Consider the following 54,379-nt stretch of genomic DNA (forward strand, 5'->3'; position numbering starts at 1 on the left):
ATGAGCGGCGATGCCGCAACGCTCTGGCCGCGCGTCGCCGAAGGGCTGCGCCGCGACCTCGGCGCGCGCACCTTCGACCATTGGCTGAAGCCGGTGCGCTTCGCCGATTTCTGCAGCCTGTCGGGGGTGGTGACGCTTGAGACGGCGAGCCGCTTTTCGGCGAACTGGATCAACGAACGCTTCGGCGACCGGCTCGAACTCGCGTGGCGGCAGCATCTGCCCGCAGTACGCAGCGTCGCAGTGCGCGGCGGGGCCGCCGCGGCCGACCGCGCCGCGATCCTCGCCCAGCCGCCGCTGCCCGCTTTCGAAGCGCCGCAGGTTCCGGCGGCGAATCCGGCGCTGCTGAACTTCGATCCGCGCCTGTCGTTCGACCGCTTCGTCGTCGCGCGCTCGAACATCCTCGCCGCCAATGCTGCGCGCCGCATGGCGATGGCCGAGGCGCCGCAATTCAACCCGCTCTACCTTTGCTCGGGCACCGGGCAGGGCAAGACGCATTTGCTCCACGCGATCGCGCAGGCCTATGCGCTGATCCATCCGACCGCGAACATCATCCTGATGTCGGCGGAAAAATTCATGCTCGAATTCGTCGGCGCGATGCGCGGCGGCGACATGATGGCGTTCAAGGCGCGGCTGCGCGCCGCCGACCTGCTGCTGCTCGACGATCTCCAGTTCGTGATCGGCAAGAATTCGACGCAGGAGGAATTGCTCCACACGATCGACGACCTGATGACTGCGGGCAAGCGCCTCGTCGTCACCGCCGACCGTCCGCCGACGATGCTCGACGGGGTCGAGGCACGGCTGCTGTCGCGGCTGGCCGGCGGACTGGTCGCCGATATCGAGGCGCCCGAGGATGACCTGCGCGAACGGATCATCCGCCAGCGGCTCGCGGCGATGCCGATGGTCGAGGTGCCCGATGACGTCGTCGCCTATCTGGTCAAGCATTTTACCCGCAACATCCGCGAGCTCGAAGGCGCGCTCAACAAGCTGCTTGCCTATGCGGCGCTCACCGGCGCGCGGCTCGACCTCGCGCTCGCCGAGGACCGGTTGGCGGAGAATGTCCGCAGCGCGCGGCCGCGGATCACGATCGACGAAATCCAGCGCGCGGTGTGCGCGCATTACCGGCTCGACAAGAGCGAGATGGCGTCGAAGCGCCGCGTCCGCGCGATCGCGCGCCCGCGTCAGGTCGCGATGTATCTCGCCAAGGAACTGACCCCGCGCTCCTATCCCGAAATCGGGCGGCGCTTCGGCGGCCGCGACCATTCGACCGTGATCCACGCGGTGCGCACGGTCGAGGCGCTGCGCGTCAGCGACAGCGAACTCGACGCCGAGATCGCGGCAATCCGGCGCGCCCTCAACAGTTGATCCACAGGCTTCTGCCGGACTTATCCCCGGACTTGTCCACGCTTCCGCGCCGGGCATGAAAAAGCCCGCCTTCCTGTCGGAGGGCGGGCTTTTCCGCTATTTGGTCGTGGCTCAACCCTTTTCGGGCGGCGCCACCGTGATCCGCACCCGTTCGCCCGAATTGCCCGGGAAGTTGGTGAACATCGCCTCGATCAGGTTCGGGACGATCTGCTGCAGATTGTTGTCGCGCGACTGCGCTTCGGCGCGGCCCTCGAACAGGCGGTAGCCGTCGGATGCGCGGTTGATCTGAAGCTGCATGCCGCTGGTATAGACGGTGTAGCTGCTGACGTCGTTATAGCCCCAGCCGGGGCCCCACATGAACGGGTCGCTCCAGCCATAGACATAGCGGCGGCCGCGCGGACCGCGGACGATCACCGGGCGATAGAAGCCGCCGCCGTAATAGCCGCCCCAGGGGCCGCCGAAGCCGGGGCTCGACACCACCCGCTCGCGGCCCTTGTCGACACCATAGTCCATCCGCACCAGCATATCGGGCCGTTCCCCCGACGCGGCCGGGCGATAGCCGTAACGCGTCAGTTCGCCGGCGACGATGCTCGCATATTGATTGAATTCAATCCCGCCCTGCAACGCGGGGTCGCTCGATTCGATCGCGAAGCTCTGGCCCTGCGGGGCGGGAAGCTGCGTCTGGAAACGGGCCACATCGGCTTTGAACGGCGTTGCGCACCCGGCCAGCGCCAGTGCCGCGCCCGTCATGGCGGCAAGGCCCAGCCGCCGGAGGTTCATCTTGCTCATCTTCATGCTCCGTGATTCGATGCGCATATGTATCGCACTCATATAGCATGACTACGCCGATGCGACTTAACCTTGGTTGAACCCGTTTCGTCGCAACTCCGTTCCCGACCGGTTCTCCGTCGCCGCTGTCATTTCAGCGACATAGGCCGAGTATGCCATAAGTGGCGTCGAGCGTCGGTTTTGCAAGGGCGCGCGCCTTGCCGGCGCCCTTTTCCAATATCGCGTCGAGCGTCGCATGATCGTCCTTGAGCGCGACGAAGCGCGCGTTGATCGGCGCCAGCTTTTCGACCAGCAATTCGCCGAGCGCGGGTTTGAACGCGCCGAAGCCCTTGCCGGCAAAATCGCCGAGCACCGCATCGACCGAAACATCGGCGAAGGTCGCATAGATGCCGACGAGATTCTTCGCCTCGGGCCGCTCCTCCAGCCCCGCCGCTTCGGACGGCAGCGGTTCGGGGTCGGTCTTCGCTTTGCGCACCTTCTGCATCATCGTGTCGGCATCGTCGGTCAGGTTGATCCGGCTCATGTCCGACGGGTCCGACTTCGACATCTTCGCCGATCCGTCGCGCAGGCTCATGATCCGCGCCGCGCCCGGCGGGATGATCGGTTCGGGCAGGGTGAAGATCGGCGCCTCGGGGCTCGCATAATCATTGTTGAACTTCTGCGCGATGTCGCGCGCCAGTTCGAGATGCTGCTTCTGGTCTTCGCCGACCGGGACGTGCGTCGCCTGATAGAGCAGCACGTCGGCCGCCTGCAGCACGGGGTAGGTATAAAGCGCCGCCGAGGCGCTTTCGCGATTCTTCCCCGACTTGTCCTTGAACTGGGTCATCCGGTTGAGCCAGCCGAGCCGCGCGGTGCCGTTGAGCAGCCATTGCAGTTCGGCATGCGCCGGCACGCGCGCCTGGTTGAACAGCGTCGAACGGTCGGGATCGATCCCGCAGGCGACGAGCGCCGCAGTCATCGCGCGCGTGTTCGCCGTCAGGTCGGCGGGGACATGCGGCATCGACAGCGCATGGAGGTCGGCGAGGAAGAAGAGGCAGTCGCCGCCGCCTTCGGCGACCTCGTCCTGCATGCGTACCCAGTTGCGGATCGCGCCCAGATAATTGCCGAGGTGCAAATTTCCGGTGGGCTGGATGCCCGATACGATCCGCATGGTCTACTCCTGTTCTGGCGCCGATACTTTCGCGCGCCGCCGCGTGAGCATGGCGAGGAGATCCTTGTCAAGCGCGCCGACGAGGAAGGCGGCGGCGAAAAAGGCCGCGCCGCCTGCGGCGACGAGCGCCGCGAGCGACCAGATGCGGTCGAACACCTCGGCGCCATAATAAGGCGCGAGCCTCGGCATCATCCACCACAGCAGCGCCGACATGGCTGCCACGGCGACGATCTGGCGCGCAATCTTGCCCGCGAGCTTCGTGGTGAAATGGAACCAGCCGCGGCGGTGGAGCATGGCGTAGAGCAACAGGCAGTTGATGCTCGCCGAAACGGCCGTGGCGCCAGCGAGCCCGACGATGCCGTAACGCTCGACGACATAAAGGTTGATTGCGATGTTGATGATCAGCGACACGAGCGCGGTCCACACCGGGGTGCGCATATCCTCGCGCGCGAAAAAGCCGGGGTTCAGGATCTTGACGATGACATAGGCGGGCAGCCCCGCGACGAGCGCGACGACGATATTGGCCATGATCGCGCCGTCGGCGGCGGTAAACTTGCCGCCGACGAAGAAGGCGGCGGTGAAGGCGGGGGCGCAGATCGCGAGCGCTGCGGCGGCGGGCAGGGTCAGCAGCGTCGCCATCTCGAACGCATTGCCCTGCAGCCGCTGCGCCTCGGCGGCGTCGCCCGAATGGATGTGGCGCGACAGCATCGGCAGGATCGCGGTGCCGAGCGCGATGCCGACGATGCCGAGCGGCATCTGGTTCAGCCGGTCGGCGAGCTTGAGCAGGGTCAGCGACCCCTGCGGCAGGCTGGTCGCGAAGAAGGTGTCGACGAACTGGCTGATCTGATAGATGCCGGCGCCGAAAGTCGCGGGCAGGATCAGCAGGCCGAGCTTCTTCACCTCGGGCGTGAAGCGCGGCAGGCGCCAGTGGAGGCGGAGCCCGGCGCGGCGCACCGACCAGATCAGATAGGCAAGCTGCGCCACCCCGGCCAAGCTGACCGACACGGCGAGCGCGATCGCGACGATGCGGTCGTCATGGCCCGGCCCGCGCAGCCACGCGCCGGTCAATATGCCGCCGATCAGCACGATGTTGAGCAGCACCGGCGCAAAGGCGCCCGGCGCGAAGCGCGACCGCGCGTTGAGCAGGCCAGACAGCATCGCGACGAGGCTGACCAGCGCCAGATAGGGAAAGGTCAGGCGGCTCAGGAACACCGCGAGGTCGAACTTGCCCGGTACCTCCTGAAAATCGCGCGCGAGGATCCACACGATGCCCGGCATCGCGATCATCATCAGTCCCGAAAAGGCGAGCAATACCCAGAGGAACACCGACAGCACGTCATCGGCGAATTTCGCCGCGGCTTCCTCGCCGCCGCCCTCGCTCTCCGCCTTGTGGAGTGCGCGGCTGTACATCGGCACGAAGGCGACCGAAAAGGCGCCCTCGGCGAACAGGCGGCGAAAGGTGTTGGGCAGCGTGAAGGCGAGCTGGAAGGCGTCGGCGGCCAGCCCGGCGCCCAGCACGCGGGCGAGCAGCATGTCGCGCGCAAAGCCGAAGATGCGGCTGACCAGGGTCAGCCCGCCGATCGTCCCGACGCTTTTGACCAGGCTGGTCAAGCCGCGCGCCCGCCCCGCAGGATCGCTTTAGGCTTCGCCGACCGGCGCCGGGATGTCGGCCTGACCTTCGCCCTGCGCCTGCACCTGCTGCATGAACAGGCCGTGGAAATCGATCGGTTCGAGCAGCAGCGGCGGGAAACCGCCGTCGCGGACCGCATCGGCGATCACGCGGCGCGCGAAGGGAAACAGGATGCGCGGCGCTTCGGCGAGGAAGAAGGGCTGCAGCTGATCGTCGGGGACGTTGCGGACGCCGAACAGGCCGGCATATTTGAGGTCGACGACGAACGCCGTGCCCTCGTCGCCCTTCGACGTCACATCGACCTTCAGCGCGACTTCATAGAGGTTGTCGCCGACGCCTTCGGCGCTGATGTTGAACTGGACGTCGAGCTGTGGCGCCGACTGCCACTGATAGACGGCGGGAGCGTTCGGGTTTTCGAACGACATATCCTTCACATATTGCGAAATCAGGCCGATCGCCGGGCTCGTATCCTCGCCGTTGGGCTGCAGGGCGGGATTGTTGAGGTCGCTGCTGGTCTCTTCGGCCATGGTCAAGTCTTTCGTCTGGAAATCGAAGGAAGGATCGGCGCCGTCGGCCGGATGGCCGCGCCGCCGGAAAGTTGCGGCGGCGCTTAGCAGCGCCGCGCGACCAGCACAATGGGCGTCCGTCCGGGGCAGTCCGGGCGCTCGCCGGCAACCGTCGGGCGCGCCAGACGTTGACCTGTCGCGTGCGCCAAGTCATGGAGATTTGAAACATTGGCGCGCATCGCCTATGTTGAGCCCGATTATTCTATCGCCGCATTGGACATTTGCCCGTGACTGCTTTTTCGATCGTCTTGCTCGCCATGATTGCCGCCTTCCTCGGCATGCGGCTCTATTCGGTGCTCGGCAAGCGCACGGGGCATGAACAGGAACCCGTGCTGCCGCGCCGCGACGACCGTGCGGCGCCCGCTCCGGTCCGCCTCGACGACAGCGATACGCCAGCGGCGACGCAGGGCGGCGCGGCCGATACCTCGGGACTCGTCTATGAACCGGCGGCCGAAACCGGGCTGCGCGCGTTGCTCGCCGCCGACCGCCATTTCGATGCCGGCCGCTTTATGGAAGGCGCCGAATCGGCCTATCGCATGATCCTCGAGGCCTATTGGCGCGGCGACCGCGACACGCTGCGCGACCTGTGCGACGACGACAGCTATGAAGCGTTCGCCGAAGCGATTGCGGCGCGCGAGGCGCGCGGCGAAAAGCTCGACAATCGCCTGATCGGGATCGATTCGGCCAAGATCACCGCCGTCGACCTGCACCGCAGCGAGGCGCGGATCACGGTGCGCTACCGCGCCGACATCAGCGCCGTCACCCGCGATGCCGACGGCCGGATGATCGCCGGGTCGATGAGCGATGCGGCTCCGACCGACGATCTGTGGACCTTCCGCCGCACCATCGGCAGCAGCGATCCCAACTGGCTGCTCGACGAAGCCGAAGCAGCCTGAGCCGGTGCCCGCGGCGGTGACGGCGCGACGCGCGCGCGCTTTCGGATTCGCATCCTTCCTGGCGCTGCCGCTGCTCGCTGGCTGCGCCTCGATCGTTCCCGATGCCGGGGCAGGCCCGGTTGCCGCCAATCCGCCGCCTGTGACCGGCAAGCCTGCGCCGACTCCGGCGCCGACCGGCCCCGCCCGTCCCTATCAGCCGCGGCCATCCGAAAGCGGCGTCGCCGCGGCGAAGCCGATCCCGGCGACTCCCAATCCCGCGCTGCCCGCGGCGCCGGTCCCCGCCGGTGCGACGACCGCGGCGGCAAGCGGCGTCATTGCCGGGCCGGCGTTCGACAAGCTCGGTGTGTCGGCGGCGCAGGCGAAGGCCGCGCTCGCCGCCTTCCGGCTGAGCTGTCCGTCGGTGCAGCGCCGCGCCGACGCCAGCGGGCTGACGCAAAATGCCGACTGGGCCGAAAGCTGCAACGCGGCGAAGAGCTGGGCCGACGACGACGCGAGCGCCTTTTTCGCACGCTATTTCGGCACCGTGCAGGTCGGGGCGGGAACCGCCTTTGTCACCGGCTACTACGAGCCCGAAATCGCCGGATCGCGGACGAAGCGTGCGGGATACGACGTGCCGATCTATCGCCGTCCGAACGATCTGGTCGACGTCGACCTCGGCCAGTTTTCGGCCGACCTCAAGGGCAAGAAGATTCGCGGCCGCGTCGAGGGGACGAATTTCGTCCCCTATTACGACCGCACGACGATCGAACGCGGCGCGCTCGAAGGGCGCGGGCTCGAGATCGCCTGGGCGGCCGACGCCGCCGAATTTTTCTTCCTGCAGGTGCAGGGTTCGGGCCGCCTGCGCCTCCCCGACGGCGGCGTGATGCGCATCGGTTACGACAGCCAGAACGGCCGCGACTATGTCGGGATCGGCAAGCTGCTGCTCGACCGCGGCGAACTGCAGAGCGGGCAGGCGTCGATGCAGGGCATCCTCGCCTATCTGCGCGCCGATCCGGTGCGCGGCGCGGCGGTGATGAACGAGAATCCGAGCTGGGTCTTCTTCCGCGAGATCACCGGGCCGGGACCGCTCGGGGCGCTCGGGGTTCCGGTGACCGGCCGCGCGAGCGTCGCCGCCGATCCCAAATATGTGCCGCTCGGCGCCCCGCTCTTCCTGTCGCTCGACCGCGCCGAGCCCAATGGGCTGTGGATCGCGCAGGATACCGGCGGCGCGATCAAGGGCGCCAACCGCTTCGACAGCTTCTGGGGCGCGGGCGACGAAGCGCGCGCGATCGCCGGCGGCATGTCGGGGCGCGGTTCGGCGCTGCTGCTGTTGCCGCGCGCCAGCATCGCGCGGCTGATCCCCGCGCGCTGACGCGCCATGGGCCGGCGGCTCGCTCCCGAAGAAAATGCGCTCTGGAAAAAGGTCGCCGCGACCGTCGAACCGCTGCGCAAGCGCGCGCCGGTGCTCGATCCCGCATCGCCGCCGACCGTGCGCCCGCCCAAGGTCTCGCCTCGCACCCCGGTCGCTCCCGCCGCCGCGCCGCGTCCGGCACCGAAGCTGCCGCCGCCGCGCCGTACGCATCAGACCGCAACGCTCGACGGCCATTGGGACCGGCGGCTGCGCAAGGGGCTCGTCCGCCCCGACATGAGCATCGACCTGCACGGGCACACGCTCGCGTCGGCGCAGGCGCTGCTTGACGACGCGATCGGTCGCGCGCTGCTGCGCGGCGCGCGCGTGCTGCTCGTCGTCGCGGGCCGCCTCCGCCCCGGCGCCGACCGCCTGCCGACGATGCACGGCGATCCGCGTCCGCGCGGCGCAATCCGCGCCTCGCTGCCCGACTGGCTCGCCTATTCACCCCATGCCGACGCGATCGTCGCGCTGCGCCCCGCGCACATCAGCCACGGCGGCGCGGGGGCGGTCTATGTGATCCTGCGGCGCGCCAGGGAAGATTAGGCGCGAGGACTAAAGAAAAGCGCGCATCAATATGCCGCGATAGATGGCGGTCAGCGTGTGGAGGTCATCGACGGCGACCGCCTCGTCGAGCTTGTGCATCGTCGCATTGGTCAGCCCGAATTCGACCACCGGGCACAGCGCGTGCAGGAAGCGCGCGTCCGATGTGCCGCCTGTCGTTGAAAATTCGGGTTGTATATCGGTTTCGGCATGGATCGCCTCGGCGACCAGCGCCGACAGGTCGCCCGGCGGGGTCAGGAAAGCCTCGCCCGAAATCTTGCCGAGGACCTTCGCATTCGGTTCGACCGCATGCGCGATGCGTTCGATCATCGCGACCAGATCGGCGCCCCGGTGCTGGTCGTTGAAGCGGATCGACAGCCGCGCCCGCGCCGATGCCGGAATGACGTTGGTCGCGCCGTTGCCGACCTCGATATCGGTGAATTCGATGTTCGACGGCTGGAACCAGTCGTTACCCTCGTCGAGCACGACCGCATCGATCGCCGCGGCGATCCTGACCAGCTTGGGGATCGGATTGTCGGCGAGGTGCGGATAGGCGACATGCCCCTGCGTCCCCGGAACGTCGATCCAGATGTTGACCGACCCGCGCCGCCCGATCTTCACCATGTCGCCAAGCCGGTTGACCGACGTCGGTTCGCCGACGACGATCATGTCGGGGCGCACCCCGCGCCCCTCCATATGCTCCATCAGCGCCCGGGTGCCGAAGATCGCCGGGCCTTCCTCGTCGCCGGTGATGATCACGCTGATCGTGCCTGCCTCGACCGGCGTCGCGGCGGCGGCGGCCACGAAGGCGGCGATCGACCCCTTCATGTCGACCGCGCCGCGGCCGTAGAGCAGGTCGCCGCGCACCTCGGGGGCAAAGGCATCGCCGGTCCAGCCGACGCCCGGCGGCACGACGTCGAGATGCCCGGCAAAGCCGAAATGCTTCGGCCCCTTGCCTGCGCGCACGGCGAGCAGGTTTTCGACCGGCCCGTCGGGTTCGATCCCGTCGATGAAGCGCTCGACGGTGAAGCCGAGCGGGATCAGCGCCGCCACGATCACGTCGAACACCGCGCCGGTGGCGGGAGTGACGCTGGGCGCGGCGATCAGGGCTTTCGCCAGTTGGACGGGGTCGATGCCTTTGGTCATGCTACGGGTCATGCCGCTCCCTTACGCCCTGCACCCGGCGTAAGTCGAGGCTTTGCATCGTCGCGCGATTGTGCGAAACAAAGAAGGAACAAAATCGCGAGGACTGCCATGCCCAAGCTCGATCTCGATGCGATCCCGCAGACCAATGCGACCGGCTATCCGGCGCCCTACAGCGACCGGGTCCAGGGCCGCTGGTACCGCCGCCTCGCTCCCGTCACGGGGCTCGACGATTTCGCGGCCAGTCATGTGGTACTCAAACCCGGTGCCTGGTCGTCGCAGCGCCACTGGCATAACGGCGAGGACGAAATGCTCGTGATGATCGCGGGGGAGGCGGTGCTGGTCGAGGACGAGGGCCGCTGGCGGATGCGCCCCGGCGATATCGCGGTGTGGCCGAAAGGCAGCACCAACGGACATCACCTGATCAACGAATCGGACGCCGACTGCATTTTCGTCGCGCTGGGCGGCGGCAAGAAACATGACACCGGCGGCGGCTATTCGGACATCGACATGCTGTTCACGTCCGACGGCTATTTCCACAAGGACGGCACGCCCTACCCGACGTCACGGCTTCCCTGATCGGCGGGCTCGATCCGGAAGCTCAGCAAGGTGAAGCGCGCGGGGGCGGTGGCATAGACGCCGTGGCCGCGCGCTGCCGAGGAACCGAAGACGAGGCCGATCCGGTCGATATCGGCCAGCGCGGCCTCGATTGCCCCCGGGTCCGATTTCGCCGACCGGCTGTTGACCGAAATCCAGTTCGGATCGTTCAGCCGCACGATCATTTCATGCTCGCCCGGCGCGATCTGGCGGACCGTCGCGGCGGGGGCGTACCAGCGGAACCGTTCGTACCGGCCCCTGGCGGTCCAGTTGTCGCCGCGCCGCTGGAAATAGAGCGAGACGGTTGCGGGAAGGTCGGGCCTTTCCTGCGGGACGAAGCGCGTGCCGGCGCGTGCATCGACGCGATAGCGGACGATGATTCGCGATCCGGGCGCGATCGGCGCGGGGCGGTAGGTGACATAATGGACATGGCCCGCCGCGGGGCTGTCGCCGACGGGAAAGTCGAATCGCCAGCCGGTACGCGTCGGCTGCGGGCGAAGCGGCATGGCCTGCGAATAGTTGCGGCCGCGGATGATCGGCCCGATCTCCCATTCGGCCGCACCCGGAGCGGCGGCGGAACTCGCGGCGGGGAGGAGCAGGGCCGCGGCGGCCAGCGACAGGATCGTCGGTTTGTGCATGTGCCGCCGATAGCAGGCGCGAATGATCCTGCGCTGAACGGCGCGTTCAGTCGCCCACCGGTCCTTCGAACTGTTCGATCACCCAATCCTCGGCCTGCGCGCCGCCGATCCATTCCTGCATGTGCGGATGGCTGATCACCGCCTGGCAATAGGGCAGGGCAAAGCGCGGCAGCGGGATCGAGTAAGTGACGAAGCGGGTGACCACCGGCGCGAACATGATGTCGGCCGCCGACCAGTCGCCGAACAGGAAATCGCCTTCGCCGCCGAAGCGCGCGCGCGCTTCGGCCCAGATCTGCAGGATGCGGATGACGTCGGCCTGCACCTCGGGCAGCAGTTCGGCCGCCGGATAGATGCGGCGGATGTTCATGCTGTGGTTGCGGCGCAGCGCGGCGAAGGACGAATGCATTTCGGCCGCCATCGACCGCGCCATCGCGCGCGCCGCCATCTCTTCGGGCCAGTATCCGCGCGTGCCGCCGGTCTTTTCGTTGAGATAATCGATGATCGCGAGGCTGTCCCAGACGACGATATCCTCGCCGCCCCACAGGATCGGGACCTTGCCGCCCGACGGCGCGAACTCGTCGCCCTCGCGGCGGTTCGACCATTCCTCGTCATAGAGCGGGACGGTGACTTCCTCGAACGGCAACCCGCTGTGCTTCGCGGCGAGCCAGCCGCGCAGGCTCCAGCTCGAATAGGCCTTGTTGCCGAGGAAGAGTTTCATAGGGGCTCCAAGTCCCCCTCCCGCTTGCGGGAGGGGCTAGGGGAGGGCCTGTTCCGGCCCGAGTTTCCCTGACATGCCCTCCCCCGACCCCTCCCGCAAGCGGGAGGGGAGAAGGAGCGGCGAGAAATTATGACTCGACCGCTTCCAGCACCGCGGTGCGCAGCTCGGCGATCCCCATGCCTTTTTCGCTGCTCGTCGCGATCACCTGCGGATGCGCCGCCGGATGCTTGCGGGCCTCCGCCTCGGTCGCGGCCTGCACCGCGGCAAGGTCGGTCGCCTTCACCTTGTCGGTCTTGGTGAGCACGAGCCGGTAACTGACCGCCGCGACGTCGAGCATCTCGAATATCTCGCGGTCGACGTCCTTGATGCCGTGGCGGCTGTCGATCAGCACAAGGGTGCGTTTCAGCACCGCGCGACCGCGCAGATAGTCGTTGACGAGGAAGCGCCACTTTTTGACGACATCCTTCGGCGCCTTGGCAAAGCCGTAGCCCGGCATGTCGACGAGGCGGAACACCAAAGGCGATCCGACGTCGAAATAGTTGAGCTCCTGCGTCCGCCCCGGCGTCACCGAGGTGCGCGCGAGCCCGTTCCGGTTCGTCAGCGCGTTGAGCAGCGACGATTTGCCGACGTTCGAGCGGCCGGCAAAGGCGATCTCGGGCACCCCGGGCGCGGGCAGGTGCTCCAGCGCCGGCGCCGATTTCAGGAACGCAATCGGCCCCGAAAACAGCTTGCGTGCGCGCTCGGCCAGCTCGGGATCGTCACCGGGTTCGATATCGCTCACTTCGCTATCGCTGTCTTCAGCTCGGGGAACTTGCGGTACATCCACTGCTGCTGCGCGATCGACAGGCAGTTGTTGGTGATCCAGTAGAGCAAGAGGCCCGCCGCGAACGGCGCCATGATGAACATGAACATCCACGGCATGATCTTGAATACCTGTTGCTGCACCGGATCGGTCGACTGCGGGTTCAGGCGGAACTGCAACCACATGGTGATACCGAGGATCAGCGCGAGAATGCCGATGCTGAGCAGCGACGGCGGCGTGAACGGCAACAGGCCGAACAGGTTCAGGATATGCAGCGGATCGGGCGCCGACAGATCCTTGATCCACAGGATGAACGGCTGGTGGCGCATTTCGATCGTCAGCATCAGCACCTTGTACAGCGCATAGAAGATCGGAATCTGCAGCACGATCGGCAGACAGCCGGCGAGCGGGTTGATCTTCTCGTCCTTGTAGAGCTTCATCAGCTCCTGCTGCATCTTCGGCTTGTCGTCCTTGTACCGCTCCTGCAGCGCCTTCATCTTCGGCTGGACGAGGCGCATCTGCGCCATCGAGCCGAACTGGCGCTGCGCGATCGGGAACATCAGGGTACGGATGATCAGCGTCAGGATCATGATCGCGACACCGAAGTTGCCGACCTGGCGGAACAGCCAGTCGAGCAGCTTGAAGATCGGCACCTCGAAAAATTCGAACCAGCCCCAGTCGATCGCGTTCGACAGGCGGGTGATGCCCTGGTCGTCCTGATATTTCGACAGGATGCTGACTTCCTTCGCGCCGGCGAAAATGCGGCTGGTCGTCGTGACCTGCGTGCCCGGGGCGACCTGACGGAAATCGCGCGCGAACAAGGTCTGGTAATTATTCGCCGCCGGAGAACTGATCGCGGCGGTGACACGCTCGCCCTTCGCCGGGACGATCGCGGCGAGCCAATATTTATCGGTGAAGCCCAGCCAGCCCGCCGAATTATAGCGGACCGCGCGATTCGGTGCTTCTTCGACATCGTCATAATCGACGTCGAACACGGACTTGCCGCCAAGGTAGCCGGTCGGGCCGATGTGGATCGTCCAGCTGTCCTTTTCATGCGGGTCGGTCGGCTTGCCGAGGCGGTCGATCAGCGCGAAGCTGCTGGCGCTGATCGGCGCGGTTCCCGTGTTGGCGATCGTCTGCTTCGCGGTGATCAGGTAATTGGCGTCGATGCTATATTCGATGCGGAAGGTCTGGCCGGCGCCATTGGCCCAGCTCAGCGTCACCGGCGTCGTCGGGGTCAGCTTGCTGCCCGTCGCAGTCCAGACGGTGTTCGGGCCGGGAACCTGCACGCCCTGCGCCGACCAGCCGATGCTGGCGAAATAGGCGGCCGCGGTGCCGCCGGGTGCGAACAGGCGGACCGGCGGCGAATCCTTCTGGATCGTCTGGCGATATTTGGTGAGCGTGATGTCGTCGATGCGCGCGCCGACGAGGTTGATCGAGCCCGACAGCGCCGGGGTCTCGATCGGGATACGCTGTCCTTCGCGGAGCACCGTTTCGATCGGGCGGATCGCGGCGGGCGCCGACGCAGCGGCAGGGGCGCCCGGGGTCGGCAGCGCCGACGGCTGGCCCTGCGCCGCCGGGGTAGTGGCGGGCGCGCCGCCGGTGCCCGCGACGGTCTTCGTCACGTCGGGCTTGGCGGGCGTCGGGAAGAATTTCTCGGCGACGAAGTTCCAGCCCAGGAGGATGGCTACCGACAACAGGATTGCCGCGATCAGGTTACGTTTGTCGTCCACGCTCGTTGGTCTCTCTTCGTCTCGATGTCGGGATAGATTATATTACGGCACCGGGTCGTAACCGTGCCCGCCCCATGGATGGCAGCGCAATAGCCGCTTTGTCGCCATCCAGCCACCCTTGATCGCACCATGGCGTTTCAGCGCGACGATCGCATATTCGCTGCACGATGGCGCATAACGGCACGTTGGCGGCAGGATGCGCGACGGGCCAAGCTGCCAGCCGCGCGCGATCAGGATGAGCAGCTTCGCGATCATAGCGCCTTTGTCGCCAGCTTGTTCGCGGCGCGCGCCAGCGCCGAATCGAGCTGCTCGCCCAGCTCGGCAAACAGGATGTCGTTGCCGCCCGGCCGGCCGATCAGCACATGATCGGCGCCGGCGATGCCCGATTCGGGCAGCGCGGCACGGCAGAGCGCGCGCAGCCGGCGCTTCATCCGGTTGCGGGTGACGGCGTTGCCGACCTTCTTGCTGACGGTGTAGCCGATGCCCCGCACGTCATCGCCGTCGCCGCGCGGGCGGACGAGCAGGACAAAGCCGGGCATAGGAAAGCGAAGGCCGCGGTTCGCGGCCAGAAATTCGCTACGTTTTGAAAGCGTTCGCACCAGCGGAACTGGCGCAGAAGCGTCAGCGATCAGGCCGACAGCTTCTTGCGGCCCTGCGCGCGGCGGTTGGCGAGAACCTTGCGGCCGCCGACAGTCGCCTTGCGGGCGCGGAAACCGTGACGGCGCTTGCGCACGAGGCGGCTCGGTTGATAGGTGCGCTTCATCGCGGTATCCCCAAATTCTCTTTAAAGGCTCTAACAGAAAAGGGCCGCCAAACGTGGGCGGCCACCGATGGAGGCGCGGATAAGCGAGAGTCGGCGCAAAGTCAATCGTCATCCATGACGCTTTCGAGGCGCGCGCGGGCACGCCGCCGCGCCGCGCTGACCCGGCGCATCACCCGGTCGGCCCAGTCGCCGTAGCGCGGATGGCGCCATTTGAAGCGGACATAGACGCGCTTCGCCCAAGCGCTGTTCTGCAGGCACAGCATCAGCCCGACCGGAAAGACGATCAGGAAACCGGGGCCCGGCAACGGCCCGATGATCACCGCGACGATCATCAGCAGGACGCCGAGGCAGAAGAGCCCCGAACGCACCTGCGCATTCGACCGCATCCGCTGATAGAGGCTTCGTTTCGCCATAGCGGACGATGTGGGGAGCGAACGGCGTGTTACAAGGCTAAAGCAGTCGGCGCACAACGCCGGTCACTCTTAAGGGCGAGAGTCGTTCTGCTTCGATGACAGCCTTCAGGCAATCGCTGTGAACCGTCAACGCCGGTTCACGCCGATCCGTCAACGCCGCGCACGACCCCGACCCTAGCAGTTTCCTTTAACGCCATCCACGCAGTCGCCGGCCGATTCGACGTCCTTACCAGCACCTTCAACGGTGTTGCAGGCCGACAGAAGCAGCATCGAGCTGCCAATTGCGAAAATTGTCAGAAGCTTCTTCATCATCTCTCTCCGACGATGAGGATCGAGCGATCCTCCATCTCGGCGGAACGGCTGTTCGCAACGATTGTTCCGTTGCACCGGCGTCACGCTAGGCGAAGCGTTCGAAATGACCGCTGGGGAGATGATGGGGCGTGGCGACGCTATTCAGTCGAGCGTCACGAAGCGCGCCATATCGTCGCGCGTCAGGTAACGGACGTCGTCGAACGGGGTGCTGTTGGTCAGCGCATAGAATTGGCGGGCTTTCTCGGGGGCCATGCCCATTTCGCGGTAAAGCCCCAGATACTCGGCATGGACGGGGTCGTTCGCCGGATAATCCTTTGCCTCGCGGCCATATTCGTCGGCCCAGCTATGGACGCCGAATTCGGCGTCGGGGGCGGCGCTGCGTTTCGCGCCGGCAAGCCACAGCTCAACCGCGCCCGACCGCACCGATCCGCCCGCGGGGACGACGGTTTCGAGCCCGGCGCGGCGGATCGCACGCGCGAGGATCAGATTGGCTTCCTCGTCGAGGCTGCCGGGGCAATCGACCATCTCGATCCGCCGGATCGTCGGGAAGGCGGCGAGCATCGCCGCGAACTGGCGCGGCGTCGCGCCGTCGACATCGCCCGCCATGCGAACGGTCGAACCGTCGATCACCGCAAAGGGGCCGAAATGCGCCTTGGCGTGGCCGAGCGTCGCGAGCGCGGCGCTGGGGGCGTAGCGGCGGGTCGCGCCCCCAAAGGCTTCGACGCCGGCGTCGCTCGCCAGCGCCTCGTCGTCGAGCAGCGCTTCGTCCTCGTCGATGACGTTGCCGTCATCGGCGTCATCATAGGTCCACGTCACCGTGGTCGTCGTGACGGTGAATGCCTGCTGCGCATGCACCGGCGCGAACGCGATCACCGCCGCGAACAGCGCGGCGATCAGCGTACGGACAATGGCGCTCGGCGAAACCATGCTGCCGCCTTCGCGCGCGCGGCGCTACCAAATGGCAAAGCGGCAATGTCAGCGGCGCGTTAACCGCATTATGGGACGGTGAGCTTCAATCGCGGTCGGGCGCGCCGAGCGGGAAATAGGCGCGGTACGGCCGCGCCTCCTCGACGCAGCGCGCGATCGACGGATGCGCGAGCAGGCGCACGCGATAGGCGCGCAGATTCTCAAAGGCTTCGGGGATCGGGTGCACCCAGTCGGCGTAAAAGAGCGACGGCCCCGCGGCACAATCGGCAAGGCTGAAGCCATAGGGCGTCGCCCAGCCGCCGCCCGCCAGTTCCTTGTCGAGCCAGCCATAGACGGTCTCGAGCGCCGCCTTCGACTGGTCGACGATCATCGGCACATGATTGTCGGGGCCGCGGATCGCATCGGCGACCACCGCCTGCATCCGGCCCATCACATGATTGTCGAAGACGCGGTCGAACAGCCGCACCTTGAGCGCCGCGTCGAACTCTGCCGGGATCAGCCGCGGTTCGGGGACCAGATGGTCGAGATATTCGATGATGATCGACGATTCGAAATATGGCGTCCCGTCATGGACGATCAGCGGGAACTGGCCGACTGGCCAATGCGCCCGCAGCTCGGGCATATGGTCGGGAAAGGCGGGGTCGACCGAGCGATAGTCGAAATCGATCCCCTTCTCGTACAGCGCGATCAGCGCCTTCCAGGTGTAGGAGGAAAAGGGGTGGCCATAGAAGCTCAGCATCAGCGGGCGTCCTTGCGGGTCAGCCAGGCGCACGGCCAGCCGACGAAGAAGATATGAGGGAAGAGCGCGACCGCGCCCTTGACCATGTCGACGGGCGGGAAGGGCGAGCCGAAGCGCAGCGGCAGCACGATCCCGTTCATGATATAATAGAGGAGCAGACCATAAAGGGTGCCGGTCAGCCACCACGGCCAGGCGGTGAGGGCGCTCCAGCGCCGCGCGACGAAGAACCACACCGCGACCATCGCGCCCATGATCGCATAATGTGTCGCGAGCCCTGCAATGTCGCCGCCGATGCCCCAGCCCCGCGCGCCGTCGCCGAACGGGCCGCTGGCGACGGCGTGTAGCATCGAGGAGACGGTGCCGCCCTGCACCACGCTCGACACCGCCGCATAGACGATGTCGAGCGTGCCGCAGAGCAGCCAGGCGAAGAGCGCCGGGCTACGCCGCGCCAACGGCTTCGCCCCGGATCGCGGCCTCGATCGCCGCGATGTCGATTTTCTTCATCGACATCATCGCCTCGAACGCCCGCTTGGCGGCATCCTTGTCGGGATTGGTCATCACGTCGGTCAGGACGCGCGGGGTGATCTGCCAGTTGACCCCCCATTTGTCCTTGCACCAGCCGCACATGCTTTCGGCGCCGCCATTATCGACGATGGCGTTCCACAGCCGGTCGGTTTCTTCCTGCGTGTCGGTGTGAACCTGGAAGGAAAAGGCCTCGTTATGCTGGAAGGCCGGGCCGCCGTTGAGGCCGATGCACGGGAAACCGAGCACGGTGAAATCAACGGTCAGCACGTCGCCCTCCTTGCCGCTCGGGTTGTCGCCGGGCGCGCGGTGGGCGGCGCCGACCTTGCTGTCGGGAAAGGTCGCGGCATAGAAGGTCGCCGCTTCCTCGGCGTCCTTGTCGTACCACAGGCACAGCGTTGCTTTATCGGACATCATTTCTCTCCTTTTATCGGCATGCCGATCGACCATGTGTGGCCGAACGGATCCTTGATCTGACCATAGCGGTCGCCCCAGAACATATTGTCGAGCGGCATGATCACCGCCGCGCCGGCGGCGACCGCGCGGTCGAACCACGCATCGGCGTCGTCGACCTGCAGGTGCAGCGTCACGCCGTTGGGGGGCGAGCTTTCGTTATCGACATATTCCGGGAATTCGTCGTGGAGCATCAGCGATGCGCCGTTGACGGTCAGATGCGCATGCATCAGCCGTACCCCGTCGTCGGCGGGCATGCGCATATTCTCGGTCGCGCCGAACGCCTTGATATAAAAGTCGATCGCTTGCGTCCCGCGTTTGTCGGCGATCGCCAGATGCGGGGTCAGGCCGGTCGTCGGTCCCTGATTGTCCATTGTCTCTCTCCTTTCTTCCGCTGTCACGGATAGCTCAGGCTGGGGTACCAGTCGGTGCCGCGACCCTCGGGGGTCAGGTCGAGCAGGTTCCACAGCGTATTGGGGTCGGGCGCGCCGTGCGGGTCCTGCCCCGGGTCGGCGATTTCGGGGCCGCCCTCGACGCTCCAGAAATGGCGGATCGTCCTGTCACGCCGGGTGAAGACGCTGTACCCCGCCATGTCGTCGTCGCGGGTCTCGCCGATATAATCCTGCCAGAAATCGCCGCTCGGATCCGAATAGAGCTTCAGATGATCCCAGCCCTGTTCGCGCGCGAAGGCGGCGAGGCGCGGATAGGGCGAGCGCGCGACGACCGCGAAACCCATCCGTCGTTCGAGATGCGGCACCTCGGGGTCCCAGTTCGCGACCGTCGCGGTGCACATCGGGCACGCCTGCTTGCGTTCGGGGCCGTACATCATGCCATAGACGAACAGCGTGTCGTGGCCGCCGAACAATTCGGCAAGGCCGACCTCACCCTCGGCGCCGACGAAGCGATAGTCGTGCGTCACCGCGCCACCGGGGGGCAGCGCGCGCCGCTGCGCCGCGACGCGCGCGAGGTGGCGGCGCAGCTCGATCTCCTCGACCAGCAGCGCATCGCGCGCGGCGCGATATTCGGCGCTCTCGTTCGGCAGCGGCCGGCGCGTGCTACGCCGTACCAGCTCTTCGGCGGGGACGAGTTTCGGGTTGTCGGTCATCTCGGCTTTCCTTTCTGCCCCCCGGAAGTTTTCGCCCTATTTGCGCGGGCCGACGAGGCCGAAGGAGGCGCCCTGCGGATCGATGCCGTTCATCGCATATTCGCCGCCGGGGATTTCCATCGGGTCGTTGGTGACGGTGCCGCCGTTCGCGGTCACCGCGGCATGCGCGCGGTCGATATCGTCGACGCCGATGTAGAAGCTCCAGATCGGGGCGGGATACCCTTCCAGCAAGGGCATCACCGCGCCCAGCCCGACATCGCCGCGCTGGATGAAGCGATAGGCGCCATGGTCGCCCATCGGCATCTCGCCCTGCTGCCCCCAGCCGAAATGCTTTTTGTAAAAGGCGATGGCGGCGTCGGGATCGCTCGTCGCCAGCTCGTTCCAGCGCATATGCTGCGCTTCCGTCACCGAGAAGACGTCGCTTTCCATCCCCTCCATGCCCGGCGGCGGGACGGGGTCCATGATATAGAAGGGCGCGCCCTGCGGGTCGGTGACCATCGCGATGCGCCCGACCGGAATGTCCATCGCGCCCATCTGGACGCTGCCGCCGTCGGCCTCGATCGCCGCGACCGCCGCATCGACATCATCGACATGCAGATAGCCGAGCCAGATCGGCCGTGCGCCGCCCGCGAGCATGTCGGCATTGAGCGCGAGCACCCCGCCGGCATTGCCGCCGTCGCTGCGCCCGATCATGCGATAATCGACCCCGCCCGCGGTTGCCTCGCCCTGCGCCGCGATGGTCCAGCCGACCACCGCGCCATAAAAGGACGCGGCACCGGCGGGATCGCTCGTCATCAGTTCGTACCAGATGAAATTCGCTGCCCCATTTTCCTTGTTCCGGCTCATTTCTTGCCTCCTTCGACGGTCGGAAAATAATCCCCGCGACCTTCGGGTGTCATGTCGAGCAGCCCCCACAAAGCGTCGACGAGGTCGCCCGCGCGGTGGTGCTGGCCGGGATCCTCGGGCGCGAACGCCATCTCGCTGCCCCAGTGATGCCGGATCGTGTCGCCGTCCTTGCGGAAGCTGTTGAAGATCGTCTCGTCCCATTCCTCGCCGGGCCCGAGCTTGCGGTCGGCGCGCATCGACGGCGGGAATTTGCGCGTGTCGCCGAAATAATCGGCCGAATAGCGCGTGGTGACGTCGGACAGGAAGGTCAGATGTTTCCAGCCGCGCACCCGCGCCCATTCGACCAGTCGCGCGATCGGCGACTTGGCGACGACATAGAGCGGGGTGCGGTCGTCGACATAGCGCGCGCCGCCGTCGATCGAATCGAGCATATGCGTGCAGCCCGAACAGGGGACGTCGCGCTCGGGCCCGAACATGAAGCTTTGCAGGATGATGCTTTGTTTGTCGCCGAACAGCTCGGACAGCCGCACCGTTTCGGGGCGCTGGAACTTGCCGATCCGTTCGAAGACATAATCCTCGGGGATCTCGCCGCCGGGCGGCAGCGCGCGGCGCTGCGCCGCGACCGCTTCGATCTGGCGGCGGAGCGCGATCTCGGCATCGAGCAGCGCATTGCGCGCCGCGCGATAATCCGCGCTCTCGTTGGGATAGGTCACATGATCCATCGTCTCTCTCCTTCGGCCCCCGCTACCCGCTCCAGCCTGCGGTCCTTTCGATCGGCGGGGCGCGGAACCCCATTGCGATCCACGCGGTCAGCAGCCGCCACATGAATTTGCCCGACGGGGTCCGGTAATTGGGGATATCGTCCGGCAGGCGGGCGCCTGAAGGCCGGTCGCCGACGATCGTCCGCATCTCGGCCGCCGGGCGTTCGGCTTCGGGCAGCCGCGCCGAATAGACGCTCAGCCAATGCCCCTTGGTGAATTCGAGCGCGACCGGCGCGTTGCAGCATCGCGCCACGAAACGCCGCGTCGGCGAATCGGGGGTCAGTCGATGCTCCTGCAACTGCTGTGACCCCGATTGCCAGACGAGCCGGTCCTTGCGCATCAGCACATAGGGGGTGCCGCCGTCGGTGCCGACCACCGGAGAGGCACCGGGAAGCGCCGCAAACGCCGCGCCCGCCCGCTGGCAGCTCTGGCAGTAACAGGTCGCCGCGACGATCGGCTTGCCGACGAGTTCGAGCGTCACCGTGCCGCACTGGCATGCGGCGATGCGCTTTCCCTGGTCTTGTTCGCCGGTCATCGGGTCTCTCCTAAGCCCCTCCCCTTCAGGGGAGGGGTTGGGGTGGGGGCTCGCGGCGTGGCGTAAGGCCTCTGGCCCCCACCCGCTGCGACTAGGCAGCAAGCTGCCAAGTCTCGCTGCCCTCCCCGGAAGGGGAGGGCGGAAGCTTATGCCATCACGATCGGCTCGAAGCCGCCATAGATCATGCGCTTGCCGTCAAAGGTCTGGTCGTTCGGATCATGCTGCATCCGTTCGTCCTTCATCATCTTTTCCCAGCCGGCGGTGCGGGTTTCCTTGTCGGGCCATTCGACCCAGCTATAGACAACGGTCTCGCCGTCCTGCTTGTGCGCGGCGCGGTTGAAGTCGGTGACCTTGCCGTCGGACACATCGTCGCCCCACGCCTCGACGACACGCGTCGCGCCATAGTCGCGGAACACCTGCGACGCCTTTTGCGCCATCGCGCGATAGGCTTCCTTGTTGCCGTCGGGGACGGGCACGACATAGCCGTCGGCATAGCCGGTGCTGCCCTCGGCGCGGTCGTCGACGATCGATTCGAAGCCGCCGACGATCATGCGCTTGCCGTCGAACGGCATCTCGCCGCCCATCGCCGCCATGCGCGGGTCGTTCATCATCTTTTCGGTCGCGGCGTCGCGCGTCGCCTTGTCGGGATATTCGAACCAGCTGAACACGACGGTCTCGTCGGGTTTCGCCTGCACCGCGCCCTTGAAGTCGTTGACCTTGCCGTCGGGCACGTCGTCGCCCCAGCATTCGACCATCCGCGCGACGCCGAATTCCTTGAACAGCGGCGCCGCGTCGGCGGCATGCTTGTGATAGGCTTCCTTGTTGGCGGTCGGTACTGCGACCACAAATCCTTCTACATAGGTCATCGTCTCTCTCCTTGGGGGCGGAAATCGGGGGATCAGGCGGCGGGCGGTCCCGCTTCTTCACTGAACGCGGCAAGCTGCGCATCGAGCGCGCGCCGGAAGGCGGGCCGTGCAAGGCATCGGTCGAGATACGCCTGCAATCGCGGCTGCTCGGCGATCAGCCCGGCCTCGACGCCTTCGCGCAGCACCGTCGCCATCGCGATATCGGCGACGGTGAATTCGCCTGTGAGATAATGTTTGTCGCCGATCGCATCGTCGAGGCGGCCGAGCCGGCCCTGGATGAACTCGATCAGGCTCGGCCGGCGCAGCTTCGCCCATTCCTCGTCCTTCGCGAAGATGTCGACATTGCCGAGTTCGAACAGCATCGGTTCGACACTGTTATAGGCGGCGAACAGCCAGGCGAGCGTGTTGGCGCGCCCCTGCGGGTCGCGCGGCAGCAGCCGTTCGTCCTTTTCGGCGAGGTGGAGCAGGATCGCGCCGCTTTCGAACAGGCGGACGCCGCCGTCGTTCAGCACCGGCACCTGTCCCCACGGCTGGAACAGGAAATGGTCGGCGGGGCGGTTGATCGCGCTGATCAGATGTTCGGCATAATCGAGTCCGATTTCCTCGCACGCCCAGCGCGGGCGCAGGTCGCGGACATAGCCGCGGGCGAAATCGGGGACCCAGTCGAAGGCAGTGACTTCGAGTTTGCTGTCGGGGTTCACGGGCATGGCGGTGTCTCCTCGGTTGGGGGATCAGGCAGGCAGCGGTTCGCCGACCGCGCAGTCGGCCAGATGCGCCGTCATGGCGCTCTGAAAGGCCGGGCGGGCTTTGCCGCGCGCGACATAGGCGGTCAGATTGGGGTAGGGTGCGAGCAAATCCGGGTTGGCGTTGCGGAGCACGTCGATCATCACGATGTCGCCGATCGAAAAATGCTCTTCCAGCCAGTCGCGGCCCGCGAGCGCCTGCGACAAGCGGGACAATCGCTGTTCGGCAAAGGGTCTCGCGGCGTCGATGGCACCGGCGAGCCAGTCGGTGCCCTGTCCCTTGACGGTCAGCACGACCAGCGTCTGGATCATCGGTTCGACGCTGTTGAGCGCGGCGATCATCCAGCTGATCGCGCGCCCGCGCCCTTTCGCATCGCGCGGCAACAGGCGTTCGTCGGCGTCGCCGATGTGGATCAGGATCGACCCCGTTTCGAACAGAGTCACGTCGCCGTCCTTATAGACCGGAACCTGTCCGAACGGCTGGTCGTGAAGATAGGCCGGCGCCTTGTCCTCGAAAATGCCGCCGATCAGCCGTGTGCGATAGGGCCGGCCGATTTCGTCGAGCGCCCAGCGGACGCGGATGTCCTTGATGCGGCCATAGGCAAAATCCGGCACCGACCGGTAGGCGGTGATTTCGGGAACGGCGTCGGTCGGGGCGGACATGATCAGTTCCTCTTCCCTTTGATATAGGCGACGATCGACATCGCGTGGCCGTGGCCAAGGTCGAAATCGCCCTTCAGCCAGTCGACGATCGCGGTGGCCTTGACGCCCGGCGCGAGACCGCCGTCGTCGGCGAGGCCTTTTTCGATCGCGATGACCTTCAGTTCGGCGGCCGATTTGCCGGTCTTCGCCTCGACATTGTCGAGATAGGCCTGAAAGCTCATTGTGCGGCTCCCGACCTGAGCGGGATCAGCGCCCGGATGCGCGGGTCGCGCAGCCACAGCCCGCCCCACAGCATCACGCCCAGATAGACGCCGAACAGGATATGGCTGAACAGCGGACTGCCGATGCGGACATGGGTGGCGACGGCACCGCCGAGATAGGCGGTGATCAGGATCGCGCCGAGGATCGCCGTGCGCGGCCAGATATAGAGCAGGGTCGGGATCAGCAGCAGGAGCCCGAGCATCGTCATCGTCGGAACGTCGAGCGGCCATCCCAGGCCCGGCGGGCTGTATTTGATCGCGGTTCCGGGCGACACCAGCTTGAGCCCGGCGTCGAAGAGGAGGAAGGCGATAACGAGGCCGCTGAGTACGCGTCCGGCGATCAGCGCCTTTTTCGAGGGGAGAGCTTCGGTCATCACCTTCCTCCTGTCGGCTATGGTCAGGCTTCGGCTTCGGCGGGGAATTCGCCGCTGGCCGCCGCGGGATCCATCCACATCACTTCCCAGATATGGCCATCGGGATCTTCGTAGCTGCGGCCGTACATGAAGCCGTAATCCTGCGTCGGGGTCGGGTCGCCCTTGCCGCCTGCGGCAACCGCCTTGTCGACCAGCCCGTCGACATCCTCGCGGCTGTCGGCCGAGATGCAGAGCAGCACCTGCGCCGTCGTCCGCGCGTCGGGGATCGCCTTCGACGTGAAGGTCGCCCATTTTTCGTGGGTCAGCAGCATGACGTGGATCGACCCTTCGGCGACCACCATGCACGCGGCGGTCTTGTCGGTGAAGGCGGGGTTGTTGGCCGCGCCGACGGCTTCGTAAAAGGCCTTCGACGCGTCGAGATCGGTGACCGGCAGGTTCACGAAAATCATCTTGGGGGCATTGGACATGGGGGACTTCCTCTCTTCTCTCTTCTTGGGGGGGACGGGTGGTTCAGCCTCTGCCGAACAGCATGAGGATGTAACGCTTCAGGTGGGTGACGCTGTCGCGCGCGATCGCGGGATCGTCGGTGGTCTTTGCCATGATGAAGGCGCCTTGCAGCACCGCCTGGACATGACGCGCGATGCTCATCGCGCTGACGCCCTGCGAAATGCCGTGACGCGCGATCGCCGCCTCGATGTCGGGCGCCAGCGCCTCGCAATAGGCGTTGATGCTCGCCTCGCACGCGGCGCGGATCGCCGGATTGGTGCCATAGGCTTCCTGTACCATCGTGCCGACGAAGCAGGTGAAATCCTCGACAGGGCCGTCGAGCATCGCAAAGCGGAAGTCGATATGGCCGAGCAGGCGGTCGAGCGGGTCGACCAGCCTGGTGTGCGGCGGCAGTTCGAACATCGGGCGGGCGCGCTCGGTCCAGCCTTCGGCGGCGGCGATCGCCAGCGCTTCCTTCGATTCGAAATGGTGGAAGAAGGCGCCCTTGGTGACCCCCGCCGCGGCGCAGATCTCGTCGACCGTCGTTGCGGCATAGCCTTTGCGGCGCACTGTCGCATGCGCGGCGGCGATCAGCTTGTCGCGCGCGCTGCCGCGCGGCGTCCGGCTCGTGCCGGCCAAAGCGCCGCTACGCGCTGTGCCGCCGCCCGCCGGGGGGACGTTGCGGGCGGCGGCGGGGCGCGGGGTACGCCGGGGCGCAGCAGGAGGCCGATTCGTCGTCATGCGAATCAACATACCGACTAGTTGGTATGTTGTCAAATCTGCAATGGCGGTTGCGCTGCACGGCACCTTCGACAACTTCCGAAAAAGACTCGACGTTCCGCCCGCTTGCCGTAAAGAGGCATGGGGAACAAAGCAGGCACATCGCGTGCCGCAAGGACGGGCAGCGGGGGATTTCATGGTCGCGATCGTTTCCACCGTCGCCTATCTCGGGCTCGAAGCGCGCGGGGTCGAGGTGCAGTGCCAGATCACGCCTGGCGTCCCGCGCTTCGTTGTCGTCGGCCTGCCCGACAAGGCGGTCGGCGAAAGCCGCGAGCGGGTGCGCGCCGCGATCGCCGCGATCGGCCTGTCGCTGCCGCCCAAGGTGATCACCGTCAACCTGTCGCCCGCCGACCTGCCCAAGGAAGGCTCGCACTACGACCTGCCGATCGCGCTCGCGCTGCTCGGCGCGATGGGGGTGGTCGATGCCGAAACGCTCGCGTCGTACGTCGTCGTCGGCGAACTCGGGCTCGACGGGCGCGTCGCGGCATCGCCCGGCGTCCTCCTCGCCGCGCTGCACGCGGGCAGCGTCGAGCGCGGGCTGATCTGCCCCGCCGCGCAGGGACCCGAAGCGGCGTGGGCGGGTCATGTCGAGGTGCTCGGCGCGCCCGACCTCCTGTCGCTGCTCGGCCATTTCAAGGGCAGCGCGCTGCTCGCCGCGCCGGTACCGGGCGCGGTCGAAACGCCGGTACGCGGTGCCGACCTCGCGCAAGTGAAGGGACAGGAAACCGCGAAGCGCGCCCTCGAAATCGCCGCCGCCGGGGCGCATAATTTGATGATGTCGGGGCCGCCGGGTTCGGGCAAGTCGCTGATGGCCGCCTGCATGCCGGGCATCCTGCCCGAACTCACCCCCGCCGAAGCGCTCGAAGTCTCGATGATCGCCTCGGTCGCCGGAACCCTCGAAGGGGGACGTCTCGTTCGCGCGCGGCCGTTCCGTAGTCCCCATCATTCGGCGTCGATGCCGGCGCTCGTCGGCGGGGGGCTGCGTGTGCGGCCGGGCGAGGTCAGCCTTGCGCATCTCGGCGTACTCTTCCTCGACGAATTGCCCGAGTTCCAGCGCGGCGTGCTCGATTCGCTCCGGCAGCCGCTCGAAACCGGCGAAGTCAGCGTCGCGCGCGCCAATGCGCATGTGACCTTCCCGGCGCGCGTCCAGCTCGTCGCCGCGATGAACCCGTGCCGCTGCGGCCATCTCGGCGACCCGGCGCTGGCGTGCAGCCGCGCGCCGCGCTGCGCCGCCGATTATCAGGCGAAGCTGTCGGGGCCGCTGCTCGATCGCATCGACCTGCATGTCGAGGTGCAGGCGGTCAGCGCCGCCGACCTTGTCCTGCCGCCGCCCGCCGAGGGGAGCGCCGAGGTCGCCGCGCGCGTCGCGGCGGCGCGCGACATCCAGACGCGGCGCTATGCGGACCACAAGGCGCGCACCAATGCGGAGATCGACGGCGAATTGCTCGAAGCGGTTGCGACGCCCGACGACCCGGGCCGGCAGTTGCTTGCACAGGCGGCCGAGGCGATGCGGCTGTCGGCGCGCGGTTATACGCGGATGCTGCGCGTCGCGCGGACGATCGCCGACCTCGCGGGCGCCGAAACCGTCGGCCGCATCCATATCGCCGAGGCGCTGAGCTACCGGCGGCAGGCACCGCGCAACTGAGGGCCATGGACGATATCGAATTCGAGGCCGAGATCATCGAATGGCGCGGGCCGGCGCCGTTTCTGTTCGCTGCCATTCCCGACGCGCATGTCGGCGCGATCCGCTATGCCGCGCTGTCGGAAAGCTATGGCTGGGGCGTTGTGCCGGTCGTCGCGCGGATCGGGGCGAGCGAATTTGCGACGTCGTTGTTCCCGCGCGACGGCGGCTATTTGCTGCCGGTGAAGGTTGCGGTGCAGAAAGCGGTCGGGGTCGGACTGGGTGACCGGGTGGCGGTGTCGCTGCGGGTTGGGCGTGAGTGAAGAGGCTGCGGCCGGGTAAATGATGGTCGGATTTCGGCCGAGAGTGGACCTCTCATCATCGTCACCCCGGACTTGTTCCGGGGTCCATGATTTCAGCGCCGCCGTGGATCCCGGATCAAGTCCGGGATGACGAAATTGGATGAGCGGTGTCTGCTCTCCACGCCGAAGCTGCCATTCCGGCAGCCGGCCGCTCAGATTCCCAATGCCGACTTGTTCTCGACCACCTCGAGCGGCGGCGGCGCTTTCGCGGCGCCCGCGCCGTGGCGGCGGTGGCTGAGCTTGCCGTCGACCTTGCCGCCGTTCTCGATCGTGATGTTTTCGTAGATCACGTCGCCGGTGATCCGTGCGGTTGCATGGACGATCAGGGTCTTCGCCTCGATCGATCCGTCGAGCAGGCCCGCGATCTTCGCAGTCTCGGCGACCACCGCGCCCTTGATCTCGCTCGCCTCGCCCTGGACGAGGTTGGCGCATTTCAGGTCGCCGTCGATCTTGCCGTCGACGTGCAGGTCGACGCTGGCGGCAACGTTGCCGGTGACGACGACGTCCGATCCGAGGATCGAAAAGGTCGTATGACGGGCGCCGGTCGCCATCTTAGCGGGCACCGGTGCCGGCTGCGAGGGCGCCGACTCGCTGTCTTGCGTCGGCTTTGACTTCGAGAACATCGGCTTTGGCCTCCAGGAAGCGGCGCGGATTGACCGCGGCGCCGTTCAGACGGACTTCGAAATGCAGGTGACTGCCGGTCGAGCGGCCGGTCGAACCCATTTTAGCGATCTGCTGGCCGGCGGCAACCGCGCTGCCGACCTTGGTCGTGAAGCCCGAAAGATGCGCGTAGCGGGTCAGGATGCCCTGGCCATGATCGACTTCGACGACATTGCCGTAACCCGACTTCTGACCGACGAAAACGACCTTGCCGGGCGCGGCGGCGAGGATCGGGCTGCCGATCGGGCCGGGGAAATCGAGCCCCGAGTGCATCGCGCCGGCGCCGGTGAACGGGTCGCTGCGATAGCCGTAGCTCGACGAGAGCATCAGCACATTGGCGGGCTGTCCCGAGGGGATCGCGACGAGCGTGCGTTCGAGCACTTCCATACGGAACAGCGCGCCTTCGAGCGCGGCGAAGCCTTTGCCGAGTTCGCCCGCGCGGCCGAGCCGATTACGATAGGGAATGAAAGGGCCACCGCGGCCGGCTGCGGCACTGCGCACGAGCGACGCGGGGTCGAGGCCGAGCTTGGCGACGGCGCTTTCGGCCTTGGCGGCGCGTGCGCTGACCGCTGCGAGCAGGCGCGCCGAAAAGGCTTCCTGCCGTGCTTCGATCCGCGCCAGCGCCTGCGCTTCGGGCGGCAGGTTGGGGTCGATGGCGCTGGTCTTCAGCGGCTCGGGTTTCGCTTCGGCACCGGCTGCCGCGGCTTCGCCCGGGATCGCGGGCTCGTCGCCGAAATAGCTCTTCTGCCATTCGTCGAGCTGGTTCTGCCGCTCTTCGAGGTCGGCGGCGGTTTCGGCGACGCGGTCGCGATATTTGGCGATGCGCGCCTCGGCCGCAGCCGCCGCGGCCTGCTTCTGCGCAACTTCGGCGCGTTCGCCCGAGCTGAACAACTGATTGACGAGCACCGCCAGCGTGGCACCGGCCCAGGCGAGCAGGACGAGCCCGGCGATCAGCGCGACGCGCTTTTGCCAGACCGCGCTGACGCGCAGGAACCGCACATGCCCATGCGTGCGAACGAAGATTTCATGGTCCTGAAACAGCGCAGAAACGCGCTCGCGCCACTGGCGCAGACCCGTCGATAACGAAGACAAGCGGCGACCCTATCTTGGTGTTCTTGTGGAGCCCTCCGCCCCGACTTGATGGCGCCCTTAACAGCGCAGAAGCAGCCGCGCGAATCTTTGCGCCGCGACTCGCGCCGAGTCGAACATGACTCGCGGTGAACGGTGTCAGATGCCGCGAATACTGCCATTTTGGCAGAAAATCGCTTGCGAATCGCGCGGTAATATTGACGGCTTGCTTACCATTTTTGGTTAGGGGTACGGCGTGAACCAGATGTCCAGCCTTACCCCTTCAGGTGGCGGCAATCCCGCCTCCGTTCTGCCCGCCGTCAGTCCCGTGCGGCCGCGCTCCGCGGTCAGCGCCGGGGTCGGAATCGTCGGCCTGCTCGGGCTGTTTTCCTATTTGATCCTCGCGCGTTACGCGCCCGAGATCGCGGGTTCTCTCGGCATCGACTGGGGCGACCGCGGGCCGATGGACGGCCCCAATTCGGCGATCGCCAGCGTGCTCGCCTGCGGTCTGCCGATGGTGCTGTGGTCGGTTTTCGTCGACAAGGTGCACCGAAATCCGTCGACCGGAATCGACTGGTCGCTGCGCCGGCCGTGGCGCGAGACGGTCGATATCAGTCTGACCAAGCTTGCCGGGCTGTGGGCGACCTGGGCGCTGATCGCGCTCACCTATGCGACGATGCGCTATTATTGGGAGGGCAATTACGCCTTTTCGATGGATCTGCTCGAACGCGTCGCGCCGTGGCTGCTCGGGATTTCGGTCGTCTACATGCTGTGGCTCGACCGCCGGATGGTCGAACCGCGCGACGGCTGCTGGCAATTCGGACACTGGCTGATCGCACCCGGCCAGCCGGTCGACAGCCGGGCGATCTGGCACCATCTGCGCGCGTGGACCGTGAAGGGCTTTTTCACCGCCTTCATGCTGTCGATCGTGCCGGGCAATTTTTCGTCGCTCGTCGCGGTGCCGATGAGCGAGGTGCTGGCGAACCCGTTCACCGTCGGGCTGTGGACGATCAACCTCCTTTACCTCGTCGACGTCCATATCGCGACGGTGGGCTATATCCTGACGATGAAGCCGCTCGATTCGCACATCCGGACGGCGAACCCCTATGGCATGGCGTGGGTCGCGGCGCTGATCTGCTATCCGCCCTTCATCCTGATGAACGGCGGTCCGCTCGATTATCAGGTCGGCGGTTCGGACTGGGGTTACTGGCTGCAGGGCCATGACACGCTGATGGCGATCTGGGGCGTCGTGCTCGTCGCGCTTATCTCGATCTACGCTTGGGCGACGATGGCGTTCGGTATCCGCTTTTCCAACCTGACGCATCGCGGGGTCATCACACATGGGCCGTACAGCTTCACGCGGCACCCCGCCTATATTTCGAAGAATCTGAGCTGGTGGGTCGGGTCGATGCCTTTCCTCGTCACCACCGGCGGCTGGATCGAGGCGGCGCGCAACGTCATCCTGCTGGGGCTGGTCAGCGGCGTCTATTACTGGCGCGCGAAGACCGAGGAGAAGCACCTCCTCGCCGATCCGGCCTATCAGGCCTATTGGAACTGGGCGCAGCAGCATGCCCTTGTCCCGCGCCTGTTCGCGAAGCTCAGTGGCCGGACGCAGCCGCTGATCCGGCTGGAACCCGACCCGCGCGTCGGCCCGGTCGCCTGACCTGACCTGAAAAAAGGGGCGCGCTGCGATGGCAGCGCGCCCCTTTTTTCGTTGCTTCGATCGGGCCGGACTGCTCCGGCCCGATCGTCGAGCTATGTTCGCATCAGAACTTCACGCCCGCCTCGATACCCCAGATGCGGGGTTCGTTGACGTAGCTGGTGATGTTGTTGAAATCGATGCCGCCGGTCGGCGACGCATCGTTGGTGATGTTGCGCACGAAGCCCGCGATGTCGAAGCGGTCGGTGCGGTAACCGACGCGCAGCCCGCCCTCGAGCATCTTGTCGTCCGAGAATTCGACCGACTGATAGAGGAAGAACTGGATCTTCGAGCGGTAATACCAGTCGGTGAAGGCATAGATCGCGCCATTGCCGACCGGGAATTCATAACCCGCGGTCCAGTTCACCGTCCATTTCGGCGACTGCGGCAACTGGTTGCCGTCGATCGAATAGATGCCGGGGCTGCCGGGGCGCTGCGGGTCGAGCACGGTGCACGGCGTCGCCGAGCCGCAACCCGCGACGAAGGCATTGGCATCGTCGATCTTGGCGATGTTCCATGCGCCGCCGACCGAGAAGGTCAGCCCCGTTACCGGGGCCGCCTGCAGTTCGGCCTCGATGCCATGGCCCTTCGCATCGACGTTGAGCAGGCTGGCAACGTTCGACGTGCCGCCGACCGCTGTGAGCTGCAGGTCCTTGGTGTCGAAGTAATAGCCGGTCAGGTTGAAGCGGACGCGGTTGTCGAGGAAGGAGGTCTTGATCCCCGCCTCATACGACATCGTCTCTTCCTGATCGGCGGTCGAGATGACGCGCGAGAAGGTCAGGCGGCCCTGCACCGACGGCGCACGATAGCCGCGCGCGACGCGCGCATAGATGTTGAAGCCGTCGGTCGCTTCCCAGGTCGCGCTGGCGTCCCACGTCAGCAGCTTGCCCTTGACCGTGGCGGCCTGCGGCGGAACCGGCGTGTTCGGGTTGACGACGAAGATCGGGCGCGTTTCGACCGGACGCGACGCGACGAAATCGCGCGTGTCATGGTTGTAACGCGCACCGGCCTGCAGCTTCAGCCCGTTGTCGAAGGCATAGTTGACCGAACCGAAGATGCCATAGGCTTCGCTTTCCTGGCGCTGCACCGCGATTGCGGAGGGGGTCGCGTCGGTCGGGCCGCCGAACTCGAAGCTCGAGATGTCGAGGTCTTCGTTGAAGTAGAAGGCGCCGAACTGATAGCCGAGCCCGCCGCTGTTGTTCGACGCGATGCGGATTTCCTGCGTGAACTGGTCGAGGCTCGGCACATTGTCCTGGCTCTGCGCCTGGAACGGGATCAGGCCCGGACCCGATTCGGGCAGGAACACCGCGCCGAAGCCGCCGTCGATGTCGCCGCGGCTGCGGAAATTGCCGTTCCAGTAAGAGGTGATCGAGTAAGCGGTCACCGGCCCGAAATCATATTCGAGGTTGAGCCCGACATTATAGGTGTTGAGCTTCTGGAAGTTGAGCCCGTCCTGCCACACCTTGTCGCGCTCGAACTTGGTGCCGGCGCCGCCGAGGCCGACGAGCTTGTTGCTGCCCGGAACCTGCGTGTTGGCGCGGAAGATGATCGCCGAACCGTCGTAGACGCGGACCTGACCGGTCAGGCGGCCGGTGAAGGGACCGCTTTCATACTGGAGCTGGAGGCGCGCGGCGATGTCGTCATAGCCGCCAAGGTCCTTGTTCTTCGTCGTCGCGACATTGTCGACCCAGTCGTCGCGGTGCTGGTAGAGGCCCGAGAGGCGGACCGAGAAGCCGCTGTCGTCGGCGGCGCCCGCCGCGACTTCGACCTGCGAGGTGCCGTAACGGCCATAGCTGACGCGGGCGTAGCCGCCGGTCTTGCCGGGCTTGACGGTGTCGAACTTGACGATGCCGGCCGGGGTATTGCGGCCGAACAGCGTGCCCTGCGGCCCGCGCAGCACTTCGACGCGGTCGAGGTCGAAGATCGGGAAGCCCTTGAGGATCGGGTTTTCGAGCACGACGTCGTCATAGACGAGGCTGACCGGCTGCGACGCGTTGAGGTCGAAGTCGGTGTTGCCGAGCCCGCGGATATAGAAGCGCGGGAAGGTGCGGCCGAACGAGCTTTCGATGTTCAGGCTGGGAACGCGGCCCGCGAGCACGCGCACGTCGCTGCCCGACGAGGTGATGGCGTCGAGCGTGCCGCCCGACAGCACGCTGACCGAAACCGGCACGTCCTGCAGGCTTTCCTCGCGGCGCTGCGCGGTGACGATGATGTCGCCAAGGCCGCTGTCGCTTTCGGCGGCGGGGGCGTCCTGCGCGGCGGCGGGGGCCGCCCAGGCCGACGTGGCAAGGACGAGAGCTATAGCGGTAGCGGAAGGAAAGTGGCGCATGGGCAAGCTTCCTGAAACAGAGTTGACGATGGGAGAGACGTTAAAAACGATTTGCCCGTTGGCGCGCGGCGCGGTCCGGGTCAATTGCGGATGCTTTCGCGGCTGACGTTCATGTCAGCAGTGTTGCGAAATTGCTGCACTTTTGCGGCAGAAATCGGGAAACGAAGCCGAATCGGCTTGCGGAAGGCGCTTGCTCGTCGCTTGATTTCCCGCCTCGCCACTCTAGACCGAAGGCAGGTTCCCGAGCGGAGGAAAGCGAAGTGAGCGACGGCGCAGCAGGTGAAATCTATATCGGCCTCGGTGGCGGCGGCGCGAAGGACGGGCCGCGACAGTCGCTGGTCCTGAAGCGCGCGAACCGGCACGGGCTGATCGCCGGCGCGACCGGCACCGGCAAGACAGTGACATTGCAGGGGCTGGCCGAGGGATTTTCGGCGGTCGGCGTTCCGGTATTCGTCGCCGATGTGAAGGGCGACCTTGCCGGCATGGCGATGGCGGGCAGCCCGACGTCGAAGATGCACGAGATTTTCGCCGCGCGGGCGGCCGAGATCGGCGACAGCGACTGGGCGTATCGCGACAATCCGGTGATCTTCTGGGACCTGTTCGGCGAACAGGGTCACCCCATCCGCACGACGATCTCGGAAATGGGGCCGTTGCTGCTCGCGCGGCTGATGGGTCTCAACGAAGTCCAGGAAGGCGTGCTCGCGATCGCTTTCCGCGTTGCCGACGAACAGAATCTGCTCCTGCTCGACATGGGCGACCTGCAGGCGATGCTTGCCTGGTGCGCCGAGAATGCGGACGAGTTGACCACCAGATATGGCAATGTGTCGAAGGCGACCGTCGGTACGATCCAGCGACAATTGCTGACGCTGGAAAGCCAGGGCGGCGATCATTTCTTCGGCGAGCCCGCGCTCGACATCATGGACATGATCCGCACCGACGAGAACGGCCGCGGCTATGTGAATATCCTCGCCGCCGACAAGCTGATGGCGAGCCCCAAGCTTTACGCGACCTTCCTGCTCTGGCTGCTTTCGGAGATGTTCGAGACGCTTCCCGAGGTCGGCGATCCCGACAAGCCGAAGCTGGTCTTCTTCTTCGACGAAGCGCACCTGCTGTTCGACGACGCGCCGCCCGCGCTCGCCGAAAAGATCGAACAGGTCGTGCGCCTGATCCGGTCGAAAGGTGTCGGTGTCTATTTCGTCACCCAGAACCCGATCGACATTCCGGAGGATGTGGCAGGCCAGCTCGGCAATCGCGTCCAGCACGCGCTGCGCGCCTTCACCCCGCGCGACCAGAAGGCGGTCAAGGCGGCCGCCGAAACCTTCCGCCCCAATCCCAAGGTCGACGTCGCGCGCGAGATCACCGAGCTGAAGGTCGGCGAGGCTTTGGTGTCGCTGCTGATGGCCGATGGCGCGCCGTCGCCGGTCGAGCGCACTTTGATCAAGCCGCCCTGCTCGCGGGCGGGGCCGCTGGAGGCCAAGGAACGCGCGATCATCAAGTCGATCTCGCCGGTCGAGGGCAAATACGACACCGTCGTCGACCGCGAAAGCGCCGAGGAACTGCTCGCCGCCAAGGCCGAGCAGGCGCAGGCGGCGGCGGTCGAAGCGAAGGCGCAGGCCGAAGCCGACAAGCAGGCCGCGATCGCTGCAAAAGAAGAAGCGAAGCGCAAGGTTGCCGAGGAGAAGGAGCGGCTGCGGCAGGAAAAGGTGGCAGCGCGCGAGGCGGCGAAGCCGAGTTTTGCCGAGAAGATGGTGCAATCGGCGGCGCGTTCGGCTGCGACCAACCTCGGCCGGCAGGTCGCCGGCAAATTCGGGGGACAGCTGATGCGCGGAATATTGGGCAGCCTGTTCAAATGAGCGCGCGGTGACCGGGGGCGACGCCGCGCTGATGGAGACCGCGCTGATCGCGGTCGCCGATGCCGGTATCGACATCCGTCACACGCTGTTCGAGCGCTTCTTCGCTGCCTACCCCGAACGGCGTGCGAGCTTCATTTCGGTCGATGCCGCGTCGCGGCGGATGACCGACGAGACGCTGCAGATGATCTTCGGGCTGGCAAAGGGCGAGGCATGGGTCTGGCCGCTCGTCGCCGAACTGGTCTTCACGCATCGCAGCTATGGTGCGCTGCCGATCGCCGAATATGACGCCTTTATCGACATGACACTCGCCGAGCTCGGTGCCGCCGCAGGCGCCGCTTGGGATGACGGGACTGCGGCCGCGTGGCAGCGGCATGCTGACGCGCTGAAAGCGATGATCCGCAAGGCGCGGGCCGAATGGGCGGATGCGATGCCGGCGGGCGCGCCGCAGATCGCCTGAAACGGGGCGGTCGGTCCCGATGTTTACCCGCTCGACAAATGCGCCGAATCGCGGCAGCTTTGGTTGCATGACAAAACCTATATTGCCTGGAGAGGTAGCCGCTGCGGTCATCAACCCCGTCGCTTACGGGCAGTGGGAACCGCTTCACGAACAACTGGCGTGGGCCCGCGCCAACGCCCCGCTCGCGGTCGCGGAAAATCCCAACCATGACCCGTTCTGGCTCGTCACCCGCCACGCCGACATCATGGCGATCAGCCGCGATCCGCAGCGTTTCGCCAACGGCATCCGGCCGACGGTGCTCACCGACCGCGACGGCGAGGCGCTGGCGCGCGCCGCGACGCCGAACAATGACGGGCACCTCATCCGCTCGCTGGTGCAGATGGATGCGCCCGACCATATGAAATACCGGCTGCTGACGCAGAGTTGGTTCATGCCCAAGAATCTGAAGATCGTCGAGGAACGCATCCGCGAAATCGCACGCGACACCGTCGATCGCATGCTCGAGGCCGGCGGCGAATGCGACTTTGCGCGCGATGTCGCCGCGCATTACCCGCTGCGCGTCATCATGGACATTCTGGGGGTGCCGCCGGAGGACGAGCCGCGGATGCTGATGCTGACGCAGCAATTATTCGGTCCGACCGACCCCGAACTGAACCGCAGCCGCGAGGCGATCACCAGCGCCGAACAGGCGATCGCGATGCTCCACTATGTCATCGCCGATTTCGAGAATTATTTCGGCGCGCTCACCGCGGACCGCCGCGCCAACCCGCGCGAGGATATCGCGACGGTGATCGCCAATGCGATGGTCGGCGGCGAGCAGATTCCCGACCGCGAGCTTGCCGGCTATTATATGATTATCGCGACCGCCGGGCATGATACGACAAGCGCGTCGACCGCGGGCGCAATGATGGAGCTGGCGAAGAACCCGGCGCTGTTCGAGCGCTTCCGCAGCGCCGAAAGCGACAAGGCGGGGCTGATCGAGGAAGCGATCCGCTGGACGACACCGGTCCAGCATTTCATGCGCAGCGCCAAGGAAGACGTCGAGATCGGCGGCCAGACGATTCGCGCGGGCGACTGGCTGATGCTCAACTATGTCTCGGGCAACCGCGACGAGGATGTCTTTGGCGATCCCTTCGCCTTCGATCCCGACCGCGAAAAGAACCAGCAGATCGCTTTCGGCTTTGGTGCGCATGTTTGCCTCGGCCAGCATCTCGCGCGCATGGAGATGCGGATCCTGATGGAGGAGTTGTTGCCGCGGCTGCAGAGCCTCGAACTGGCGGGCGAGCCGGCGCGCGTCGAGTCGGTGTTCGTCGGCGGTCTGAAGCGCCTGCCGCTCCATTTTCGCGCGGCCTGACCCGGCAACGGAGCGTTTCGACGGCTTTCGGGCTTAGGGGTGCATGCCCGGTGGAACAAAGTCACGGCTCATCGGTAGCTGCGGGAATGAGGCGGGGTGCGTGCCCGCGCGCCCGTCTCCTTATGCAGTCGATGGAGTTTGTGATGAATATCTTGAAAAAAGCCGCGCTGGCAATCGCCGCAACGTCGGTGACGCTTTCGCCCGTGGTCGCTTCGGCTGCTCCCGCGCTCGATGGCGTGCGTGCGACCAGCGCCGCCGACGGCTCGAGCGAACTGGATGGTTCGAGCTGGCTGCCGGCCGTGCTGGCCCTTCTCATTATTGCCGGCGGCATCTGGCTCGCCGTCGATAACGACGACGACGCACCGGTCAGCCCGTAACCGGCCGCGGCATAGGACCAATCCGGAAGGCCCGCCCCCAAAGGCGGGCCTTTTGCCATGCTGCCTGCCTATTTCTTTTGGCGGACTAGTTTTTTTCGGCAGGAAAGAAGCGCGCGATCACGTCGCTGGCGAGCCGCGCGGGGCGCAGCGTCTCGGCGTCGATGCAGCACCAGCTCGATTTGACCTCGGCGAGCACGTCCTCGCCGCGCTTGATGACCGTCTCGTAGAAGGCGCGCGCGCCCTGAACCTTTTCGAGGATGACGGTCGCGATCACCTCGTCGTCGAGGAAGGCGGGGCGGCGATAGGTGATCTCGTGCTTCAGCGCGACCCACAGATGCGCCGCGACCGCATCGGGCGGGGCGATCTTGCGCCAGTGCGACAACACCGCCTCCTGCACCCAGCTAAGATAATGGGCGTTGTTGACGTGCCCCATGAAATCGATCTGGTCGGCGCCGACGGCGATGGCATGGTCGTGGGGGAGCGAGACGGAGGTCATATCGCTGACACTAATGTCAACATATGATGACGGAAAGATGAAATCCGACAATTTTCGTTGAAAATCACCATCAACCGCGTCCGCGGTAGGGTGCGACGCCCTGATCAGGCAGCCACAGTCCGGCAGGAGGGGGCCCGGACTGCCAGAAGACATCGATGGGGATGCCGCCGCGCGGGTACCAGTAACCGCCGATGCGCAGCCATTTGGGGCGCATCTCGTCGACAAGGCGGCGGCCGATGCCGACGGTGCAATCCTCGTGAAAGCCCGCATGATTGCGGAAGCTGCCGAGGAACAGTTTCAGGCTCTTCGATTCGACGATCGTGTCGCCGGGCGCGTAATCGATGACGATGTGTGCGAAATCGGGCTGGCCGGTCACCGGGCAGAGCGAGGTGAATTCGGGCGCGGCGAAGCGGACGAGATACAACTCGTTCGCCCGCGGATTGGGCACATAATCAAGGGTCGCGGTTTCGGGCGAGGCGGGAAGGTCGCTGGATCGGCCCAAATGCTTCGGGGCGAGCGGGGGATGGCTGGAATCACTCATGGCTTTCGTCTAGTGCGCAGCGCGGCCGATGTCATCGTTCACTTGATCGACGGCCGCTTGCAAACGCCACATGGTTCAGCGCCAATTCAGCGGTGCGGACAAGAACGGGACAATCGGGGTCGCAAAGACGGCATGAAGATGAAGCGGATCGGGCACGAACGAACGGCGGCGGGTGCGTCGCTGGCCGCGCTGGCGCTGGTGCTCGCGGGCGCCGGAGTCGTGCCCGTCTCGGCGCAGCAGACCGAAACGCCGACCCCTGCTCCCTCATCCGGTCGTTCGATCGATTTCCGCCTGCCGCCGGCCGACGAGGGGCGTACGCCGGGGGTCCAGGGGCCTGCGGACAATGGCTTGCCCCCCGTCGCCCCCGGCGAACGGCGCGGCGCGCCGACTCCCGCCCCGCAACCGGCGCCGCCGCGCGTGACGCCGACGCAGCCGGCGACCCCGGCGCGTCCGGCTGCGGGCACGGCTACCCCGGCGCCAGCCCCGGTGCGGCGCGATACGCCCGCCGCTTCGACCTCGCGTTCGGCGGCGAGCGACCAGCCCGCCGCTGCGGTCGAACCGCCCGCTTCGGACAATGCCGCTCCGTCACTTGCACCCGTAACGTCGGGGCCGCCGGATAGCGCGGCGTCGGTCGCGGCGCCGTCCGCAGACGATGGGGCATCGGTCGCGGCGCCGAAGAGCGAAGGAAGCGGGACACCACTCTGGGCGTGGCTACTCGCCGGGCTCGCGGCGCTTGGCGCCGGAATCTGGTACTGGCGCCGTCGTCCGCTGCCGGCTGGCGCCGCGCCTGCCGAATATGTTCCGCCCGCCGAGCCCGCCGCGCCTCGGCCCGCGCCCCGTGCGGCCGCACCGGCCCGCGCGCCGACGCCCCCGGCTCCGGCCGCGCGTCCTTCGCCAGCCGCCGAGCGTGCTGCCGCGTCGCTGGTCACGCGGCCTGCCGACGAGCAGCGCGCGATGGTCGCCATGGCGCTCGAAATCCGCGACATTCGCATGACGGTCGATCAGGTCGTCGTGTCGCTAGCGCTCAACCTCGCCAATCAGGGCCCGGTGGCGGCGACGGGGCTGATGGTGCGCATCGCGCTCGGCCAGGGATCGGCGATGCCCGAGGCCGTCCTTGCGCGCTTCTTCGACGGCGCCGGCGGCAGCGTGCTGCGCGACGACATTGCGATCGAACCCGGCGCGGGCGAGCAACTCTCGACCGAGGTGATGTTGCCGCGCGCTGCGATCGAGCCGTTGATGATCGCCGGGCGGCCGATGCTGGTGCCCGTGGTTGCCTTCGACGTCACCTATCATTGGGACGGCCCGGGCGAGGCCTTTGGTCAGAATGCCGGTACCTTCGTCCTCGGCCGCGAGCAGGGCACTGCCGGCGGTGAAAAGCTCGCGCCGTTGCCGCTCGACCGGGCCCAGCACCGCGTCGATCGACCCGGCGCGCGCGCCACCGCGATGCGCCGCGCACAATAGCCCGCAAAAGCGACATCGGCCGTTCGCTGCAGCCGCTTTTTTGTTGCGGCGCACCATCGACTGGGGCAGGACGCCACTGCGCTTGAAAAAGGGCAGGTGGGGGCATAGGCTACGTGTCCCCGGAAAGACAACAGAGCCGCAGCAGGATGGCCGACGAGGGACAGGGTACAGGTTCCCGGACGGCCGCAACAGGAGCATGACATGGACGCCTTGGTCTCAACCGATTGGCTGGAACGCGAACTGGGGGCATCGGACCTGCGGGTCGTCGATGCGACGAAATTCCTCGCCGATGCAGGCCGCGATGCGCGCGCCGAATATGAGGCGGGGCACATCCCGGGCGCGGTGTTCATGGATCTGGCCGAGCTGACCGATGCGTCGAATGCGGTCGAGAATATGGCGCCGCCCGCTGAAAAATTCGCCAGCCGCATGCAGTCGCTCGGCCTCGGCGACGGCAGCCGCATCGTGCTTTATGACGACAGCCCGCTGAAAAGCGCGGCGCGTGCCTGGTGGCTCCTCAAGCTCTTCGGCGCACATGACGTCGCGTTGCTCGACGGCGGCCTCGCCAAATGGAAGGCCGAAGGCCGGGCGCTCGAAATGGGCAAGCAGACGCTGCGCCACCGCCACTTCACCGTCTGGCGTGACGCCAAGGCCGTGCGCAACAAGGAACAACTACTCGCCAATGTGTCGAGCAACGCCGAACAGGTCGTCGACGCGCGTTCGGCGGCGCGGTTTACCGGCGAAGAGCGCGACCCGCGCCCCGGCCTCGCGCCCGGCCACATCCCCGGCTCGCGTAGCCTGCCTTATGGCGAATTGTTCAACGCCGACGGCACCTGGAAGCAGGGCGACGATCTGAAGGCCGCCTTCGACGCCGCCGGCATCGATCTCGACAAGCCGCTCGTCACGACCTGCGGCAGCGGCATGACCGCCACCGTCGTCGCTTTTGGCGCGCACCTGCTCGGCAAGGACGATGTCGCGGTGTACGACGGCAGCTGGACCGAATGGGGCGCCGATCCGGCGACGCCCAAGGCGACCGGCGCCGCCTGAACCGGACCGGCCAGGCGTGCCGCTGCTGGATTTTGGCGAGCGGCACGCTAACACGACTGGATGAGCGACAGCGACAACGACAACCTCCGCCCGGCCACGAAACTCGTGCAGGGCGGAAGGCGGCCCGAATGGACCGGCGACCCGCGTCTTGGCGGCGGGGTCGTCAACCCGCCGGTGTGGCGGGCGTCGACGATCCTTTACGACAATATCGCCGATCTGAAGGCGCGGGGTCACGCGACGCACGACAAGCTTTATTACGGCCGGCGCGGGACGCCGACGGTGTGGGCGCTCGCCGATGCGCTGACGCAGATGGAGCCGGGGGCCGAGGGCACCTTGCTCTATCCCTCGGGGGTCGCCGCCAATTCGGCGGGGCTGCTGGCGCTGCTCGCGCCGGGCGATCATCTGTTGATGGTCGACAGCGCCTATGAGCCGACGCGATCCTTCTGCAATGGCTTGCTCAGGCGTTATGGCGTGACGACGACCTATTATGATCCGCTCGTCGGTGCGGGCATCGCCGAACTGATCACGCCCGAGACGAAGCTGATCTTCCTCGAATCGCCGGGCAGCCTGACCTTCGAGGTACAGGATATTCCCGCGATCGTCGCCGTCGCGCGCGAACGCGGCGTGCTGACGATGCTCGACAACACCTGGGCGACGCCCTTGCTCTTTCCGGCGCTGAAGCAGGGCGTCGACGTGACGATGATGAGCCTGACCAAATATGTCGGCGGCCACAGCGACGCGATGATGGGATCGCTGACCGCGACAAAGGCGGTGTGGCCGAAATTGCGGAGCGCCGCCTACCAGCTCGGCCAGTCGGTCTCGCCCGACGATTGCGCGCTGATGCTGCGCGGGCTGCGTACGCTCGACGTGCGGATGCAGCGGCACGGCGAAAACGGGCTGGCGGTCGCCAACTGGCTCGCGGCGCGGCCCGAGGTGGGGCGCGTGCTCCATCCGGCGCTGGCGGGGGACCCCGGCCACGCGATCTGGGCGCGCGATTTCACCGGCACCAGCGGATTGTTCGGCTTCACGCTCAAGGGTGCCGACACGGCGGCGCGAACGCGCTTCATCGACGCGCTGGCGCATTTCGGCATCGGCTTTAGTTGGGGCGGTTACGAAAGCCTCGTCGTCCCCAGCGACCCGCAGGAGATTCGCACCGCGACCCGCTGGGACGATCCCGATGCGCTCGTCCGCCTGTCGATCGGGCTCGAGGATCCCGCCGACCTGATCGCCGACCTCGCACGCGGCTTTGCGGCAATGCCGGTATGAGTGCGATGGAGCGCTTGCGCGACGGCGCCACGCGCACGGTCGAGGCGATGCAGGCGATCGGCATCGACGTCGGCTCGTACCGCCTTTCGCTTTATGGCCTTTTCTCGACGATCATCGTCGCGGTGCTGCTCTATGTCGCGGTGCGCGTTACTCTGCGCTCGATCAAATGGCTGCTCCGCCGCAACACCCAGATCGACGCGACGCAGCGGCTGCTCGCCGAAAAGCTGATCGCGATCGCGCTGTTCGTTTTCGCGATGCTGTTCGGCATCGACCTGCTCGGCATCGACCTGACCGCGCTCGCGGTCTTCTCGGGTGCTGCCGGCCTTGCGATCGGTTTCGGGCTGCAGAAGACGGTCGGCAATCTGATTGCGGGAATCATCCTGCTGATGGACCGCTCGATCAAGCCGGGCGATATCATCGTCGTCGGCGACGGCAGTTCGATGGGCGGCTCGGCGCTTCCCGGCGGGGTGCCCAATGTCGGACGTGTCGCGAAGATCGGCGTGCGCGCGGTCAATGTGATTACCCGCGACGGCAAGAAGCATCTGATCCCGAACGAACTCTTGATGACGCAGCCGGTCGAGAACTGGAGCTATGCCAGCCCCGAAGTGCGGGTGCGGATGCGCATTCCGGTGCCCTATGACGCCGACCTCCGGCTCGCGCAGCGGCTGATCGTCGAGACGGCGCAGCAGAATCCACGCATCCTGAACGAGCCCGAGCCGGCAGTGTGGATCACCGCTTTCGGCGAACGCGCGGTCGACCACGAACTGCGCTACTGGATTTCGGACCCCGAGGCGGGGCTCGGCAATATCCAGGGCGAGGTGTTTCTGGGGATATGGGACCGCTTCAGGGAAGCGGGGATCCGCATTCCCTATCCGCGCACCGATGTGCGGCTGGTCGAGGCGCCGGACGAAGGCAAGAAGTCCGACGCTTGAATTGCGTCATTGCGAGCGAAGCGAAGCAATCTCCAGCCATCAGCCTCGAGCAAGGTCGATAGCTGGAGATTGCCGCGTCGCCTGCGGCTCCTCGCAATGACGGGCTGGGCTAGAAGCCGATCTTCTTTGCGCGTTCGACGCTTTCGACGATGATGCGCTTGGCTTCGTCGACATCGCCCCAGCCGTTGAGCTTCGCCCATTTGCCGGGTTCGAGGTCCTTGTAGTGGGTAAAGAAATGCTCGATCTGCTGGAGCACGATTTCGGGCATGTCCTTATAGGTCGCGACCTTGTCGTAATAGGGAAAGGTCTTGTTGACGGGGACGCAGAGCAATTTCTCGTCGCCGCCGGCATCATCTTCCATGAGCAGCACGCCGATCGGACGGCATTTGACCACCGCGCCCGCGACGATCGGCGAGCGCGCGACGACGAGGGCGTCGAGCGGATCGCCATCGTCGCCCAGCGTGTGGGGAATGAAGCCGTAATTGGCGGGATAGCGCATCGGCGTGTGCAGGAAACGATCGACGAACAGCGCGCCCGACGCCTTGTCGAATTCATATTTCACCGGTTCGCCGCCGATCGGCACCTCGATCAGCACGTTGAGGCTGTCGGGGGGGCTGTCGCCGGCGGGGATCAGGTCGATGCGCATGGGAGATGCAGTCCTTTGTTCTGTGATTCGGACGCCCCTTAGCCGCTCGCATCGAGCGAAGTCGAGATGCCGTGAAGGCGTGCGTTGCCGATGGGCGTCTCGACTTCGCTCGACACGAACGGATTTCATCGCCCCTACAGCGCCCGGCGCGGCGCGAGCAGCCGGTCGAACCAGTCGGCACCGCTGCCCGCCTTTTCGAGGTGCGGCCAGCGCAGCCCGCCATGATAGTCGAGATCGATGTTGCGATAGCGCCCGCCGCGCTCGACGAGCAGGCGGACGGGGGTCTTCCCGTCGGTCGCGGTGCGCACCGCGGTCTCCAGCCGGTCGCGGCTGTACGACATGCCGTCGACCGCAACAATCTTCGTGCCGTTCACGATATCGGCGCGAAAGGCGGGGCCGTCCCATAATATGCCGTTCGCGATGCCGTCCTTGTCGATGACCATCCCCAGCGAGTAGGTCAGGTCGGCGTTCTTCGCCTGCGCCATCCGGTCGCGGTCATAGACATTGGGCGCATCGCGCCAGACGAGGCGATATCCGGCGCGTTCGATGCCGCCGACTGGTGCGGGCTGGCCTGGCGTCTGTAACCGGTCGCGCAGGAATTTCGCCCAGTCATAGGGATGGACCGCGTTGAGCGCGGCGACGACATCGTCGAAATTATAAGTATCCTGCCCCCAGTCGCCCTCGCGCCCGCCGAAAAAGGCGCGCGCGAAATCGTCGAGGCTTTTGGCGTTGTTCGTCGAAGTGCGGATGAGCATGTCCGCCTCGAGCCAGGTCAGCGACCCTTCGTTGTAATAATCCTCGGTGCGCGACCAGCTCGGCCAGGGCTTGGGCTTGCGCGCCGCGATGATCGGGTCGAGCGTCGTGTCGTCGACCGAGCGCCATTCGCGGCCCGCCTGCGCGCTGTAGAAGCCGGCGTTGGTCGCCCATTCGGCGAGGATCATCTCCTTCGACTGCATCCCCGACCGCCCGGCAAGGACAAGGTCCCAGAAGCTCGTCTGGCCTTCGTAAACCCACAGCAGATTGTCGTGCATCGGGGTGCGGAAGTCGGGGGTCCACATCTTGTCGGGGCGACGGTACTTGCCGTTCCAGCTATGCGTCAGTTCGTGCGGCAGCAGCCCGCGTTCGCTGTCGTTGTCGTTCCATCGGGTGAAATAGTCGGGGTTGCGGCTGTTTTCGCTCGACCGGTGATGTTCGAGGCCGATGCCGCCCAGCTCTTCGCTCAGCGCGAGGAGAAATTCGTAGCGGTCGAAATGGCGTACCCCGAACAGCGCGACGGCCTCCGACACCAGCGCCGCGTGGCGCGCGATATGGTCGGGGCTGGCTTCGAGATATTTCGCTTCGTCGGCGACGACGTTGAGCGTCACCCGGTTGCCGAGATCCCATTTGCGGAAATATTTCCCTGCGAACATCGGGCTGTCGACGAGCACCTCGTAATTGGTCGGGGCATAGCTGTAGCGGTTGCCGGATATCTTGAGGCCGTCGAGCGCGGCAGCGCCGGTCCATCCCTCGGGCAGCGTCACGTCGAGCTGCACCGGAATCTGGCGGGTGAAATAGCCGGCGGGATACAGGCTGACCTGTTCCCATTGCAGGTTCATCATCGCCGGGGTGACGACGACGCGGCCTTCGCTCGTCCGCGTCGGCGACAGGAAATCGAAGGCGACGTCAATACTCTTCACCCCCGCCGGCACCTCGATATCGAAAGCGTAGACGTCGGTCGGCTGGCGCGTCCAGACGAGCGGCTTGCCGCCGGCGCTGGGCTTGAAACCCGCGAGTTCGGCGATCGCGCCGCGCGGCGCGTGCTTGCCGGGCAGCCATTCGGGATAGAGCAGGGTCAGCTTGCCCGCCTTTGCCACCGGGATCGTCTGGCGGACGTGGAAGATGCCGCGCGCGACATCGGTCGCGTCGACCTTCAGCACCATCGTGCCGGGATAGGGCTTGTCGGCGGGCAGCGGGATGGTCAGCGGCTGGACGACCGGCTGCGGCCGGCTGTTGCCCTCCTGCGCCTGGACGGGAGCGACGAAGGCGATCAGGGCGGCTGCGACGAACGGTGCTTTTTTCATGCCGTTTATCTGCGACGAAATGGCGATCAGGTCCAGCCGGCGCTCTGCCAGCGTGCCGTGGAGTTCGACGAAACCGGCGATTGCCCGCTCGCTCAGCTTCCGGCGATCATGTTGATCGAAAAAGCCAGGATGCCGATGTTGAAGATGAAGGCCTCGAGGCAATGCCAGGTCGACACGCGGCGGATCGCGCGGCTGGTGATGTCGATATCGGCGGTCTGAAAGGTCATGCCGAGGATCAGCGCGAAGTGGAGAAAGTCGAAATAGTCGGGCGCCGGGCTGCTCGGCACCGAAAGCCCTCCCGCATGGCCGCCGTGCGCCTGGTCGGGGGTATAATAGAGATGCGCATAATGGATGGCGTAAACGGTGTTGGCGAAAAACCAGGCGAGCGCCAGCGTCACGATCACGAGCGGCTTCGAATATTGCCCGGTGCCCGAGACGAGTTGCGCCAGTGCGCCGAGCACGACGGCGCTCACCGCCACCGAAATGACGAGCAGCGCCACCCGGTTCGCGTCATTCTCGACCGCATGCCGCTTCAGGACTTGCGGATCGCGGGTGCGGAACAGCGGGATCGTCGACAGAAGGAAGAGCGCGGTCACGATGTCGAAACCGATCAGAAAGTCCTGCAGCGCCGATCGATCCTGCATGATGGCCCATGCCGCGACGAGAACCAGCCCCGCCGCATAGGCGACGAAGCGGGGCGGGGCGATGCGATTGCCGATCGTGCGGGCCATGATGGCAGCCTAGCCGCGAGCGAAGCCCGCGCAAGCCCGCTTTGCCTTTCGCCGAAAAGCGATTAGACGCGCGGCCCATGAGCAAGGACAAATCCGCCAGGATCCCGATCCCGCAGCCCGTCCGCGGTACACAGGACATGCTCGGCGATTTCGCCGACCGTTTCGCTTATGTCGTCGAGACGTTCGAGCGGGTGCGCCGCCTTTACGGCTTCAAGCGCGTCGAAGTGCCGGTGATCGAGCCGACCGCAGTGTTCGCCCGCTCGCTGGGTGAGACGACCGACGTCGTGTCGAAGGAGATGTATTCGTTCGAGGATCGCGGCGGCGAAGGGATCACGCTGCGCCCCGAATTTACCGCCGGGATCGCGCGCGCCTATGTCACCAACGGCTGGCAGCAGTTCGCGCCGCTGAAGGTTGCGACGCACGGGCCGCTGTTCCGTTACGAGCGGCCGCAAAAGGGTCGCTATCGCCAGTTCCACCAGCTCGACGCCGAAGCGCTGGGCAGCGACAGCCCGCTTGCGGACGCCGAATTGCTCGTCTTCGCCGACCAGCTTCTGAAGGAACTGGGCATATCCGAAGGCGTCACGCTGACGCTCAATACGCTCGGCGACGCGGCGAGCCGCGACACATGGCGTGCGGCGCTGGTCGAGCATTTCGAGGGTCATCGCGGTGATCTCAGCGAGGACAGCCTCGCCCGGCTCGACAAGAATCCGCTGCGCATCCTCGACAGCAAGGATGCCAAAGACCGCCCGATCGCCGACAGCGCACCTGATATCGACGCCTTCCTGACGAGCGAGGCGCAGGATTTCTTCGGTGCGGTCACTGCCGGCCTCGACGCCGCGGGCGTCGCATGGGAGCGCAACGCGCGGCTGGTGCGTGGGCTCGACTATTATCGCCACACCGCGTTCGAGTTCATCACCGACCGGCTTGGCGCGCAGGGCACCGTGCTCGGCGGCGGGCGCTATGACGGGCTGATCGAAAATCTCGGCGGACCGCCGACCCCGGCGGTCGGCTGGGCGGCCGGGATCGAGCGGCTGGCGATGCTGCTTGCCGACGATATCATCGACAATCGTCTCGACGCCGTGATCGCGGTCGAGGACGACAGCCAACTCGCGCTGGCGATGCGGGCGCTGGCGGCGCTTCGCAGCAGCGGCTTCGCGACCGAGATCGTCGCCAGCGGATCGCCGCGCAAGCGCTTCGACAAGGCGGCCAAGATTCCGGCGCACGCGCTGATCTCGGTCGGCACGCGCGACGGCGCGTCGCATATCAATGTCCGCGGCGACAGCGATCGCGCGAAGCAGGCTGAAGCGGTCGTTCGGGCCCTTTGATGACCAGCGTTTCGGCCAAACAGATCGACGCCATCATCGAACGCCACGCCGCCTTGCAGGCGCGGATGGCGACGGGCGACATGGCGCCCGCCGATTTCGTCGCGGCGTCGAAGGAGTTCGCCGAGCTCGAACCGGTGGCCAGGGCAGCGGCCGAAGTGACGCGGCTGCGCGGCGAACTGGTGGCGCTGAACGAAATGCTCGGCGATCTCGAGATGAAGGCGATGGCGGAGGAGGAAATCGCGGCGGTCGAGGAGGCGCTGCCTGCCGCCGAGCATGATCTGGCGATCAAGCTGCTGCCGAAGGACGTCGCCGATGAACGCGCCGCGATGCTTGAAATCCGCGCCGGGACCGGCGGTGACGAGGCCGCGCTGTTCGCGGGCGATCTGCTCCGCATGTACAGCCGCTATGCCGATGCGCAGGGCTGGAAAGTCGAAATCATCTCGGCGAACGAGGCTGAGGTCGGCGGCTACAAGGAAGTCGTCGCATCGGTGAGCGGGCAGGGCGTGTTCGCCAAGCTGAAGTTCGAAAGCGGCGTCCACCGCGTCCAGCGCGTCCCCGTCACCGAAAGCGGCGGGCGCATCCACACCAGCGCCGCGACGGTCGCGGTGCTGCCCGAGGCCGAGGAGGTCGACGTCGCGATCAACGACAGCGACCTCAAGATCGACATTTACCGCGCGTCGGGGGCGGGGGGGCAGCACGTCAACACGACCGATTCGGCGATCCGCATCACGCATATTCCGACCGGGCTCGTCGTCATCCAGCAGGACCAGCGTAGCCAGCACAAGAATCGCGCCAAGGCGATGCAGGTGCTGCGCGCGCGGCTCTATGACCTCGAGCGCGAGAAGATCCACAGCGCCGAGGCGTCGGCGCGCAAGTCGATGGTCGGCTCGGGCGACCGGTCGGAGCGCATCCGCACCTATAATTTCCCGCAGGGCCGGGTGACCGACCATCGCATCAACCTGACCCTCCACCGCCTGCCCGAGATATTGGAAGGGCAGATGGACGAACTGATCGACGCGCTGATCGCCGAGGATCAGGCGCAGCGGCTGGCGGGGCTGGGTGAGTGAGGTAGGCGCCGCGCTGCGCGATGCGGCGGCGCGACTGGCGGCGGTGTCGGATACCCCGCGCCTCGACGCCGAACTGTTGATGGCGCATGCACTGGGGATCGAACGGCAGGCGCTGCTCCTCGATTCCGCGCGCTTCGCCGTACCAGGCGATTTCGCTGCGCTGATCGATCGCCGGATGGTGCACGAGCCGGTCGCCTATATCGTCGGCTATCGCGACTTCTGGACGATCCGCGTTGCGGTGGGCCCGGGTGTGCTGATCCCGCGCCCCGACAGCGAGACGCTGATCGAGGCGGCGCTGGCGCACGTCGAGGATCGCGGGGCGCCGCTGCAGATCCTTGACCTTGGAACCGGGCCGGGCACGCTGGTGCTGGCCTTGTTGTCCGAATTGCCCGAAGCGGCCGGGCTCGGTGTCGATGTGTCGGCGGATGCGCTGGCGTTCGCGCGCCGGAACGCGGGCGAATTGCAAATGCAGGATCGGGCAATATTCCGCGAAGGCGACTGGACCGACGACGTTGCCGGGCAATTCGACCTGATCCTGTGCAATCCACCCTATATCGCCGATACCGAGCAACTGATGCCCGATGTCGCGGAACATGAGCCCGCCGGAGCGCTTTTCGCCGGGCCCGACGGGCTCGACGATTATCGCCGGATTATTCCCGATCTGCCGCGCCTGTTGGCGCCCGGCAGCATGGCGATCCTTGAAATCGGAGCCTCGCAGCTTATGTCGGTTTCTGCTCTTGCCGAAGCGGCGGGCTTTGCCGTCCGATGCCGCCGCGACCTCGGCGGCCGCGACAGGGCGCTTTTGCTGACCCGTGCCTGAGTGTCGCCGCAATTATTCGCTTGGTTTACGCCGCAAAGCGCGGTAGGGGCGGCTCTAGGACTGATCGGACCCCATTGGCGATGCTTGGCATCGATACTGGCCCGGCAGGACTGCTTCCCACTTACGATGCTGGTCCGGGACGTGGGTCCCGTTCAAGCGGTAAAGGGTAAAGCCGCGCAGGGAGCGCGGGCGCGACGCGCAAATGGCGCGGTCGGCCAAAAGGGGTTGGCATAGCTTATTTGGCTTTTCGACAGGATGTCTCAGTTGAACATGAACAACCGGCAGAGCGGTCGCCGTCGCGGCCGCAACAACAACAGCAACAACAACAATGGTCGCCCGCAGTCGGGCGGACGCGGGGGCGTCGACCAGGCCAACCGCATCGACAGCCGCGCCCGCGGCAACGGCGCCCAGATGATCGAGAAATACCGCAACCTTGCGCGTGACGCGCAGCTTGCCGGCGACCGGGTCCAGACCGAATATTATCTGCAGTTCGCCGACCATTATTTCCGCGTCGTGAGCGATTTCCGCGCCCGGCAGGAAGAAAAGAACGCCCAGAACGGCCAGGAACGCAGCCACGACCGGAGCCGCGAGATTCGCGGCGTTGAGGATTTCGACGGTCATGACGATACCGACAGCGATATCGACACCGACGGCGGCCGCGACGACGATGGCGACGACCGTGGCGAGCGCAATGATCGCAACGACCGCGGCCAGCGCGACAATCGCGGTAACCGCGAAGCGCGCGGCAATCGCGACGATCAGGGCGACGACAATCGTGGCAATCGCCAGCAGGGTCGCGGCCGCGCCAACCGCAACCGCGACGACGACAGCGCCGGCCGCGGCGAACAGGACGAACGCGACGACCGCAATGATGCGCAGGCCGAGGCCGTCGAAGCCGAAGAGGCTCCGCGCCCCGCACGCCGCCCGGCGCGCCGCCCGCGCAAGGACGAGAGCGCCGGTGACGATAATGGCAATGCCGGCATCGACACGGCCGTGCTGCCGCCGGCGATCGGCCGCCCCGAACGGAGCGCAGACGCCGATGCCGGCGCGGATGGCGGCGACGAAGCCCCCGCCGCCAAGCCGCGCCGCACGCGCCGTACGCTGGCAGCGCGGAGCAGCGGCGTCGAGGCCGCCGAGTAAGGTCATTATTTCACGCTGGTTTTTGACCGGCACATAACATAGCCTCCCCGCCAGACTGTTGGCGGGGAGGTTTTTTATGCGCGTTTTGGCAAGGACTTGCGCTTCGGTGGCCGCCGTCGCGGCAGTGGTTTCATTCCCCGCCGCCGCGCAGGATCCGACGCAGGGCAATGCGCAGGGCGATCTTGCCGTTACCATCTATAACGGCGGGCAGTCGCTGGTGCAGGACATCCGCCAGATCGCTTTCCCCGCCGGGCGCTCGCGGCAGGAGTTTCCCGACGTTTCGGCACAGATCCGGCCGCAGACCGTCTCCTTCGCCGCGGACGGTACTGCGATTGTCGAGCAGAATTTCGACTATGACCTCCTCTCGCCCGATGCGCTGATGCAGAAGGCGGTAGGCGAGACGGTGACGCTGCTCCGGATCAATCCCGCGACGGGCGCCGAAACGCGCGAGCGCGCCAAGGTGCTCGCGGTCAACGGCGGCGTCGTGCTGCAGATCGGGCCGCGGATCGAGATCTTGCGCGACGACGGCCTGCCGGTGCGGGTCATCTTCGACAAGATCCCGCCGAACTTGCGTGTCAAGCCGACGCTGTCGATTACGGTCGAGAGCAAGGGATCCGGGACGCGGCCCGCGACGCTTTCCTATCTGACGAACGGCCTCGGCTGGTCTGCCGACTATGTGTCGCTCTATGACGAAAAGGCGGGGACGATCGACGTCCAAGGCTGGGTGACGCTGAGCAACAACACCGGCACGACCTTCGACAATGCCAAGACCTTGCTCGTCGCGGGGACGCCGTCGGCGGGCGGCATGGCCGCTTACGGCCAGTCGTACCGCTATCGCCCGCAGTCGTCGGCGCCCGGCGAACTCCGCCGCGCCGGCACCGAGACCGCGCCGCGCGAGCAGCTTGGCGACTATTATCTCTATCCGCTGCCCGAACGCACGACGATCGCCAATGCACAGACCAAGCAGGTGAGCTTTCTCGACGTCGCCAAGGTGCCGGCGCAGAAAATCTACGAGTTTACCGTCGACGGCTTCAACAACATGACCGAGCCGGCGAGCGCGGCGAGCGTGATCAAATTCACCTCGAGCCGCGACGGCGGCCTCGGCGACGCGCTGCCCGCCGGGACGGTGCGCTTTTACCAGCGCGACCTGCGCGGCGATCCGCAGTTTATCGGTGAAAACCAGATTGGTCACACGCCGATGGGCAGCGAGTTGGGGCTGAAGACCGGCGACGCGTTCGACGTGAAGGTGAAAGCGACCGTCGTGTCGCGCGAAAAGCGCGCGCCTTATGTGTGGCGGTCGTCGATGTCCTATCTGCTGACCAACGCGCGCGCGCAGCCGGTCACGCTCGACCTGCGCCAGCGCGGGCTCGACTGGTACTGGTCGGAAACGAAGATCATCACCGAAAGCCAGAAGAGCGAAAGGCTCGATTCGGACGGCACGCAGTGGCGGGTGACCGTACCCGCGAACGGCGAGGCGACGATCACCGCCACCTTCGAAACGCGTTACTGATTCGCGGACCGATGCGCCGCGCCGCATCCCCCCTGTCGATGTCTTCGCTGCTGCTGCTGTTCGCGGCGGCGCCCGCTGCGGCGCAGTCGGTGGTTACCTCGACTGCGCCCGACAAGGTCGCGGTCAGCGTCTTTCGCGATCCCGACCGCGCCGAGGGCGGCGAGATCAATCGCAATTGGCTGAACGGCTTCGCGCTGATTTCCGAAACGCGGACGATCGATTTGCCGGCGGGCGAATCGGTGCTGCGCTTCGAGGGCGTCTCCGAAGGCATGGTGGCGGTGTCGGCAATCGTCACCGGCCTGCCTGGCGGCGTCGCGCAGAAGAATCGCGATGCGGCGCTGCTGTCGCCCGCCAGTCTGCTCGACGGTTCGCTCGGCAATCGTGTCCATCTCCGCCGTACCGACCGGGCGACGGGAAAGGTGACCGAGGAAGAGGCGGTCATCCGCTCGGGCCCTGCGGGGGCGGTGATCCTGCAAACTCCGGCGGGCTATGAGGCGCTACGCTGCACCGGGCTTCCCGAAACGCTGACTTATGACGGGGTGCCGGCGGGACTGACCGCCAAGCCGACGCTGTCGGTCACGACGCGCAGCCCGGCGGCGCAGCGGGCGACAGTGACGCTGACCTATTTGTCGACGGGGTTCGACTGGGCGAGCAATTATGTCGCGCGCGTGGCGGACGACGGCAAGACGCTTGACCTGTTCGCCTGGCTGACCGTCGCGAACAGCAATGGCGAAAGCTTTGCCGACGCGAATATGTCGGTGCTGGCGGGGACGCTCAACGTCACGAGCGATTTCGATTCGCTCGTCGAGGCACCGCCGCCGCCGCAACTGAGCCTGCGTTGCTTTCCGACCGGCAACGGCCGCTACGGCGCGCCGCCCCCGCCGCCGCCGCCGCCTCCGCCGCCCGCGCCGATGGCGGAGGGGATGGATATTATCGTCACGGCGTCGCGGCGTCAGGAAAAGGCGATGGCGGCGCCGATATCGGTGGTCGACACCGCGAAGCTCGAGGATCTTGGCGACCTCAAGCTCTATCGCGTGCCCTTTCCGGTCACCGTCGCGGCGAACGGGCAGAAGCAGGTCGCGCTGTTGATCAAGGACGGCGTGCCGTTCGAGACGATTTACCGGCTACGCGCCGATCCCGACTATGAGGAAACGGCGCAGGCGACCGAGATCGTGCTGCGCATGCAGAACAAGGAGGCAAACCGGCTCGGTGTGCCGCTGCCCAGCGGACAAGTCGCGGTCTTCGAACAGGCGGCGGGACGCGAACTGCTGGCGGGCGAGGGGATGATGCGCGACCATGCGGTCGGCGAGAAAGTCGACCTCGTGATCGGCGAGAGCAGCCAGGTGCGCATAGACATGGAAAATTATGCCCCGCCCAAGAAGCGCGAGCATGATCGCCGGGTGACCGTGTCGAACGCCAATCCCTTCGCGGTGACCTTTGAACTCGGTTTCCAGGTCTATGACACCGGCACCCTCGATTCGCGGCTGCGCAAACTGCCGCGCAAGGACGGCATGCCGACCTGGACGGTGCGCGTGCCGGCGAATGCGACGCGCACGCTCGATTACCGCACGCGCGAGAGCGAGGATTAGGCGGCCGGCAGCGGGCGCGGGCGGTGATTCGCGTCGAGCGCGACGAAGGTGAAGACGCCTTCGGTCACCTTCTCCTCGGTGCGGCCGCCGTCGCGAGTCGCGATCACTTCGAGCCGGATCGCCAGCGAGGTGCGCCCGCGCCGTTCGATATGCGCATAGATGGAGATGATGTCGCGCAGCAGGATCGGGGCAATGAACTCCATCGTGTCGATCGCCACGGTCGCGACCGCGCCCTGCGCTTCGCGGCCGGCGACGATGCCGCCCGCGATGTCCATCTGGCTGAGGACCCAGCCGCCGAAGATGTGGCCGTTGGCGTTGATGTCCGCGGGGCGCGGGACGACGCGCAGGATCGGGTCGCGCGGGCAGTCGGACACGGCTTTATCGGTCATGGTTCATATCCGGGTCGTCCTTGAACGGGTCTTCGATCGCCTCGTCGTGGCCGCTGCCGCTCGACAGGAAAACGAGTCCC

62 protein-coding genes and 1 pseudogene (1 of these 63 cut by a window edge) are annotated in these 54,379 nt (G+C 66.3%); 22 read left to right on the forward strand and 41 right to left on the reverse strand.

The window, feature by feature from the left end:
- On the forward strand, positions 1–1,362 hold the full coding sequence (gene dnaA, locus V6U71_RS00005) for a chromosomal replication initiator protein DnaA (RefSeq protein WP_419964944.1): 1,362 nt from the start codon (positions 1–3) through the stop codon (positions 1,360–1,362).
- Between the two features lie 111 nt (positions 1,363–1,473).
- Here dnaA and V6U71_RS00010 read toward each other — a convergent pair whose 3' ends face one another.
- The 4 genes from V6U71_RS00010 to secB all read right to left on the reverse strand — a co-directional run bounded on the left by V6U71_RS00010 (position 1,474) and on the right by secB (position 5,458).
- Positions 1,474–2,157, reverse strand: a complete 684-nt coding sequence (locus V6U71_RS00010) for a DUF4136 domain-containing protein (protein ID WP_167346260.1) — start codon at positions 2,155–2,157, stop codon at positions 1,474–1,476.
- 127 nt (positions 2,158–2,284) lie between these two features.
- On the reverse strand, positions 2,285–3,301 hold the full coding sequence (gene trpS / locus V6U71_RS00015; RefSeq protein WP_411340416.1) for a tryptophan--tRNA ligase: 1,017 nt from the start codon (positions 3,299–3,301) through the stop codon (positions 2,285–2,287).
- Between the two features lie 3 nt (positions 3,302–3,304).
- A complete protein-coding gene (gene murJ / locus V6U71_RS00020; RefSeq protein WP_411340417.1) occupies positions 3,305–4,912 on the reverse strand; it encodes a murein biosynthesis integral membrane protein MurJ in 1,608 nt (535 codons plus the stop codon).
- Positions 4,913–4,939: 27 nt separating this feature from the next.
- The gene (gene secB / locus V6U71_RS00025) at positions 4,940–5,458 is read right to left on the reverse strand and encodes a protein-export chaperone SecB (protein ID WP_054586353.1); all 519 of its coding nucleotides are present in this window, start codon (positions 5,456–5,458) and stop codon (positions 4,940–4,942) included.
- Positions 5,459–5,754: 296 nt separating this feature from the next.
- Between secB and V6U71_RS00030 the strand changes: the two genes are divergently transcribed.
- Genes V6U71_RS00030 through V6U71_RS00040 form a run of 3 tightly spaced genes read left to right on the forward strand, consistent with a single transcriptional unit; the run spans position 5,755 to position 8,326 of the window.
- Entirely contained in the window at positions 5,755–6,393 is a 639-nt protein-coding gene (locus tag V6U71_RS00030) for a Tim44/TimA family putative adaptor protein (RefSeq protein ID WP_411342390.1), read from the forward strand.
- A gap of 58 nt (positions 6,394–6,451) precedes the next feature.
- Positions 6,452–7,744 carry a murein transglycosylase A gene (locus V6U71_RS00035; protein WP_411342391.1) on the forward strand — a complete coding sequence of 431 codons (1,293 nt, stop codon included), beginning with the start codon at positions 6,452–6,454 and terminating at the stop codon, positions 7,742–7,744.
- Positions 7,745–7,750: 6 nt separating this feature from the next.
- Positions 7,751–8,326, forward strand: a complete 576-nt coding sequence (locus V6U71_RS00040; RefSeq protein ID WP_411340418.1) for a Smr/MutS family protein — start codon at positions 7,751–7,753, stop codon at positions 8,324–8,326.
- Between the two features lie 9 nt (positions 8,327–8,335).
- On the opposite strand, the gene dapE is transcribed toward V6U71_RS00040, so the two are convergent.
- Entirely contained in the window at positions 8,336–9,469 is a 1,134-nt protein-coding gene (gene dapE / locus V6U71_RS00045) for a succinyl-diaminopimelate desuccinylase (RefSeq protein ID WP_411340419.1), read from the reverse strand.
- Positions 9,470–9,577: 108 nt separating this feature from the next.
- Here dapE and V6U71_RS00050 point away from each other — a divergent pair, with 108 nt between their 5' ends.
- The gene (locus tag V6U71_RS00050) at positions 9,578–10,045 is read left to right on the forward strand and encodes a cupin domain-containing protein (RefSeq protein WP_411340420.1); all 468 of its coding nucleotides are present in this window, start codon (positions 9,578–9,580) and stop codon (positions 10,043–10,045) included.
- Here the strand turns inward: V6U71_RS00050 and V6U71_RS00055 are convergent.
- From V6U71_RS00055 to V6U71_RS00180, 26 genes and pseudogenes are all read right to left on the reverse strand, one after another.
- Positions 10,021–10,701 (reverse strand): hypothetical protein, encoded by a 681-nt coding sequence (locus tag V6U71_RS00055; RefSeq protein ID WP_411340421.1) that lies wholly within the window; start codon positions 10,699–10,701, stop codon positions 10,021–10,023. The genes V6U71_RS00050 and V6U71_RS00055 overlap by 25 nt on opposite strands.
- Before the next feature lie 46 nt (positions 10,702–10,747).
- Positions 10,748–11,419: a glutathione S-transferase family protein gene (locus V6U71_RS00060; protein ID WP_411340422.1), complete on the reverse strand. Its 672-nt coding sequence runs from the start codon at positions 11,417–11,419 to the stop codon at positions 10,748–10,750.
- 127 nt (positions 11,420–11,546) lie between these two features.
- Positions 11,547–12,200, reverse strand: coding sequence for a ribosome biogenesis GTP-binding protein YihA/YsxC (yihA, locus tag V6U71_RS00065; RefSeq protein WP_411340423.1), 654 nt, complete (start codon positions 12,198–12,200; stop codon positions 11,547–11,549).
- Positions 12,197–13,954: a membrane protein insertase YidC gene (gene yidC / locus V6U71_RS00070; protein WP_411340424.1), complete on the reverse strand. Its 1,758-nt coding sequence runs from the start codon at positions 13,952–13,954 to the stop codon at positions 12,197–12,199. Before yidC ends, yihA begins: the two co-directional genes overlap by 4 nt.
- A gap of 42 nt (positions 13,955–13,996) precedes the next feature.
- On the reverse strand, positions 13,997–14,209 hold the full coding sequence (gene yidD, locus V6U71_RS00075) for a membrane protein insertion efficiency factor YidD (protein ID WP_054723837.1): 213 nt from the start codon (positions 14,207–14,209) through the stop codon (positions 13,997–13,999).
- A complete protein-coding gene (gene rnpA, locus V6U71_RS00080) occupies positions 14,206–14,493 on the reverse strand; it encodes a ribonuclease P protein component (protein ID WP_411340425.1) in 288 nt (95 codons plus the stop codon). Before rnpA ends, yidD begins: the two co-directional genes overlap by 4 nt.
- 89 nt (positions 14,494–14,582) lie before the next feature.
- Positions 14,583–14,717: a 50S ribosomal protein L34 gene (rpmH, locus tag V6U71_RS00085; RefSeq protein ID WP_054586364.1), complete on the reverse strand. Its 135-nt coding sequence runs from the start codon at positions 14,715–14,717 to the stop codon at positions 14,583–14,585.
- A 101-nt stretch (positions 14,718–14,818) separates the two neighbouring features.
- Positions 14,819–15,130 carry a PGPGW domain-containing protein gene (locus V6U71_RS00090; protein WP_234716034.1) on the reverse strand — a complete coding sequence of 104 codons (312 nt, stop codon included), beginning with the start codon at positions 15,128–15,130 and terminating at the stop codon, positions 14,819–14,821.
- Between the two features lie 174 nt (positions 15,131–15,304).
- On the reverse strand, positions 15,305–15,439 hold the full coding sequence (locus V6U71_RS00095; protein ID WP_145923598.1) for an entericidin A/B family lipoprotein: 135 nt from the start codon (positions 15,437–15,439) through the stop codon (positions 15,305–15,307).
- Positions 15,440–15,583: 144 nt separating this feature from the next.
- Positions 15,584–16,369, reverse strand: a complete 786-nt coding sequence (locus tag V6U71_RS00100; protein WP_411340426.1) for an alpha/beta hydrolase — start codon at positions 16,367–16,369, stop codon at positions 15,584–15,586.
- Between the two features lie 85 nt (positions 16,370–16,454).
- Complete coding sequence (locus tag V6U71_RS00105) at positions 16,455–17,108, reverse strand: glutathione S-transferase family protein (RefSeq protein WP_411340427.1); 654 nt, start codon at positions 17,106–17,108, stop codon at positions 16,455–16,457.
- Complete coding sequence (locus V6U71_RS00110) at positions 17,108–17,560, reverse strand: hypothetical protein (protein ID WP_411340428.1); 453 nt, start codon at positions 17,558–17,560, stop codon at positions 17,108–17,110. The genes V6U71_RS00105 and V6U71_RS00110 overlap by 1 nt, the downstream gene beginning before the upstream one ends.
- Positions 17,547–18,047 (reverse strand): VOC family protein, encoded by a 501-nt coding sequence (locus tag V6U71_RS00115; protein WP_411340429.1) that lies wholly within the window; start codon positions 18,045–18,047, stop codon positions 17,547–17,549. The genes V6U71_RS00110 and V6U71_RS00115 overlap by 14 nt, the downstream gene beginning before the upstream one ends.
- Complete coding sequence (locus V6U71_RS00120) at positions 18,044–18,457, reverse strand: VOC family protein (RefSeq protein ID WP_411340430.1); 414 nt, start codon at positions 18,455–18,457, stop codon at positions 18,044–18,046. Before V6U71_RS00120 ends, V6U71_RS00115 begins: the two co-directional genes overlap by 4 nt.
- Before the next feature lie 23 nt (positions 18,458–18,480).
- Positions 18,481–19,188 (reverse strand): DUF899 family protein, encoded by a 708-nt coding sequence (locus V6U71_RS00125; protein WP_411340431.1) that lies wholly within the window; start codon positions 19,186–19,188, stop codon positions 18,481–18,483.
- A 36-nt stretch (positions 19,189–19,224) separates the two neighbouring features.
- Complete coding sequence (locus V6U71_RS00130) at positions 19,225–20,034, reverse strand: VOC family protein (protein WP_411340432.1); 810 nt, start codon at positions 20,032–20,034, stop codon at positions 19,225–19,227.
- Positions 20,031–20,756: a DUF899 family protein gene (locus V6U71_RS00135; RefSeq protein WP_411340433.1), complete on the reverse strand. Its 726-nt coding sequence runs from the start codon at positions 20,754–20,756 to the stop codon at positions 20,031–20,033. Before V6U71_RS00135 ends, V6U71_RS00130 begins: the two co-directional genes overlap by 4 nt.
- A 22-nt stretch (positions 20,757–20,778) precedes the next feature.
- Entirely contained in the window at positions 20,779–21,330 is a 552-nt protein-coding gene (locus tag V6U71_RS00140; RefSeq protein WP_411340434.1) for a GFA family protein, read from the reverse strand.
- A gap of 146 nt (positions 21,331–21,476) precedes the next feature.
- Positions 21,477–21,881 carry a DUF1428 domain-containing protein gene (locus tag V6U71_RS00145; protein WP_411342392.1) on the reverse strand — a complete coding sequence of 135 codons (405 nt, stop codon included), beginning with the start codon at positions 21,879–21,881 and terminating at the stop codon, positions 21,477–21,479.
- 66 nt (positions 21,882–21,947) lie between these two features.
- A pseudogene (locus tag V6U71_RS00150) lies at positions 21,948–22,196 on the reverse strand (DUF1428 domain-containing protein); the annotation flags it as partial.
- Between the two features lie 32 nt (positions 22,197–22,228).
- Positions 22,229–22,903 (reverse strand): glutathione S-transferase family protein, encoded by a 675-nt coding sequence (locus V6U71_RS00155; protein WP_411340435.1) that lies wholly within the window; start codon positions 22,901–22,903, stop codon positions 22,229–22,231.
- 24 nt (positions 22,904–22,927) lie between these two features.
- Positions 22,928–23,602 (reverse strand): glutathione S-transferase family protein, encoded by a 675-nt coding sequence (locus V6U71_RS00160; protein ID WP_411340436.1) that lies wholly within the window; start codon positions 23,600–23,602, stop codon positions 22,928–22,930.
- 2 nt (positions 23,603–23,604) lie between these two features.
- Positions 23,605–23,823, reverse strand: a complete 219-nt coding sequence (locus tag V6U71_RS00165; RefSeq protein ID WP_411340437.1) for a DUF4287 domain-containing protein — start codon at positions 23,821–23,823, stop codon at positions 23,605–23,607.
- The gene (locus V6U71_RS00170) at positions 23,820–24,236 is read right to left on the reverse strand and encodes a DoxX family protein (protein ID WP_411340438.1); all 417 of its coding nucleotides are present in this window, start codon (positions 24,234–24,236) and stop codon (positions 23,820–23,822) included. Before V6U71_RS00170 ends, V6U71_RS00165 begins: the two co-directional genes overlap by 4 nt.
- Before the next feature lie 23 nt (positions 24,237–24,259).
- Positions 24,260–24,703, reverse strand: coding sequence for a VOC family protein (locus V6U71_RS00175; protein WP_411340439.1), 444 nt, complete (start codon positions 24,701–24,703; stop codon positions 24,260–24,262).
- Between the two features lie 43 nt (positions 24,704–24,746).
- On the reverse strand, positions 24,747–25,463 hold the full coding sequence (locus tag V6U71_RS00180; RefSeq protein WP_411340440.1) for a TetR/AcrR family transcriptional regulator: 717 nt from the start codon (positions 25,461–25,463) through the stop codon (positions 24,747–24,749).
- A gap of 175 nt (positions 25,464–25,638) precedes the next feature.
- Here V6U71_RS00180 and V6U71_RS00185 point away from each other — a divergent pair, with 175 nt between their 5' ends.
- Complete coding sequence (locus V6U71_RS00185) at positions 25,639–27,147, forward strand: YifB family Mg chelatase-like AAA ATPase (RefSeq protein ID WP_411340441.1); 1,509 nt, start codon at positions 25,639–25,641, stop codon at positions 27,145–27,147.
- A gap of 5 nt (positions 27,148–27,152) precedes the next feature.
- Positions 27,153–27,446, forward strand: coding sequence for a DUF1905 domain-containing protein (locus V6U71_RS00190; protein WP_411340442.1), 294 nt, complete (start codon positions 27,153–27,155; stop codon positions 27,444–27,446).
- A 191-nt stretch (positions 27,447–27,637) separates the two neighbouring features.
- Here the strand turns inward: V6U71_RS00190 and V6U71_RS00195 are convergent, their stop codons facing one another.
- Together V6U71_RS00195 and V6U71_RS00200 are read right to left on the reverse strand one after the other, a co-directional pair.
- Positions 27,638–28,036, reverse strand: coding sequence for a bactofilin family protein (locus tag V6U71_RS00195; RefSeq protein WP_054723868.1), 399 nt, complete (start codon positions 28,034–28,036; stop codon positions 27,638–27,640).
- Between the two features lies 1 nt (position 28,037).
- A complete protein-coding gene (locus tag V6U71_RS00200) occupies positions 28,038–29,237 on the reverse strand; it encodes a M23 family metallopeptidase (RefSeq protein WP_411340443.1) in 1,200 nt (399 codons plus the stop codon).
- Positions 29,238–29,478: 241 nt separating this feature from the next.
- On the opposite strand from V6U71_RS00200, the gene V6U71_RS00205 reads away from it, so the two are divergent.
- On the forward strand, positions 29,479–30,876 hold the full coding sequence (locus V6U71_RS00205; RefSeq protein WP_411342393.1) for a methyltransferase family protein: 1,398 nt from the start codon (positions 29,479–29,481) through the stop codon (positions 30,874–30,876).
- Positions 30,877–30,979: 103 nt separating this feature from the next.
- Here the strand turns inward: V6U71_RS00205 and V6U71_RS00210 are convergent, their stop codons facing one another.
- Positions 30,980–33,241, reverse strand: coding sequence for a TonB-dependent receptor (locus tag V6U71_RS00210; protein ID WP_411340444.1), 2,262 nt, complete (start codon positions 33,239–33,241; stop codon positions 30,980–30,982).
- Positions 33,242–33,501: 260 nt separating this feature from the next.
- On the opposite strand from V6U71_RS00210, the gene V6U71_RS00215 reads away from it, so the two are divergent.
- The 4 genes from V6U71_RS00215 (at position 33,502) to V6U71_RS00230 (ending at position 37,282) form a co-directional block, all read left to right on the forward strand.
- Positions 33,502–35,094 carry a helicase HerA-like domain-containing protein gene (locus V6U71_RS00215; protein WP_411340445.1) on the forward strand — a complete coding sequence of 531 codons (1,593 nt, stop codon included), beginning with the start codon at positions 33,502–33,504 and terminating at the stop codon, positions 35,092–35,094.
- Positions 35,095–35,101: 7 nt separating this feature from the next.
- Positions 35,102–35,551, forward strand: a complete 450-nt coding sequence (locus V6U71_RS00220) for a hypothetical protein (RefSeq protein ID WP_411340446.1) — start codon at positions 35,102–35,104, stop codon at positions 35,549–35,551.
- Between the two features lie 67 nt (positions 35,552–35,618).
- Entirely contained in the window at positions 35,619–36,905 is a 1,287-nt protein-coding gene (locus tag V6U71_RS00225; protein ID WP_411340447.1) for a cytochrome P450, read from the forward strand.
- Between the two features lie 122 nt (positions 36,906–37,027).
- Positions 37,028–37,282, forward strand: coding sequence for a hypothetical protein (locus tag V6U71_RS00230; RefSeq protein ID WP_411340448.1), 255 nt, complete (start codon positions 37,028–37,030; stop codon positions 37,280–37,282).
- Positions 37,283–37,367: 85 nt separating this feature from the next.
- On the opposite strand, the gene V6U71_RS00235 is transcribed toward V6U71_RS00230, so the two are convergent.
- Positions 37,368–37,778, reverse strand: coding sequence for an acyl-CoA thioesterase (locus V6U71_RS00235; protein ID WP_411340449.1), 411 nt, complete (start codon positions 37,776–37,778; stop codon positions 37,368–37,370).
- Between the two features lie 70 nt (positions 37,779–37,848).
- Complete coding sequence (queF, locus tag V6U71_RS00240) at positions 37,849–38,319, reverse strand: preQ(1) synthase (protein WP_411340450.1); 471 nt, start codon at positions 38,317–38,319, stop codon at positions 37,849–37,851.
- A 132-nt stretch (positions 38,320–38,451) separates the two neighbouring features.
- Here queF and V6U71_RS00245 point away from each other — a divergent pair, with 132 nt between their 5' ends.
- From V6U71_RS00245 to V6U71_RS00260, 4 genes are all read left to right on the forward strand, one after another.
- A complete protein-coding gene (locus tag V6U71_RS00245) occupies positions 38,452–39,780 on the forward strand; it encodes a hypothetical protein (RefSeq protein ID WP_411340451.1) in 1,329 nt (442 codons plus the stop codon).
- Positions 39,781–39,981: 201 nt separating this feature from the next.
- Entirely contained in the window at positions 39,982–40,824 is an 843-nt protein-coding gene (gene sseA / locus V6U71_RS00250; RefSeq protein WP_411340452.1) for a 3-mercaptopyruvate sulfurtransferase, read from the forward strand.
- Positions 40,825–40,884: 60 nt separating this feature from the next.
- The gene (gene metC, locus V6U71_RS00255) at positions 40,885–42,090 is read left to right on the forward strand and encodes a cystathionine beta-lyase (protein WP_411340453.1); all 1,206 of its coding nucleotides are present in this window, start codon (positions 40,885–40,887) and stop codon (positions 42,088–42,090) included.
- Complete coding sequence (locus V6U71_RS00260) at positions 42,087–43,022, forward strand: mechanosensitive ion channel family protein (protein WP_411340454.1); 936 nt, start codon at positions 42,087–42,089, stop codon at positions 43,020–43,022. Before metC ends, V6U71_RS00260 begins: the two co-directional genes overlap by 4 nt.
- A gap of 109 nt (positions 43,023–43,131) precedes the next feature.
- On the opposite strand, the gene ppa is transcribed toward V6U71_RS00260, so the two are convergent.
- The 3 genes from ppa to V6U71_RS00275 form a co-directional block, all read right to left on the reverse strand.
- Complete coding sequence (gene ppa / locus V6U71_RS00265) at positions 43,132–43,668, reverse strand: inorganic diphosphatase (protein ID WP_054723890.1); 537 nt, start codon at positions 43,666–43,668, stop codon at positions 43,132–43,134.
- A gap of 134 nt (positions 43,669–43,802) precedes the next feature.
- On the reverse strand, positions 43,803–45,728 hold the full coding sequence (locus V6U71_RS00270) for a M61 family metallopeptidase (protein ID WP_411340455.1): 1,926 nt from the start codon (positions 45,726–45,728) through the stop codon (positions 43,803–43,805).
- Positions 45,729–45,820: 92 nt separating this feature from the next.
- Complete coding sequence (locus V6U71_RS00275; RefSeq protein ID WP_411340456.1) at positions 45,821–46,459, reverse strand: DUF1345 domain-containing protein; 639 nt, start codon at positions 46,457–46,459, stop codon at positions 45,821–45,823.
- A gap of 77 nt (positions 46,460–46,536) precedes the next feature.
- Between V6U71_RS00275 and hisS the strand changes: the two genes are divergently transcribed.
- The 6 genes from hisS (at position 46,537) to V6U71_RS00305 (ending at position 53,910) form a co-directional block, all read left to right on the forward strand.
- The gene (hisS, locus tag V6U71_RS00280) at positions 46,537–47,784 is read left to right on the forward strand and encodes a histidine--tRNA ligase (RefSeq protein WP_411340457.1); all 1,248 of its coding nucleotides are present in this window, start codon (positions 46,537–46,539) and stop codon (positions 47,782–47,784) included.
- Complete coding sequence (gene prfA / locus V6U71_RS00285) at positions 47,784–48,851, forward strand: peptide chain release factor 1 (protein WP_411340458.1); 1,068 nt, start codon at positions 47,784–47,786, stop codon at positions 48,849–48,851. The genes hisS and prfA overlap by 1 nt, the downstream gene beginning before the upstream one ends.
- Entirely contained in the window at positions 48,844–49,671 is an 828-nt protein-coding gene (gene prmC / locus V6U71_RS00290; protein ID WP_411340459.1) for a peptide chain release factor N(5)-glutamine methyltransferase, read from the forward strand. Before prfA ends, prmC begins: the two co-directional genes overlap by 8 nt.
- A gap of 255 nt (positions 49,672–49,926) precedes the next feature.
- Positions 49,927–50,811 carry a DUF4167 domain-containing protein gene (locus V6U71_RS00295; protein ID WP_411340460.1) on the forward strand — a complete coding sequence of 295 codons (885 nt, stop codon included), beginning with the start codon at positions 49,927–49,929 and terminating at the stop codon, positions 50,809–50,811.
- Positions 50,812–50,887: 76 nt separating this feature from the next.
- Positions 50,888–52,321, forward strand: a complete 1,434-nt coding sequence (locus V6U71_RS00300; protein WP_411340461.1) for a DUF4139 domain-containing protein — start codon at positions 50,888–50,890, stop codon at positions 52,319–52,321.
- A gap of 38 nt (positions 52,322–52,359) precedes the next feature.
- Complete coding sequence (locus V6U71_RS00305; protein ID WP_411340462.1) at positions 52,360–53,910, forward strand: DUF4139 domain-containing protein; 1,551 nt, start codon at positions 52,360–52,362, stop codon at positions 53,908–53,910.
- Here the strand turns inward: V6U71_RS00305 and V6U71_RS00310 are convergent.
- A complete protein-coding gene (locus V6U71_RS00310; RefSeq protein WP_411340463.1) occupies positions 53,907–54,299 on the reverse strand; it encodes an acyl-CoA thioesterase in 393 nt (130 codons plus the stop codon). The genes V6U71_RS00305 and V6U71_RS00310 overlap by 4 nt on opposite strands.
- Positions 54,289–54,379, reverse strand: partial view of a hypothetical protein gene (locus V6U71_RS00315; protein ID WP_054723910.1) — the 3' portion only. 218 nt of this gene lie beyond the right edge of the window; the window shows 91 of its 309 coding nt (coding positions 219–309); its start codon lies beyond the right edge, outside the window; it ends in the stop codon at positions 54,289–54,291. The genes V6U71_RS00310 and V6U71_RS00315 overlap by 11 nt, the downstream gene beginning before the upstream one ends.

The organism is Sphingopyxis sp. J-6, assembly GCF_046603995.1.
Lineage (GTDB): Bacteria > Pseudomonadota > Alphaproteobacteria > Sphingomonadales > Sphingomonadaceae > Sphingopyxis.

Coding starts and splice junctions, on each gene's coding strand:
- V6U71_RS00095 (WP_145923598.1), bottom strand. CDS start 15,439: ATGAAGAAGCTTCTGACAATTTTCGCAATTGGCAGCTCGATGCTGCTT.
- V6U71_RS00225 (WP_411340447.1), top strand. CDS start 35,619: ATGACAAAACCTATATTGCCTGGAGAGGTAGCCGCTGCGGTCATCAAC.
- metC (WP_411340453.1), top strand. CDS start 40,885: ATGAGCGACAGCGACAACGACAACCTCCGCCCGGCCACGAAACTCGTG.
- V6U71_RS00310 (WP_411340463.1), bottom strand. CDS start 54,299: ATGACCGATAAAGCCGTGTCCGACTGCCCGCGCGACCCGATCCTGCGC.
- V6U71_RS00145 (WP_411342392.1), bottom strand. CDS start 21,881: ATGATCGTCGGCGGCTTCGAATCGATCGTCGACGACCGCGCCGAGGGC.
- V6U71_RS00230 (WP_411340448.1), top strand. CDS start 37,028: ATGCAGTCGATGGAGTTTGTGATGAATATCTTGAAAAAAGCCGCGCTG.
- V6U71_RS00190 (WP_411340442.1), top strand. CDS start 27,153: ATGGACGATATCGAATTCGAGGCCGAGATCATCGAATGGCGCGGGCCG.
- V6U71_RS00090 (WP_234716034.1), bottom strand. CDS start 15,130: ATGGCGAAACGAAGCCTCTATCAGCGGATGCGGTCGAATGCGCAGGTG.
- yidD (WP_054723837.1), bottom strand. CDS start 14,209: ATGATCGCGAAGCTGCTCATCCTGATCGCGCGCGGCTGGCAGCTTGGC.
- V6U71_RS00300 (WP_411340461.1), top strand. CDS start 50,888: ATGCGCGTTTTGGCAAGGACTTGCGCTTCGGTGGCCGCCGTCGCGGCA.
- V6U71_RS00120 (WP_411340430.1), bottom strand. CDS start 18,457: ATGGACAATCAGGGACCGACGACCGGCCTGACCCCGCATCTGGCGATC.
- V6U71_RS00030 (WP_411342390.1), top strand. CDS start 5,755: ATGATTGCCGCCTTCCTCGGCATGCGGCTCTATTCGGTGCTCGGCAAG.
- V6U71_RS00140 (WP_411340434.1), bottom strand. CDS start 21,330: ATGACCGGCGAACAAGACCAGGGAAAGCGCATCGCCGCATGCCAGTGC.
- V6U71_RS00040 (WP_411340418.1), top strand. CDS start 7,751: ATGGGCCGGCGGCTCGCTCCCGAAGAAAATGCGCTCTGGAAAAAGGTC.
- rpmH (WP_054586364.1), bottom strand. CDS start 14,717: ATGAAGCGCACCTATCAACCGAGCCGCCTCGTGCGCAAGCGCCGTCAC.
- V6U71_RS00270 (WP_411340455.1), bottom strand. CDS start 45,728: ATGAAAAAAGCACCGTTCGTCGCAGCCGCCCTGATCGCCTTCGTCGCT.
- V6U71_RS00185 (WP_411340441.1), top strand. CDS start 25,639: ATGGTCGCGATCGTTTCCACCGTCGCCTATCTCGGGCTCGAAGCGCGC.
- V6U71_RS00125 (WP_411340431.1), bottom strand. CDS start 19,188: ATGACCGACAACCCGAAACTCGTCCCCGCCGAAGAGCTGGTACGGCGT.
- sseA (WP_411340452.1), top strand. CDS start 39,982: ATGGACGCCTTGGTCTCAACCGATTGGCTGGAACGCGAACTGGGGGCA.
- V6U71_RS00160 (WP_411340436.1), bottom strand. CDS start 23,602: ATGTCCGCCCCGACCGACGCCGTTCCCGAAATCACCGCCTACCGGTCG.
- V6U71_RS00195 (WP_054723868.1), bottom strand. CDS start 28,036: ATGGCGACCGGCGCCCGTCATACGACCTTTTCGATCCTCGGATCGGAC.
- V6U71_RS00175 (WP_411340439.1), bottom strand. CDS start 24,703: ATGTCCAATGCCCCCAAGATGATTTTCGTGAACCTGCCGGTCACCGAT.
- trpS (WP_411340416.1), bottom strand. CDS start 3,301: ATGCGGATCGTATCGGGCATCCAGCCCACCGGAAATTTGCACCTCGGC.
- V6U71_RS00180 (WP_411340440.1), bottom strand. CDS start 25,463: ATGACGACGAATCGGCCTCCTGCTGCGCCCCGGCGTACCCCGCGCCCC.
- V6U71_RS00010 (WP_167346260.1), bottom strand. CDS start 2,157: ATGAAGATGAGCAAGATGAACCTCCGGCGGCTGGGCCTTGCCGCCATG.
- V6U71_RS00295 (WP_411340460.1), top strand. CDS start 49,927: ATGTCTCAGTTGAACATGAACAACCGGCAGAGCGGTCGCCGTCGCGGC.
- V6U71_RS00130 (WP_411340432.1), bottom strand. CDS start 20,034: ATGAGCCGGAACAAGGAAAATGGGGCAGCGAATTTCATCTGGTACGAA.
- V6U71_RS00100 (WP_411340426.1), bottom strand. CDS start 16,369: ATGGTTTCGCCGAGCGCCATTGTCCGTACGCTGATCGCCGCGCTGTTC.
- V6U71_RS00060 (WP_411340422.1), bottom strand. CDS start 11,419: ATGAAACTCTTCCTCGGCAACAAGGCCTATTCGAGCTGGAGCCTGCGC.
- V6U71_RS00135 (WP_411340433.1), bottom strand. CDS start 20,756: ATGGATCATGTGACCTATCCCAACGAGAGCGCGGATTATCGCGCGGCG.
- V6U71_RS00170 (WP_411340438.1), bottom strand. CDS start 24,236: ATGACCGAAGCTCTCCCCTCGAAAAAGGCGCTGATCGCCGGACGCGTA.
- V6U71_RS00210 (WP_411340444.1), bottom strand. CDS start 33,241: ATGCGCCACTTTCCTTCCGCTACCGCTATAGCTCTCGTCCTTGCCACG.
- prfA (WP_411340458.1), top strand. CDS start 47,784: ATGACCAGCGTTTCGGCCAAACAGATCGACGCCATCATCGAACGCCAC.
- V6U71_RS00055 (WP_411340421.1), bottom strand. CDS start 10,701: ATGCACAAACCGACGATCCTGTCGCTGGCCGCCGCGGCCCTGCTCCTC.
- hisS (WP_411340457.1), top strand. CDS start 46,537: ATGAGCAAGGACAAATCCGCCAGGATCCCGATCCCGCAGCCCGTCCGC.
- V6U71_RS00260 (WP_411340454.1), top strand. CDS start 42,087: ATGAGTGCGATGGAGCGCTTGCGCGACGGCGCCACGCGCACGGTCGAG.
- ppa (WP_054723890.1), bottom strand. CDS start 43,668: ATGCGCATCGACCTGATCCCCGCCGGCGACAGCCCCCCCGACAGCCTC.
- V6U71_RS00115 (WP_411340429.1), bottom strand. CDS start 18,047: ATGATGTCCGATAAAGCAACGCTGTGCCTGTGGTACGACAAGGACGCC.
- V6U71_RS00235 (WP_411340449.1), bottom strand. CDS start 37,778: ATGACCTCCGTCTCGCTCCCCCACGACCATGCCATCGCCGTCGGCGCC.
- V6U71_RS00155 (WP_411340435.1), bottom strand. CDS start 22,903: ATGCCCGTGAACCCCGACAGCAAACTCGAAGTCACTGCCTTCGACTGG.
- V6U71_RS00050 (WP_411340420.1), top strand. CDS start 9,578: ATGCCCAAGCTCGATCTCGATGCGATCCCGCAGACCAATGCGACCGGC.
- V6U71_RS00105 (WP_411340427.1), bottom strand. CDS start 17,108: ATGCTGAGCTTCTATGGCCACCCCTTTTCCTCCTACACCTGGAAGGCG.
- dapE (WP_411340419.1), bottom strand. CDS start 9,469: ATGACCAAAGGCATCGACCCCGTCCAACTGGCGAAAGCCCTGATCGCC.
- rnpA (WP_411340425.1), bottom strand. CDS start 14,493: ATGCCCGGCTTTGTCCTGCTCGTCCGCCCGCGCGGCGACGGCGATGAC.
- dnaA (WP_419964944.1), top strand. CDS start 1: ATGAGCGGCGATGCCGCAACGCTCTGGCCGCGCGTCGCCGAAGGGCTG.
- V6U71_RS00245 (WP_411340451.1), top strand. CDS start 38,452: ATGAAGATGAAGCGGATCGGGCACGAACGAACGGCGGCGGGTGCGTCG.
- V6U71_RS00165 (WP_411340437.1), bottom strand. CDS start 23,823: ATGAGCTTTCAGGCCTATCTCGACAATGTCGAGGCGAAGACCGGCAAA.
- V6U71_RS00275 (WP_411340456.1), bottom strand. CDS start 46,459: ATGGCCCGCACGATCGGCAATCGCATCGCCCCGCCCCGCTTCGTCGCC.
- secB (WP_054586353.1), bottom strand. CDS start 5,458: ATGGCCGAAGAGACCAGCAGCGACCTCAACAATCCCGCCCTGCAGCCC.
- queF (WP_411340450.1), bottom strand. CDS start 38,319: ATGAGTGATTCCAGCCATCCCCCGCTCGCCCCGAAGCATTTGGGCCGA.
- V6U71_RS00205 (WP_411342393.1), top strand. CDS start 29,479: ATGTCCAGCCTTACCCCTTCAGGTGGCGGCAATCCCGCCTCCGTTCTG.
- V6U71_RS00305 (WP_411340462.1), top strand. CDS start 52,360: ATGTCTTCGCTGCTGCTGCTGTTCGCGGCGGCGCCCGCTGCGGCGCAG.